Source organism: Ruegeria sp. BHSC037, from assembly GCF_059613045.1.
This window is the reverse complement of the sequence record NZ_JBXWRT010000018.1, coordinates 1-53,945: the sequence shown is the minus strand read 5'-3', so window position 1 is coordinate 53,945 and position 53,945 is coordinate 1. Positions and strand designations below refer to the sequence as shown.

The 53,945-nt window shown below is 64.2% G+C and carries 58 protein-coding genes and 1 pseudogene (1 of these 59 running past the window's edge); 27 read left to right on the top strand and 32 right to left on the bottom strand.

Annotation, left to right across the window (positions count from 1 at the left end):
- A protein-coding gene (locus AC2FMN_RS16135) for an aldehyde dehydrogenase family protein (RefSeq protein ID WP_496689411.1) crosses the window boundary here: on the top strand, positions 1–1,644 show its 3' portion. The gene continues 690 nt to the left of window position 1, outside the view; only the last 1,644 of its 2,334 coding nucleotides appear in the window; the start codon falls outside the window, past its left edge; its stop codon occupies positions 1,642–1,644.
- A gap of 27 nt (positions 1,645–1,671) precedes the next feature.
- Positions 1,672–2,487, top strand: coding sequence for an SDR family oxidoreductase (locus AC2FMN_RS16130; protein ID WP_496680600.1), 816 nt, complete (start codon positions 1,672–1,674; stop codon positions 2,485–2,487).
- A 20-nt stretch (positions 2,488–2,507) separates the two neighbouring features.
- Here AC2FMN_RS16130 and AC2FMN_RS16125 read toward each other — a convergent pair whose 3' ends face one another.
- The 7 genes from AC2FMN_RS16125 to AC2FMN_RS16095 all read right to left on the bottom strand — a co-directional run bounded on the left by AC2FMN_RS16125 (position 2,508) and on the right by AC2FMN_RS16095 (position 10,978).
- Positions 2,508–3,818 (bottom strand): M16 family metallopeptidase, encoded by a 1,311-nt coding sequence (locus tag AC2FMN_RS16125; protein ID WP_496689410.1) that lies wholly within the window; start codon positions 3,816–3,818, stop codon positions 2,508–2,510.
- Positions 3,815–5,155 carry a M16 family metallopeptidase gene (locus tag AC2FMN_RS16120; protein WP_496689408.1) on the bottom strand — a complete coding sequence of 447 codons (1,341 nt, stop codon included), beginning with the start codon at positions 5,153–5,155 and terminating at the stop codon, positions 3,815–3,817. Before AC2FMN_RS16120 ends, AC2FMN_RS16125 begins: the two co-directional genes overlap by 4 nt.
- A gap of 82 nt (positions 5,156–5,237) precedes the next feature.
- Entirely contained in the window at positions 5,238–5,753 is a 516-nt protein-coding gene (locus tag AC2FMN_RS16115) for a DUF3035 domain-containing protein (protein WP_496680591.1), read from the bottom strand.
- Positions 5,754–5,803: 50 nt separating this feature from the next.
- Complete coding sequence (lspA, locus tag AC2FMN_RS16110) at positions 5,804–6,280, bottom strand: signal peptidase II (protein WP_490360251.1); 477 nt, start codon at positions 6,278–6,280, stop codon at positions 5,804–5,806.
- Positions 6,280–7,869: a bifunctional phosphoribosylaminoimidazolecarboxamide formyltransferase/IMP cyclohydrolase gene (gene purH, locus AC2FMN_RS16105; protein WP_496689407.1), complete on the bottom strand. Its 1,590-nt coding sequence runs from the start codon at positions 7,867–7,869 to the stop codon at positions 6,280–6,282. Before purH ends, lspA begins: the two co-directional genes overlap by 1 nt.
- Positions 7,870–7,890: 21 nt before the next feature.
- Complete coding sequence (locus AC2FMN_RS16100) at positions 7,891–9,630, bottom strand: heparinase II/III family protein (RefSeq protein WP_496689405.1); 1,740 nt, start codon at positions 9,628–9,630, stop codon at positions 7,891–7,893.
- A gap of 88 nt (positions 9,631–9,718) precedes the next feature.
- Positions 9,719–10,978 (bottom strand): RsmB/NOP family class I SAM-dependent RNA methyltransferase, encoded by a 1,260-nt coding sequence (locus AC2FMN_RS16095; protein WP_496689403.1) that lies wholly within the window; start codon positions 10,976–10,978, stop codon positions 9,719–9,721.
- 88 nt (positions 10,979–11,066) lie between these two features.
- Here AC2FMN_RS16095 and AC2FMN_RS16090 point away from each other — a divergent pair, with 88 nt between their 5' ends.
- On the top strand, positions 11,067–11,249 hold the full coding sequence (locus AC2FMN_RS16090) for a DUF1674 domain-containing protein (protein WP_093964397.1): 183 nt from the start codon (positions 11,067–11,069) through the stop codon (positions 11,247–11,249).
- Between the two features lie 4 nt (positions 11,250–11,253).
- Here AC2FMN_RS16090 and AC2FMN_RS16085 read toward each other — a convergent pair whose 3' ends face one another.
- The gene (locus tag AC2FMN_RS16085) at positions 11,254–12,114 is read right to left on the bottom strand and encodes a LysR family transcriptional regulator (protein ID WP_496683321.1); all 861 of its coding nucleotides are present in this window, start codon (positions 12,112–12,114) and stop codon (positions 11,254–11,256) included.
- A 98-nt stretch (positions 12,115–12,212) separates the two neighbouring features.
- Between AC2FMN_RS16085 and tmpA the strand changes: the two genes are divergently transcribed.
- Both tmpA and tmpB read left to right on the top strand, forming a co-directional pair.
- Positions 12,213–13,349: a 2-trimethylaminoethylphosphonate dioxygenase gene (gene tmpA / locus AC2FMN_RS16080; protein WP_496689401.1), complete on the top strand. Its 1,137-nt coding sequence runs from the start codon at positions 12,213–12,215 to the stop codon at positions 13,347–13,349.
- On the top strand, positions 13,346–13,936 hold the full coding sequence (gene tmpB, locus AC2FMN_RS16075; RefSeq protein ID WP_496683315.1) for a (R)-1-hydroxy-2-trimethylaminoethylphosphonate oxygenase: 591 nt from the start codon (positions 13,346–13,348) through the stop codon (positions 13,934–13,936). Before tmpA ends, tmpB begins: the two co-directional genes overlap by 4 nt.
- Here the strand turns inward: tmpB and dapB are convergent.
- Positions 13,933–14,742 carry a 4-hydroxy-tetrahydrodipicolinate reductase gene (gene dapB / locus AC2FMN_RS16070; protein ID WP_496689399.1) on the bottom strand — a complete coding sequence of 270 codons (810 nt, stop codon included), beginning with the start codon at positions 14,740–14,742 and terminating at the stop codon, positions 13,933–13,935. The two genes, tmpB and dapB, sit on opposite strands and share 4 nt — an antisense overlap.
- Positions 14,743–14,834: 92 nt before the next feature.
- Here dapB and rbfA point away from each other — a divergent pair, with 92 nt between their 5' ends.
- From rbfA to rpsO, 6 genes are all read left to right on the top strand, one after another.
- Entirely contained in the window at positions 14,835–15,230 is a 396-nt protein-coding gene (gene rbfA / locus AC2FMN_RS16065; RefSeq protein WP_496683311.1) for a 30S ribosome-binding factor RbfA, read from the top strand.
- Positions 15,231–15,247: 17 nt separating this feature from the next.
- A complete protein-coding gene (locus AC2FMN_RS16060) occupies positions 15,248–15,970 on the top strand; it encodes a phosphodiester glycosidase family protein (protein ID WP_496689397.1) in 723 nt (240 codons plus the stop codon).
- 54 nt (positions 15,971–16,024) lie between these two features.
- A complete protein-coding gene (truB, locus tag AC2FMN_RS16055; RefSeq protein WP_496689395.1) occupies positions 16,025–16,930 on the top strand; it encodes a tRNA pseudouridine(55) synthase TruB in 906 nt (301 codons plus the stop codon).
- A 22-nt stretch (positions 16,931–16,952) separates the two neighbouring features.
- On the top strand, positions 16,953–17,462 hold the full coding sequence (locus AC2FMN_RS16050) for a DUF1643 domain-containing protein (RefSeq protein ID WP_496689393.1): 510 nt from the start codon (positions 16,953–16,955) through the stop codon (positions 17,460–17,462).
- A gap of 94 nt (positions 17,463–17,556) precedes the next feature.
- A complete protein-coding gene (locus tag AC2FMN_RS16045; protein WP_496689391.1) occupies positions 17,557–18,642 on the top strand; it encodes a calcium-binding protein in 1,086 nt (361 codons plus the stop codon).
- A 143-nt stretch (positions 18,643–18,785) separates the two neighbouring features.
- The gene (gene rpsO / locus AC2FMN_RS16040; RefSeq protein ID WP_490360262.1) at positions 18,786–19,055 is read left to right on the top strand and encodes a 30S ribosomal protein S15; all 270 of its coding nucleotides are present in this window, start codon (positions 18,786–18,788) and stop codon (positions 19,053–19,055) included.
- A gap of 75 nt (positions 19,056–19,130) precedes the next feature.
- On the opposite strand, the gene AC2FMN_RS16035 is transcribed toward rpsO, so the two are convergent.
- A complete protein-coding gene (locus AC2FMN_RS16035) occupies positions 19,131–20,453 on the bottom strand; it encodes a metal-dependent hydrolase family protein (RefSeq protein WP_496689389.1) in 1,323 nt (440 codons plus the stop codon).
- Between the two features lie 116 nt (positions 20,454–20,569).
- Here AC2FMN_RS16035 and AC2FMN_RS16030 point away from each other — a divergent pair, with 116 nt between their 5' ends.
- The gene (locus AC2FMN_RS16030) at positions 20,570–20,887 is read left to right on the top strand and encodes a potassium channel family protein (RefSeq protein WP_496683298.1); all 318 of its coding nucleotides are present in this window, start codon (positions 20,570–20,572) and stop codon (positions 20,885–20,887) included.
- Positions 20,888–21,127: 240 nt separating this feature from the next.
- Here AC2FMN_RS16030 and AC2FMN_RS16025 read toward each other — a convergent pair whose 3' ends face one another.
- Entirely contained in the window at positions 21,128–21,874 is a 747-nt protein-coding gene (locus tag AC2FMN_RS16025) for a DUF3299 domain-containing protein (RefSeq protein WP_496689387.1), read from the bottom strand.
- 285 nt (positions 21,875–22,159) lie between these two features.
- Here AC2FMN_RS16025 and pnp point away from each other — a divergent pair, with 285 nt between their 5' ends.
- A complete protein-coding gene (gene pnp, locus AC2FMN_RS16020) occupies positions 22,160–24,310 on the top strand; it encodes a polyribonucleotide nucleotidyltransferase (protein ID WP_496689385.1) in 2,151 nt (716 codons plus the stop codon).
- A 92-nt stretch (positions 24,311–24,402) separates the two neighbouring features.
- On the top strand, positions 24,403–25,146 hold the full coding sequence (locus AC2FMN_RS16015; protein WP_496689383.1) for a glycosyltransferase family 25 protein: 744 nt from the start codon (positions 24,403–24,405) through the stop codon (positions 25,144–25,146).
- A 68-nt stretch (positions 25,147–25,214) separates the two neighbouring features.
- Here the strand turns inward: AC2FMN_RS16015 and AC2FMN_RS16010 are convergent, their stop codons facing one another.
- Positions 25,215–25,865, bottom strand: a complete 651-nt coding sequence (locus tag AC2FMN_RS16010; RefSeq protein ID WP_496689381.1) for a peroxiredoxin — start codon at positions 25,863–25,865, stop codon at positions 25,215–25,217.
- A gap of 217 nt (positions 25,866–26,082) precedes the next feature.
- On the opposite strand from AC2FMN_RS16010, the gene AC2FMN_RS16005 reads away from it, so the two are divergent.
- A complete protein-coding gene (locus AC2FMN_RS16005) occupies positions 26,083–27,522 on the top strand; it encodes an aldehyde dehydrogenase family protein (RefSeq protein WP_496689379.1) in 1,440 nt (479 codons plus the stop codon).
- Between the two features lie 63 nt (positions 27,523–27,585).
- Here the strand turns inward: AC2FMN_RS16005 and AC2FMN_RS16000 are convergent, their stop codons facing one another.
- Positions 27,586–28,020, bottom strand: coding sequence for a glyoxalase superfamily protein (locus AC2FMN_RS16000; RefSeq protein WP_496689377.1), 435 nt, complete (start codon positions 28,018–28,020; stop codon positions 27,586–27,588).
- Positions 28,021–28,196: 176 nt separating this feature from the next.
- Positions 28,197–29,048: a bifunctional helix-turn-helix domain-containing protein/methylated-DNA--[protein]-cysteine S-methyltransferase gene (locus AC2FMN_RS15995; RefSeq protein ID WP_496689376.1), complete on the bottom strand. Its 852-nt coding sequence runs from the start codon at positions 29,046–29,048 to the stop codon at positions 28,197–28,199.
- A gap of 132 nt (positions 29,049–29,180) precedes the next feature.
- On the opposite strand from AC2FMN_RS15995, the gene nth reads away from it, so the two are divergent.
- Positions 29,181–29,825 (top strand): endonuclease III, encoded by a 645-nt coding sequence (gene nth, locus AC2FMN_RS15990; RefSeq protein ID WP_496689375.1) that lies wholly within the window; start codon positions 29,181–29,183, stop codon positions 29,823–29,825.
- Positions 29,822–30,811 (top strand): adenosine kinase, encoded by a 990-nt coding sequence (locus AC2FMN_RS15985; RefSeq protein WP_496689373.1) that lies wholly within the window; start codon positions 29,822–29,824, stop codon positions 30,809–30,811. The genes nth and AC2FMN_RS15985 overlap by 4 nt, the downstream gene beginning before the upstream one ends.
- Positions 30,812–30,819: 8 nt before the next feature.
- Here AC2FMN_RS15985 and AC2FMN_RS15980 read toward each other — a convergent pair whose 3' ends face one another.
- Entirely contained in the window at positions 30,820–31,746 is a 927-nt protein-coding gene (locus AC2FMN_RS15980; protein WP_496689372.1) for a DMT family transporter, read from the bottom strand.
- Between the two features lie 96 nt (positions 31,747–31,842).
- Entirely contained in the window at positions 31,843–32,328 is a 486-nt protein-coding gene (locus AC2FMN_RS15975) for an RNA pyrophosphohydrolase (RefSeq protein ID WP_496689370.1), read from the bottom strand.
- 129 nt (positions 32,329–32,457) lie between these two features.
- Between AC2FMN_RS15975 and AC2FMN_RS15970 the strand changes: the two genes are divergently transcribed.
- Positions 32,458–34,485 carry an FAD-dependent oxidoreductase gene (locus AC2FMN_RS15970; protein ID WP_496689368.1) on the top strand — a complete coding sequence of 676 codons (2,028 nt, stop codon included), beginning with the start codon at positions 32,458–32,460 and terminating at the stop codon, positions 34,483–34,485.
- A gap of 13 nt (positions 34,486–34,498) precedes the next feature.
- Here AC2FMN_RS15970 and AC2FMN_RS15965 read toward each other — a convergent pair whose 3' ends face one another.
- Positions 34,499–34,942 (bottom strand): DUF4399 domain-containing protein, encoded by a 444-nt coding sequence (locus tag AC2FMN_RS15965; protein WP_496689422.1) that lies wholly within the window; start codon positions 34,940–34,942, stop codon positions 34,499–34,501.
- Positions 34,943–35,168: 226 nt separating this feature from the next.
- Here AC2FMN_RS15965 and AC2FMN_RS15960 point away from each other — a divergent pair, with 226 nt between their 5' ends.
- On the top strand, positions 35,169–36,074 hold the full coding sequence (locus AC2FMN_RS15960; protein ID WP_149774265.1) for a LysR family transcriptional regulator: 906 nt from the start codon (positions 35,169–35,171) through the stop codon (positions 36,072–36,074).
- A 61-nt stretch (positions 36,075–36,135) separates the two neighbouring features.
- Here the strand turns inward: AC2FMN_RS15960 and AC2FMN_RS15955 are convergent, their stop codons facing one another.
- The 4 genes from AC2FMN_RS15955 to AC2FMN_RS15940 are packed head-to-tail and all read right to left on the bottom strand — an operon-like array spanning position 36,136 to position 39,050.
- Positions 36,136–37,035 (bottom strand): OmpA family protein, encoded by a 900-nt coding sequence (locus AC2FMN_RS15955; protein WP_496689366.1) that lies wholly within the window; start codon positions 37,033–37,035, stop codon positions 36,136–36,138.
- The gene (locus AC2FMN_RS15950) at positions 37,032–37,589 is read right to left on the bottom strand and encodes a peroxidase-related enzyme (protein WP_496689420.1); all 558 of its coding nucleotides are present in this window, start codon (positions 37,587–37,589) and stop codon (positions 37,032–37,034) included. The genes AC2FMN_RS15955 and AC2FMN_RS15950 overlap by 4 nt, the downstream gene beginning before the upstream one ends.
- A 31-nt stretch (positions 37,590–37,620) precedes the next feature.
- A complete protein-coding gene (locus AC2FMN_RS15945) occupies positions 37,621–38,331 on the bottom strand; it encodes a GNAT family N-acetyltransferase (RefSeq protein ID WP_496689364.1) in 711 nt (236 codons plus the stop codon).
- Positions 38,328–39,050, bottom strand: a complete 723-nt coding sequence (locus tag AC2FMN_RS15940; protein ID WP_496689362.1) for a competence/damage-inducible protein A — start codon at positions 39,048–39,050, stop codon at positions 38,328–38,330. The genes AC2FMN_RS15945 and AC2FMN_RS15940 overlap by 4 nt, the downstream gene beginning before the upstream one ends.
- Positions 39,051–39,100: 50 nt before the next feature.
- On the opposite strand from AC2FMN_RS15940, the gene sfsA reads away from it, so the two are divergent.
- Both sfsA and map read left to right on the top strand, forming a co-directional pair.
- The gene (gene sfsA, locus AC2FMN_RS15935) at positions 39,101–39,793 is read left to right on the top strand and encodes a DNA/RNA nuclease SfsA (RefSeq protein ID WP_496689360.1); all 693 of its coding nucleotides are present in this window, start codon (positions 39,101–39,103) and stop codon (positions 39,791–39,793) included.
- Positions 39,794–39,877: 84 nt separating this feature from the next.
- On the top strand, positions 39,878–40,684 hold the full coding sequence (gene map, locus AC2FMN_RS15930) for a type I methionyl aminopeptidase (protein WP_496689358.1): 807 nt from the start codon (positions 39,878–39,880) through the stop codon (positions 40,682–40,684).
- Here map and AC2FMN_RS15925 read toward each other — a convergent pair.
- From AC2FMN_RS15925 to AC2FMN_RS15915, 3 genes are read right to left on the bottom strand one after another with little or no spacing between them, the layout of a single operon-like run.
- Positions 40,678–40,854 carry a hypothetical protein gene (locus AC2FMN_RS15925; RefSeq protein ID WP_496689357.1) on the bottom strand — a complete coding sequence of 59 codons (177 nt, stop codon included), beginning with the start codon at positions 40,852–40,854 and terminating at the stop codon, positions 40,678–40,680. The genes map and AC2FMN_RS15925 overlap by 7 nt on opposite strands.
- Positions 40,855–40,901: 47 nt before the next feature.
- Complete coding sequence (gene rsmD, locus AC2FMN_RS15920) at positions 40,902–41,453, bottom strand: 16S rRNA (guanine(966)-N(2))-methyltransferase RsmD (RefSeq protein WP_496689355.1); 552 nt, start codon at positions 41,451–41,453, stop codon at positions 40,902–40,904.
- Positions 41,450–42,661: an NAD(P)/FAD-dependent oxidoreductase gene (locus AC2FMN_RS15915; protein ID WP_496689353.1), complete on the bottom strand. Its 1,212-nt coding sequence runs from the start codon at positions 42,659–42,661 to the stop codon at positions 41,450–41,452. Before AC2FMN_RS15915 ends, rsmD begins: the two co-directional genes overlap by 4 nt.
- A 99-nt stretch (positions 42,662–42,760) precedes the next feature.
- On the opposite strand from AC2FMN_RS15915, the gene AC2FMN_RS15910 reads away from it, so the two are divergent.
- Positions 42,761–43,246, top strand: coding sequence for a peroxiredoxin (locus AC2FMN_RS15910; RefSeq protein WP_496680145.1), 486 nt, complete (start codon positions 42,761–42,763; stop codon positions 43,244–43,246).
- A 77-nt stretch (positions 43,247–43,323) separates the two neighbouring features.
- On the top strand, positions 43,324–43,644 hold the full coding sequence (locus AC2FMN_RS15905) for a hypothetical protein (protein ID WP_496689351.1): 321 nt from the start codon (positions 43,324–43,326) through the stop codon (positions 43,642–43,644).
- Here AC2FMN_RS15905 and AC2FMN_RS15900 read toward each other — a convergent pair.
- From AC2FMN_RS15900 to AC2FMN_RS15885, 4 genes are read right to left on the bottom strand one after another with little or no spacing between them, the layout of a single operon-like run.
- The gene (locus AC2FMN_RS15900) at positions 43,641–43,934 is read right to left on the bottom strand and encodes a 4a-hydroxytetrahydrobiopterin dehydratase (RefSeq protein WP_496679980.1); all 294 of its coding nucleotides are present in this window, start codon (positions 43,932–43,934) and stop codon (positions 43,641–43,643) included. The two genes, AC2FMN_RS15905 and AC2FMN_RS15900, sit on opposite strands and share 4 nt — an antisense overlap.
- Positions 43,931–45,118 carry a GNAT family N-acetyltransferase gene (locus tag AC2FMN_RS15895; protein ID WP_496689349.1) on the bottom strand — a complete coding sequence of 396 codons (1,188 nt, stop codon included), beginning with the start codon at positions 45,116–45,118 and terminating at the stop codon, positions 43,931–43,933. The genes AC2FMN_RS15900 and AC2FMN_RS15895 overlap by 4 nt, the downstream gene beginning before the upstream one ends.
- A 48-nt stretch (positions 45,119–45,166) precedes the next feature.
- Positions 45,167–45,934: a glycerophosphodiester phosphodiesterase family protein gene (locus tag AC2FMN_RS15890; protein WP_496689347.1), complete on the bottom strand. Its 768-nt coding sequence runs from the start codon at positions 45,932–45,934 to the stop codon at positions 45,167–45,169.
- Complete coding sequence (locus AC2FMN_RS15885; RefSeq protein WP_496679985.1) at positions 45,931–46,386, bottom strand: RidA family protein; 456 nt, start codon at positions 46,384–46,386, stop codon at positions 45,931–45,933. Before AC2FMN_RS15885 ends, AC2FMN_RS15890 begins: the two co-directional genes overlap by 4 nt.
- 284 nt (positions 46,387–46,670) lie before the next feature.
- Between AC2FMN_RS15885 and AC2FMN_RS15880 the strand changes: the two genes are divergently transcribed.
- A complete protein-coding gene (locus tag AC2FMN_RS15880; RefSeq protein ID WP_496689346.1) occupies positions 46,671–47,498 on the top strand; it encodes an MlaA family lipoprotein in 828 nt (275 codons plus the stop codon).
- Positions 47,488–48,096, top strand: a complete 609-nt coding sequence (locus tag AC2FMN_RS15875; RefSeq protein WP_496689344.1) for an MlaC/ttg2D family ABC transporter substrate-binding protein — start codon at positions 47,488–47,490, stop codon at positions 48,094–48,096. The genes AC2FMN_RS15880 and AC2FMN_RS15875 overlap by 11 nt, the downstream gene beginning before the upstream one ends.
- Before the next feature lie 71 nt (positions 48,097–48,167).
- Here AC2FMN_RS15875 and AC2FMN_RS15870 read toward each other — a convergent pair whose 3' ends face one another.
- From AC2FMN_RS15870 to AC2FMN_RS15855, 4 genes are read right to left on the bottom strand one after another with little or no spacing between them, the layout of a single operon-like run.
- Entirely contained in the window at positions 48,168–49,265 is a 1,098-nt protein-coding gene (locus AC2FMN_RS15870; RefSeq protein ID WP_496679989.1) for an ABC transporter ATP-binding protein, read from the bottom strand.
- A gap of 3 nt (positions 49,266–49,268) precedes the next feature.
- Positions 49,269–50,162, bottom strand: coding sequence for a carbohydrate ABC transporter permease (locus AC2FMN_RS15865; protein ID WP_496689343.1), 894 nt, complete (start codon positions 50,160–50,162; stop codon positions 49,269–49,271).
- Positions 50,155–51,027: a carbohydrate ABC transporter permease gene (locus AC2FMN_RS15860; protein ID WP_496679993.1), complete on the bottom strand. Its 873-nt coding sequence runs from the start codon at positions 51,025–51,027 to the stop codon at positions 50,155–50,157. Before AC2FMN_RS15860 ends, AC2FMN_RS15865 begins: the two co-directional genes overlap by 8 nt.
- 58 nt (positions 51,028–51,085) lie before the next feature.
- Entirely contained in the window at positions 51,086–52,330 is a 1,245-nt protein-coding gene (locus AC2FMN_RS15855) for an ABC transporter substrate-binding protein (RefSeq protein WP_496689341.1), read from the bottom strand.
- A 221-nt stretch (positions 52,331–52,551) separates the two neighbouring features.
- Here AC2FMN_RS15855 and AC2FMN_RS15850 point away from each other — a divergent pair, with 221 nt between their 5' ends.
- Positions 52,552–53,289: a response regulator transcription factor gene (locus AC2FMN_RS15850; protein WP_496679997.1), complete on the top strand. Its 738-nt coding sequence runs from the start codon at positions 52,552–52,554 to the stop codon at positions 53,287–53,289.
- Positions 53,286–53,945, top strand: a pseudogene (locus AC2FMN_RS15845) (sensor histidine kinase); the annotation flags it as partial. The gene AC2FMN_RS15850 and the pseudogene AC2FMN_RS15845, both read left to right, overlap by 4 nt.

Below are 53,945 nucleotides of genomic sequence, written 5' to 3'. Positions count from 1 at the left end.
AAGGCGGACGTGGACAAGATCGCCTTTACCGGCTCGACGATCGTGGGGCGCCGCATCCGCGAGGCCACCGCCGGGTCGGGCACGGCCCTCACGCTCGAGCTGGGCGGCAAGTCGCCCTACATCGTCTTTGACGATGCCGACATCGACAGTGCCATCGAGGGTCTGGTCGATGCGATCTGGTTCAACCAGGGTCAGGTCTGCTGCGCGGGGTCGCGCCTGCTGGTGCAGGAGGGCATCGCCGAGCGGTTCTATGCCAAGCTGCGCGCCCGCATGGACACGCTGCGCATCGGCAACCCGCTGGACAAATGCATCGACGTGGGCGCCGTGGTGGATCCGGTGCAGTTGCAGACCATCAAGTCGATGGTCGAGGGCAACGCGGTGGGCCAGGTTTACCAGCCCGCCTGCGAGTTGCCGTCGAATGGCTGCTACTACCCGCCGACGCTGATCACCGGACTCGAGACCTCGGACCCGCTGATGCAGGAGGAGATATTCGGCCCGGTTCTGGTCTCGTCGACCTTCCGCACCCCGGCCGAGGCGGTCGAACTGGCCAACAACACCCGTTACGGGCTGGCCGCAACGGTCTGGACCGAGAACGTCAACCTTGCGCTGGACATCGCGCCCAAGCTGGTCGCGGGCGTGGTCTGGGTCAATGCCACCAACCTGTTCGACGCGGCCGCGGGCTTTGGCGGCGTGCGCGAAAGCGGCTTTGGCCGCGAAGGTGGCTGGGAAGGGCTGAGCGCCTATACCAAGCCCAAGGGTAAAACCAAGCCGCTGGCCAAGATCGAACCTATCGTGGGCGAAGGTGGCCCGGTCGATCCGATCGACCGCACCGCCAAACTGTATGTCGGCGGCAAGCAGGCGCGACCTGATGGCGGCTATTCCCGCGCGATCTGGGGCAAGGCGGGCCTACTGGGCCATGTGGGTCTGGCCAACCGCAAAGACGTGCGCAACGCGGTCGAGGCCGCGGCGGGGGCGGCGGGCTGGTCGAAAACCACCGGCCATCTACGGGCGCAGATCCTGTATTACATCGGCGAGAACCTCTCGGCCCGCGCCGAGGAGTTCGCGCATCGCATCGACGCGATGACCGGCCGCAAGGACGGTGCGAAAGAGGTCGACGCCGCGATCCAGCGCCTGTTCACCGCCGCCGCCTGGGCCGACAAGTATGACGGCCAGGTGCATGGCGTTCCGATCCGCGGCGTGGCGATTGCGATGAAGGAACCGGTTGGCGTGATCGGCACGCTTTGCGCTGACGAGGCGCCGCTGCTGGGTCTGGTCTCGGCCATGGCCCCGGCGATCGCGATGGGCAACCGGGTGGTTCTGGTGGCGTCCGAGCCCTATCCGCTGGCGGCCACCGATTTCTATCAGGTGCTGGACACCTCGGACGTGCCCGCCGGCGTGGTGAACATCCTGACCGGTAGCCACGAGGAACTGGCCAAACCGCTGGCCTCGCATCTGAACGTGGATGCGGTCTGGTCCTTCTCGTCGTCGAACCTGTCGGCACAGATCGAGAAAGCCTCGGCCGGGAACCTCAAGCGGACCTGGGTGAATAACGCGACGGCATTTGACTGGAGCGTGGACCACACCCGCCGCTTCCTGCAGGCTGCGACCGAGATCAAGAACATCTGGGTGCCCTACGGCGAGTAGGGCTCCCGCATCAGGGGGAGGCTCTGCATGGACTTCGCAGGAAAGACGGTGATCGTCATTGGTGGCACCAGCGGTATCAACCGGGGCATCGCCGAGGCCTTCGCGGCCTCGGGCGCGAAACTGGCCGTGGCCAGCCGCTCGCAGGAGAAGGTGGACGACACCATCGCCGCGCTGAAGACGGCGGGCGCGGCCGAGGCGATCGGCGCGGCCTTTGACGTGCGTGATGCTGAGGCGGTCGCCGAGGGGCTGAAACAGTTCCACGCGGCGCTCGGTGATTTCGACGTTCTGGTTTCCGGGGCGGCGGGCAACTTCCCGGCGCTTATGGCGGAAATGTCGGTCAACGCCTTCCGCACCGTGGTCGAGATCGACCTGATGGGCACCGTGCATGTTCTGAAAGGCGCCTATCCCTATCTGAAACGGCCCGGCGGCAACATCATCAACATCTCGGCCCCGCAATCCTACCTGCCCTACGAGGGCCAGGCCCATGTCTGCGCGGCCAAGGCAGGGGTCGATCAGATCACCCGCACCCTGTCGATGGAATGGGGCGTGGAAGGCATCCGGGTGAACTCGGTGGTGCCGGGTTTCATCGAGGGCACCGAGGGCGCCAAGCGTCTGGCCCCCACACCCGACGCGGGCAAGCAGTTGCTTCAGGACGTGCCTCTGGGCCGCTGGGGCACGCCGCAGGACGTGGCCAATGCCTGCCTGTTTCTGGCCTCGGACATGGCCAGCTATATCAGCGGGACGGTTCTGGCCGTGGACGGGGCGCTGTATCAGCGCGGCTCGGGCCGGTTCGGCCAGATGATGGGGCAGATGCTGCGCGACATGGCCGGCAACAAGGGCTGAGCACCGCTCAGCCCCGCGCCTCAGTTCGTTGTCTCGAGCCCCTCGGGTTTGCCCACCACCACGAAATGCAGCCCGTCGGGGTCCAGCAGCTCGGCCGCGACGCGGTTCACCTCGTCCAGCGTCACCGCGTTCACCTTGTCGTTGCGGGTGGCGATGTAGTCGATCGGCAGGCCTTCCATCTGCATCCCCACCATGATCCCCGCGATCCGGGCATTGCCGTCGAAGCGCAGGGGATAGGCACCGGTCAGATAGGTCTTGGCGTCATCCAGCTCTTTCTGCGTCACGCCTTCGGTCGCGGCGCGGCGCCATTCGTCACGGATCACCGTGATCGCCTGCGCGATCCGATCATTGGCTGAGGACACCGACCCCAGATAGACCGAGGCCAGATCCTTGGGCACCAGATAGGTCCCAACGCCATAGGTCAGGCCGCGCTTCTCGCGCACTTCCTGCATCAGACGGCTTTCGAAACCGCCGCCGCCGAGGATGTGGTTCAGGATGTAGGCCGCGAAGAAATCCGAGTCGTCGCGGTCGATGCCCTTCTGGCCGAACAGGGCCACCGATTGCGGCGTGTCGAATTCGACCACCGTGACGCCGCCGGGGATGTTCACCTGCGCCTTTCCGGGAATCGGCTTGCCCGTCTCGGGCAGATCGGCCAGCAGATGGTCCAGCAGCGCGCCCAGTTCGTCGGGGGTGATGTCGCCCACGGCGCCCACATACAGCCGGTCCTTGGCAAAGACGCCCTTGTGGGCCGCCACGATGTCATCGCGGGTCAGGGCCGAAACGCTTTCGATCGTGCCCTTCCCGTCCGAGCCGTAAGGGTGATCGCCATAGGCCATCCGGGCAAAGGTCTGCCCCGCGATGGTGTTCGGGTCAGTCTGGTCGGACCGCAACCCCGACAGCACCTGCGCCCGCACCCGGTCGATCGCATCCTGATCGAACCGCGGCTGCTGGATCGTGGTGCGCAGCAAGTCCACCGCCTGATCGCGATTTTCGGTCAGGAACTGGGCCGAGATCGCCACGCTGTCATCCGACGCGTCATAGCCGAAGGACACCGCCAGCGACTCCAGCGCCCGCGCGTAGCTGCGCGCATCCATGTCTCCCGCACCTTCCTCCAGCAGGCCACTCATCAGGTAGACCGCGCCGCGCTTGTCGGGTTCGTCCAGCGAGGTACCCCCACGGAACCGCAACTCCAGCGCAGTGAACGGGATCGAGTGATCCTCGACCAGCCAGGCCCGGATGCCACCAGGCGAGGTGACCTCTTGAATCTTGATTTCGGCCCAGGCGGGCAGCGCGAACAGCAGGGCAATCAGGGGGGCAAGGAAACGGATCATTGGGTTACCTCGTCATCACGCATCAGCCATCCGGTGACCGAAGCCTCGGGACGCAGAACGTCGCGCGCGGCAGCGATGATGTCGTCGCCGGTGACGGCTTGCAGGATGTCGGGCCAGGCCTGCACGTCCTCGACCGTCAGACCGCTGGTCAGCGCCCGGCCATAGCGGTTGCCGATTCCGTCGACATTGTCGCGGGCATAGATCTGCGCGGCACGCAGTTGCAGCTTGATCCGGTCCAGATCCTCTTGCTTGACGCCCTCGGCGATGAAATCGGCCACCGCCTGATCCATCGCCTCTTCGGCCTGTTGCAGCGACACGCCCTGCGCAGGCACGACGATCAGGTCAAAGGTCGTGTCATCCAGCGACACCCCGCGATAGAACGCCCCGGCATAGACCGCCAATTGCTGCTCGAGCTGCAGCTTTTCGTTCAGGTAGGATGTGGTGCTACCGCCCAGCAGCTCGGCCAGCAAGTACAGCGCCGCGGCCTTCTCCTGCGCGCCAGCGTCGCGTTCGGGTGCAAGGTAGCTGCGTTGGACATAAGGCTGCGACACCCGCGCATCCTTGAAGGTGAGGCGCCGGGCGGCGGTCTGAGGCGGCTCCTGCGAGCGGACCCGCTCGGGCAGGTCGGGGTTGGCCGGGATCACGCCGTAATAAGTCTCGGCAAGGGTCCTGACCTCGGCCGGGTCCACATCGCCGGTCACCACCAGGATCGCGTTGTTGGGCGCGTAATAAGTCTGGTAGAAGGACAGCGCGTCCTCCATGTCCAGTTCTTCCATCTCGTGCTTCCAGCCGATCACCGGAACGCCGTAGCGGTGGTTGAGGTACTGCGCCGCGCTCATCTGTTCACCGAACAGGGCGCGGGGGTTGTTTTCGGTGCGCTGGTTGCGCTCTTCCAGGATCACGTCGCGTTCGGTTGCGATGTCCTCCTGCGAGAGCCTCAGGTTGCGCATCCGGTCGGCCTCCATCTTCATCATCAGGCCCAGCCGATCGGCGGCCACGCGCTGGAAATAGGCCGTATAGTCATACGAGGTGAAGGCATTGTCATTGCCGCCATTGGCCGCGACGGTGGCCGACAGCTCGCCGGGGGCCATGCTGTCGGTGCCCTTGAACAGAAGATGTTCCAGGAAATGCGCCACGCCGGATGATCCCACCGGCTCGTCCGCCGATCCGGCCCGGTACCAGACCATGTGCTGCACGACCGGAGCGCGGTGATCCTCGATCACCACCACGTCCATACCGTTGTCCAAGGTAAAGGTGGTCACGGCCTCGTGCCCGGTTCCGGCCAGAACCGGGGCTGCGGCTGTCAGTGCGGCGCAAAACGCCAGAACCCGAACCATGGGGCATCCTCCGTCTGTGTCGTTGGTTTTCAAACTACGGTGGCGCCGGGCGGGATCAAGAGCGATGACGGAAAGTTAAGGATTATTCATCCGGCGGGAAGGACGGGGTTTCATATCCCTGTCGGCGGAAAGCTTCGGCCTGCTGCCCGGCGTCGATCGACTCGCGCTTGTAGACCTGCGAGTAGCGGTCAACCTTGAACAGGCGCAGACGGGTCCAGCGCGCCTGGCGCGTGCGGAAGGCCTCGTCCTCGGCGGCCAGCGCCTGCCGGGTGTCGGGCGCCACGCCATAGCGGCTGGAAGCCGTGACCAGCGCCGCATCCGACGACGGGATGCCGCCCGCGGGCTTCAGCGCCGCCGCATTGCCGCCCAGCGCGGCCACCGCGTCACCTTTGGGGTTGGGATCGGTCAGGTTCTCGCCGCCCGGTGTGGGGGCGGGCAGAAAGGCATAATCCTTGGGCTGGGTCAGCGGCTTGACCGGCATCACCGAAAACTCGTCAGGCCCCGAGCCGGGCGCTTCGAGATGGCGCAGGCCGATATCGGAACATCCCGCGGCAAGGGCGGCGAGTGTCAGGGCAATGGTTGCGCGCGGCATCCGCATCTTGGTCTCCAGCCTGTTTCAGGCGCTTTTATCGCATAACATCCGGCGCGTCACGAGGGCTTTTTGCCATCCAGCAGTATCAGCCCCAGCGCGCCGGCAAAGATGAACACGTCGGCCAGGTTGAACACATAGGGGTTGTTGATGCCGCAGCAGGACATGTTCAGGAAATCCAGAACATACCCGTACAGCACCCGATCGACCACATTGCCCAGCGCTCCGCCGATCAGCAAACCGCCGCAGATCACCATGCGGACGGGCTGCGCGCTGCGCCACAGCCAGATCGCCACGCCCGCGCAGACGGCCAGCGACACGGCCACCAGCGCCCAGCGTGCGGCTTCGGAATTGCCTTGAAACAGGCCGAAATTGATGCCGCGATTCTCGCCGTACCGAAAGGTCAGCAGCGGCGGCAGCACGTCGATACCGCCGGGCCGGTCGGCCACGCGCAACACGTGGACGACCAGATATTTGCTGAGCTGGTCGATCGCAAATGCGGCCAGCCCCGCCCAGAGCAGAACCCGGACCCGCATCAGTGACGGAAGTGCCGAATGCCGGTGAACACCATGGCCAGACCCGCCTCGTCGGCGGCGGCGATCACCTCGTCATCGCGCATCGACCCGCCCGGCTGGATCACGCAGGTTGCGCCTGCGGCAGCAGCCTCCATCAGCCCGTCGGGGAAGGGGAAGAACGCGTCCGAGGCTACGGCCGAGCCGATGGTCAGCGGTTCGGGCAGGCCCAGGGTTTCGGCCATGCGCTCGGCCTTCTTGGCAGCGATCAGCGCCGAATCCACCCGGCTCATCTGACCGGCGCCGACGCCCACCGTGGCCTCGTTCTTGACGTAGACGATGGCGTTCGACTTGACGTGCTTGGCCACTTTCCAGGCAAACAGCAGATCGCGCATCTGCTCGGGCGTGGGGGCCAGCTTGGTTACGACCTTCAGGTCATCCATCTCGACATGGCCGTTGTCCTTGTCCTGCACCAGCAGCCCGCCGGCCACCTGGCGGAAGGCCAGCCCGCCCGCGCGTGGGTCGGGCAGCGCCTCGGTGGTCAGCAGGCGCAGGTTCTTCTTGGCGGCAAAGATCGCTTTGGCCTCGTCGGTGGCGCCCGGGGCGATCACGACCTCGGTGAAGATGCCGGTGATTTCGCGCGCGGTTTCCGCGTCCAGCGGCCGGTTCAGCGCGACGATCCCGCCAAAGGCCGAGGTCCGGTCGCAGTCGAAAGCGGCCTTGTATGCCTCGAGCAACGTCGCGCCCTTGGCCACGCCGCAGGGGTTCGCGTGCTTGATGATGGCGCATGCGGCACTGTCGCGCGGGTCGAACTCGGCCACCAATTCAAAGGCGGCGTCGGTATCGTTGATGTTGTTGTAGCTCAGCTCTTTGCCCTGATGCTGCACGGCGGTGGCGACGCCGGAACGCCCCGAGCCATCGACATAGAACGCCGCCTGCTGGTGGCTGTTCTCGCCATAGCGCAGGGGCTGTTTCAGCTCACCAGCGAACACGCGGCGCTTGGGGGTGTCGATCTGCAGTGCGTCGGCCAGCCAGCTGGACACGGCCGCGTCATAGGCTCCGGTGCGGGCATAGGCCTTCTGCGCCAGCCACTGGCGGAAGCCCAGCGACGTCTTGCCGTAGTTTTCCTCAAGCTGATCCAGCAGGGCCGAGTAGTCTTCGACATCGACCACCACGTTGACGAACGCGTGGTTCTTGGCCGCGGCGCGGATCATCGCCGGGCCGCCGATGTCGATGTTTTCGATGCATTCGTCGTAGCCTGCGCCCTTGGCCACCGTTTCCTCGAACGGGTAGAGGTTGACCACCAGTAGGTCGATCGGGCCGATGCCATGCTCCTGCATCGCCGCCACATGGGCGTCATTGTCGCGCAGCGCCAGCAGGCCACCATGCACCATAGGGTGCAGCGTCTTGACCCGGCCATCCATCATCTCGGGGAAACCTGTAACGTCGCTGACATCCTTGACCGCAAGCCCCGCATCGCGCAGCGCCTTGGCGGTGCCGCCGGTCGACAGCAGCTCGACCCCGCGGTCGGCCAGGGCCTTGCCCAGTTCGATCAATCCGGTCTTGTCGGAAACGGAAAGCAACGCGCGGCGCACGGGGTGAAGGTCGGTCATGGGTCCAAAGGTCCTTTTGGCTCAGTCGAAATCGGGCTCGTCCCGGTGCACGTCGCGCACGGCATAGGCTGTATCCTGCGCCTTGCTCAGCGTCCACCGGATGCGCGTCGCATACTCGATTGCGCGGCCGGATAGAACGATCTGTTTTGTCGCGCGGGGCTTCAGACGGCCTTTTTCCAGATAAACGCTTGGCTCAAGAGACAATTTTCCGGCGCCGTCATGGCGAAAAACCCAGATCTCGCCGCTTTTGAGCGCCATCGAAACCGCAGACCCCCCCAGATCCAGCGCGGCGTCCACGTCCGGATGCAGGTGAAACCGGATATCAAAACCGATCCCTGACAGCTTGGATGCGTCAACCGCCCGGTCAAATTGGCGTTTTGCCTTGTCGGTGGCCGTCAGAAGGATGTCTTCACCGGTTACCTCCCGCCCGTCAAAGCGCAGCTCGATCGTACGGGCATGGGTAAGCCCGAACACCTTGGCGTACCCATCATGGCCCGCCATCACGCGCGCGCCTTCGAACGAATCTTCGAACTCCACCGGCACCTCGCTCGGGGCGTCCACCATTGCTTCGTTCGCGGTTCCCTTGGCCGGAGCAGCCAACCGGGCGCTGGAGTATCCATCCAGGCAAAGGGTCGAATGCGAAGGCGTGGCGCGCCCTGCCCGACGCCACTCCAACCCGAAGCTTTCGCCCGAACCGCAATTGACGATCAATGGCCGCCGCCCCGAGGTCAGTTCGAAAGCCAGTGTCGAGGCGTGCGCCATATACGAGGCCGCCCCTTTGGCCGGGGGTGCTGCGTCGATGATCACCGTGGTGCGGGCGGCGGCCAGACGGGCATAGCCCATGGTCAGACCTTTGACGGGTTTGGGTTTGACCCCGCTTTGGGCAAGCGCCTGTTCCAATCGGCCTTCTACACCGCGGCCACCGCCGTGAAACCGGGCCAGCCCGCCGTCGGCATGACGCAGGCTGCGCAGGGTCGGAGCAATCCGTTTGATTGCTGCCGTCTGAGCGGCGGGCGTGCCGCGCCCGACTTCGCTGAGCGCAGCGGATGTCCAGGCCAGCAGGGTAAAAACCTCAAGCAATTCCTCCGGATTCCGCGTGGGAATGCCGCCTTGGGCGTCGATCTGGGCCTCGCATTCCCGCGCCAGGGCCCGAACGGCCGGGTCCGAGATGTCTTCCATCCCCTCCAGCGCCAATCCTGCCTGAACCAAGCCTGCCAAAGCCTCGAAGCGCGGCAATCCCGGTGTCGCCGCGTGCCAGCGTTTGGACAGGAACCATGTCTGCTGTGACAGAGATCGGAAAAACAGGCGGCTGTGGGCCTCGTCCATACCGCGCAGCAGAAACAGCGCGTGATTGATCCAGCGGATCAGGCGGCGTCCGGTCAGGTCCGGGGCCCAACCCGGACCCTGCCCCTTGCCGTGGGTCTCGATCCAACCCCAGACCCAGCGTTGCGCCTTTTCCCGCGCCGCGGCATCACCCACTGCTGCCAGATCGTCCAGCCAGGCAAATCCATGCCGTTCATCCTCGAACGCAGCGTTGGGGGCTTGAACCTCCCACAGGCCGGTATCGCGGGCCTCAACCAGAAAACCGGCAAACAAGAGATTTCCGGCCACCAGCTGCCGCCCGCGCGCAAATGAACCGACGGTGCGCGGCTCGGGCTGACCGGCAAAGCCGCTGACGGGCTTGCGGCGCTGGCTGAGACGCGCATACAGACGGTTCTGAAACCGCACCCATCGGTTGGCCATGGTGTCCGAATTCGACATGACGTGTGTTGCTCTGCCCCTGCCGCTCTGCTGGCGTTTGAACCAACGATAGCCGGGCCGGTTCGTCAAGTCATCGAAAAGCGACCGGTCAGGCCGATTTGTTCAGGCAGGCGATGTAGAACCCATCCATGCCGCCCAGATCGGGCCAATAATCGGGACGCAGGCGCAACCCGCCTTCATCGGTCAGCCAGTCGGGCTGAACGCCGGGCACCTGCAGCGCGGCGCGGTCCACCTGCATGTCGGGATGTTGTGGTAGAGCCTCTTCAATCTGCACTTCGCCTTCGTCGGGCAGCAGCGAGCAGGTGCAATAAACCAGCCGCCCGCCGGGTTTCAGCAGGGTCCAGGCATGGGCCAGCATCCGGGCCTGCAATGCGATCAGGCCGCCGAATTCGGAGCCGTCCTTGGCAAAGGGCAGATCCGGGTGACGCCGGATGGTGCCGGTCGCCGAACAGGGCGCGTCCAGCAGGATCGCATCGTACTGGCCCTGATGGTCCAGCGCGTCGCCGGCGACCACCCGGGCCGACAGCCCGGTCCGTTCGAGATTTTCCCGCACCCGCGACAGCCGGGCCTCGGAAATGTCCAGCGCGGTGACCTCGGCCCCCGCCGCCGCCAGTTGCAGCGTCTTGCCGCCGGGCGCGGCGCACATGTCCAGAACCCGCTCGCCGGGCCGGGGGGCCAGAATCCGCGCCGGCAGGGCAGCGGCGGCATCCTGCACCCACCAGTCTCCGCTCGCATAACCCGGCAGGGCCGAGACCTGACCCGCGTCAGCAACCCGAACCGAGCCGGTCGGAAGTTCGGTGCCCATGGGGATCGTTGCACCGGGTTTTGGCGAAAGATCCAGCGGCGCGCCGGCGAAATGGGCCTGCTCCATGCCCTTGACCGCATCCGCACCCCACGCCGCGATCAGCGGTTCGCGCAGCCAGTCCGGCAGGCGCGGCACCCGCATCTTCGGCCAGGCCTCGGGGCCTTCGGCCGCGATCTTGCGCAGAACCGCGTTGACCAGCCCCTTGAGCCGCCCGTGCTTGCGCGAGCGGCCGATGATCTCGACCATCGCGTTCACAACGCCATGCGCGGCCTCGCCTTGGCACAGTTCGACCGTTCCCAGACGCAGCGCGTTTTGGACGGTCAAAGCCGGTGTGCGCCGCAGATGCCCCTCCAGCAGGCGGTCGGCGCGTTCAAGTCCGCGCAAGGTCTCCAGCGTCAGCCGCTGCGCCCGCGCGCGGTCTTCGGGAGCAAGGCGATCCAGCGCCCCGGCCGCCAGGCATTCGGACAGCAAGCGCCCCTCGCCCAGGATCTGATCCAGCAGATAGATGACGCTGCGCCGCGCCGCTGTCGGGGTGTTGGACATGAAACCGCCTTTGCAAGGTTTTCGCCCGCATTGCCATCAGCGGACGAGGGCGTATATCAAGGCCATGCACGGAAAGGAACCCGATGTCATGAGCGACGACCGCACAGATCTGCCACCCGCCGCCCAGCGCGCCTTGGCCGAGGCCGAAGAGCGCCGGCGCAAGGCCGAAGCAGAGGCCAAACCCCTGCCCAAGGAACTTGGCGGGCGCGACGGCCCCGATCCCGCGCGCTATGGCGATTGGGAGAAGAAGGGCATCGCGATCGATTTCTGACCGCTCAGACTGCCGCGCGCAGGGCCTGCAGGAAATCGCCGATCAGGGCCTGCTGCTTTTTCGACTGCGCCCGGTCCCGCGGCCATGTCAGCCAGTATCCGTCGCGGGTTTCCAGGTCGAGACGCCCCAGCCGGATCAGGCGGCCCGAGGCCAGATCCACCGAGGCCAGGGCGACCGACCCCAGAACGACCCCCAGCCCCTGCCGCGCCGCGCTCAGGGCATGTTCCATCGAGTCAAAGCTCAGACCGGCGCGTGGCAGGTCTGTATCGCCTGTCTTCTGCATCCAGTCCTGCCAGCCGGGCCGTTCGCCGCGCAGGTCGATCACCGGCGCGCCCCAGTCGACGCCCGGTGCCGCCATCGGGGTCAGAATCTCGGGCGCGATCAGGTCCGCGGCGCGCCCCGGCCAGTTGCCACGCCCATAGCGGATCTGAAGCCAGGTCCGCTCGTCCTCCAGCGAGGACCGCCGGGCCACCGAATCCGTGGTGACCTGCACCTCGGGCCGCAGGGCGCGAAAGCCCCCCAGGCTGGGCAACACCAGCGCCTGGATATGCGAGGACAGCCCGGCCACCCGCAGCGCGCGCGGGGCGGTGCCGAACAGATCCTCGGTGTTGCGTTCCAACGCGCGCAGGCTGTCCTGCACCAGCGGCAGATAGCTTTCGCCCTCGACCGTCAGCGACACGCCGCGCGCCTCGCGCACGAACAGGGACCGGCCCAGCCAGGATTCCAGATTGGCGATGCGCTGGCTGACCGCCGCCTGAGTCAGGCCGAACTCGCGCGCCGCGGCCGAAAATCCGCCCAGCCGCCCGGCCGCCTCGAACACGCGCAGCCAGTCCAGCGGGGGCAGGCCGACCTTTTTCTTGCTCATTAGATTTTCCAACCCTCAGAGGAAACAAGACTTAATTGTCGTAATGCCATATCGCGCGTATCTCCTCAATCAAAGCCTGCGCTGAACAGGAGAGTCCCATGCTGCGCTACGCCACCCATGGCCCGGCGGTCGTTTCGGTTGAGTTCGAAGACGGCACCCGCGCCCGTTTCCACGCCATCTGGCTGCGCGACAATGCGCTGGACCCGCAGACGCGCGACCCCGGCAACGGCCAGCGCCTGATCACGATCGGCGACATTCCGGCAGAGATCGCGATTCAAGCGGCCGAGGTGGCGGGCGGTGACCTGCAGGTGACCTTCGCCCCCGAAGACAAGACCGTCATCTTCCCCGCAAACTGGCTGGCCGCGCATGTCTATGATCGGGACCAGACCCGCCCGATGGGCTGGCTGTCGCCCGGCATCACCACTTGGGACGGCGGGTTCGCGGCCCCGGCCGGCGACTGGACGCAGGTGCATGAAATCCCCGCCGCCAAGCGCGACTGGCTGGCGGCGGTCGCCGAATACGGCTTTGCCAAGCTGACCAACGGCCCGACGGAACCCGGTTCGCTGCTGAAGGTCGCCGATCTGTTCGGCTATGTGCGCGAGACCAACTATGGCCCCTATTTCGAGGTTCGGACCGAGGTGAACCCGACCAACCTGGCCTATACCGGCCTTGGCCTGCAGGCGCATACCGACAACCCCTATCGCGACCCGGTCCCCACGTTGCAGATCCTCTATTGCCTGGAAAACAGCGCCGAAGGCGGGGAGTCGATCGTGGTCGACGGCTTTCGCGCGGCCCAGCGCTTGCGCGCCGAAAACCCCGAAGGCTTTGCCCTGCTGGCCGGCTATCCCGCGCGGTTCGAATACCGCGGTTCGGACGGGGTCTGCCTGCGCGCGCGCCGCCCGATGATCGAGCTGTCGCCCGATGGCGAATTGATCGGCATCCGCTTCAACAACCGGTCCTCGGCCCCGTTCGTGGATGTGCCCTTCGACCGGATGGAGGCCTATTACGCCGCCTACCGCCGTTTGGGCGAGATCATCGACGACCCGGCCATGGGCGTGGCGTTCAAGCTGGAACCGGGCGAGAGCTTCATCGTCGACAACACCCGCGTCCTGCATGCGCGTCTGGGATATTCGGGTGCCGGGTCGCGCTGGCTGCAGGGATGCTATGCCGACAAGGACGGGCTGCTGTCGACCCTCGCCGCTATGCGGATGGCGCAACCGGAGGCGGCGGAATGAAACCCGATTTCCAGACCCTGACCCGCGACAACATCGTGGCCTTCATCGCCGATATCTTCGACCGGCGCGGAGGCGAGGAATACCTGGGCGAGCCGGTCACCATGGCCCAGCACATGCTGCAGGGCGCCACCATCGCCGAGCAGAACGGCATGCCCGAAGAGATCATCGTGGGCGCTCTGCTGCACGATATCGGACATTTCACCTCGGAATTCGGCACCTACCACCCCGACGACACCGAGGACCGCCACCACGAGGATGCCGGCGCCGAGATGCTGGAGCGGTTCTTTCCGTCGGTCATCACCGATTGCTGCCGCTATCACGTCGCGGCCAAGCGATATCTGTGTGCAACCAAGCCCGAGTATTTCAACCGCCTGTCGGCGGCCTCGGTCCATACGCTGGAATTGCAGGGCGGCCCGATGAGCGCCGAGGAAGTCGCCGCATTCGAGGCCAACCCGAACCTGAAGGAAATCATCCAGGTCCGGTATCTGGACGAGGCCGGCAAACGGCCCGACATGGACACCCCCGGCTTCGACCATTTCGCGCCGATGGTTCAGCGCATGGTCGACCGGCATCTGGGCGAGGGTTAAAGCCCCAGCACATCCACCATGTCGTATTGGCCGGGGGCCTTGCCCTGCCCCCAAAGCGCCGCCTTCAGCGCGCCTCGGGCAAAGATCGCCCGGTCGGTCGCCACGTGGCGCAGCACGATCCGTTCGCCCGCCGCGGCGAACAGCACGTCGTGTTCGCCAACGATGTCGCCACCGCGGATGGCGTGAAAGCCGATATGGCCCCGCTGCCGGGCGCCGGTGATCCCGTCGCGGCCCCGGTCGGCGAAATCGGCAAGGTCTACGCCCCGCCCTTCGGCCGCGGCCTCGCCCAGCATCAGAGCCGTTCCCGAAGGCGCATCGACCTTGTGATGGTGATGGGCTTCGATCACCTCGATGTCGAAATCCTCGTCCAGCGCGGCGGCGACCTTTTTGGTCAGCTGCACCAGCAGGTTCACGCCCAAGCTCATGTTGCCCGCCCGCACGATCACCGCATGGCGCGCAGCAGGTTCCAGCGCAGCGATCTGTTCATCGCTCATGCCGGTTGTGCCGATCACATGCACGCAGCGCGCCTGCGCCGCCAGTGCGGCGAACTCCAGCGTCGCCTCGGGCGCGGTGAAGTCGATCACCGCCTGGGCTTGCGCAAAGGCCTCGAGCGGATCGTTGGTGACGGTCACGCCCAGCGGCTGGGCGCCCATCGCGGTGCCAACGTCCTGACCGATCCAGTCATGGCCAGCGCGCTCGACCGCGCCGACCAGCCGCGCCTGATCGCTGTCGGTGATGGTCTTGATCAGCATCTGCCCCATCCGGCCCGAAGCCCCGGTCACGACAATTCCCGGAATATGCGTCATTGCGCTGGTCCTTCTTCTGAAATTCGGCTCAAAGCCTCCTACCCGGTTCGGGGCCGCTTGGCAAAGCCCCGCTTTGCGCTTAGATCGGGGACATGGCTAAGAACAAATTCCACGACGGCCCCGGCCCCTCGCAACGGCAACTTCGCGTCGGCGAACTGATCCGCCGCACCCTGTCCGAGGTGCTGGCGCGCGGCGACGTGCACGACCCTGACCTGAACCGCCTGTCGATCACCGTGGGCGAAGTGCGCACCTCGCCCGACCTCAAGATCGCCACCGCCTATGTGCTGCCTCTGGGCGGCAAGGGGCAGGACACCGTGATCGAGCTGCTGGCCCGCAACAAGGGCGAGCTGCGCCGCATGGTCGGCAAGAAGGTCGGCCTGAAATTCGCCCCCGACCTGCGCTTCCGGCTGGACGACACGTTCGACCGCATGGACGACACCCGCCGGATGTTCGAACAGGACGCCGTGCGCCGGGACCTGGACGAGTGATCCGCAGGACCGCCGCTGTGATCGCATTGCTCTGGGCCGGACAGGCCGCGGCTGTGACGTGCGAGCGCGTGGCCCACGAAGACCGGCGCTATACCGTGTGCGAGGTTGACGCCACCACCGAGGACCTGCGCCTGTTCCTGTATGACGACGCGGGCCAGGTGCTGGGCCATTTCTCGTCGGTGAACGAGGAACTGGCCGATGCTGGCCAGCGCCTGAGCTTTGCGATGAACGCCGGCATGTATCACGAGGACCGCTCGCCCGTGGGCCACTATGTCGAAGACGGGCAGGAACTCATGCGCGTGATTCCCAACGCCGGCCCTGGCAATTTCGGCCTGCTGCCCAACGGGGTGTTCTGCATCCGCCAAGGCCGCGCCGACGTGTTCGAGACGCTGGACTATCTTGATCGCAAACCCGATTGCCGCTTTGCCACCCAATCCGGCCCGATGCTGGTGATCGACGGCGAATTGCATCCACGGTTTCTCGAGGATTCGACCTCGCGCTATGTTCGCAACGGGGTGGGCACCAGCGCCGATGGCAGCCGTGCTGTGTTTGTGATCTCTGAGGACTATGTCACCTTCCATGAATTCGGTCGTCTGTTCCGCGACGTGCTGAACACGCCCAACGCGCTGTTTTTCGACGGCAACATCTCGCGTATGTATGACCGGGCGGCGAACCGGTCGGACGTGGGCTTCTCGCTGGGACCGATCGTCGGCGTGGTCGAGGACATCCCGGCAAATTGACAGCGTCGGACCGATCCGCTAGGTCGCGCGCCTTAACAGACGACAAGGTGCATCATGGGACGCAAACGCAAGGGTCGTGACATTTCCGGTTGGCTGGTGGTCGACAAGCCCGCGGGCATGACCTCGACCGCCGTGGTCAACAAAGTTCGCTGGGCGCTGGACGCCAGGAAGGCGGGCCACGCCGGTACGCTCGACCCCGAGGCCACCGGCGTTCTGGCCGTCGCTTTGGGCGAGGCCACCAAGACCGTTCCCTACATCACCGATGCGCTCAAGGCCTATACCTTTACCGTGCGGCTGGGTCAGGCCACCAATACCGACGATGCCGAGGGCGAAGTGATCGCAGAAAGTGACCTGCGCCCCACCGATGACGAGATCAAGCAGGCCCTGTTGCCCCTCGTGGGCGAGATCATGCAGGTGCCGCCCAAGTTCTCGGCGGTCAAGATCGACGGCCAGCGCGCCTACAAGCTGGCCCGCGACGGCGAGGATGTCGAACTGGCCGCCCGCCCACTATGGGTCGAGGAACTGGTGCTGGTCGACCGCCCCGATCCCGATCATGTCGTGCTGGAAATGACCTGCGGCAAGGGTGGCTATGTCCGCTCGATTGCCCGTGATCTGGGGGCGGCGCTGGGTTGCCATGGCCATGTCAAGGAGCTGCGCCGGATCTGGTCCGGCCCGTTCGACGTCGAAGACGGCCTGAGCATCGAGCAAATCGACGAGATGGCGAAAACCCCGGCGCTGGATGACTACCTGCGCCCGCTGGAAGAAGGGTTGACCGACCTTCCCGAGTTGAAATGCACCCCCGAAGGCGCCACCCGCCTGCGCAACGGCAACCCCGGCATGGTTCTGGCCAGCGACGTGGAATACGGCGACGAGGCCTGGGCCTCGTTCGACGACAAGGCCGTAGCGGTGGGGATCTACAAATCCGGTGAGTTGCACCCCAGCCGGGTGTTCGCCGGTTAGGTCCCGTGCTAAGCGAAGGCGCATGATCACCCGCTCCCACACCAAGGGCGATGCGCCCTCAACAGCTGTCTATTCCGACTGCGAACGCTATCGCTACAGCCTGACCCGCATCTGGGATCCGGCCGGGCGCCGGGCGCTGTTCGTGATGCTGAACCCCTCGACCGCGACCGAGGTGCAGAACGACCCGACCGTCGAACGTTGCGAGCGGCGCGCGCGGGCCTTGGGGTTCGGGGCGTTCCAGGTGACCAACATCTTTGCCTGGCGCGACACCGACCCGCGCAAGATGCGCGCAGCGGCCGATCCGGTGGGGTCGGAAAACGACGCCGCCATCCTAGCCGGCGTGGACTGGGCCGATCAGGTGATCGCCGCCTGGGGCACCCATGGCGCGCATCTGGATCGCGGCCCGGCGGTCGAGCGCTTGCTGCGCGGCACCGGCCAGCCGCTGTTCCACCTGGGCCTGACCAAGGACGGCCACCCCAAGCACCCGCTTTACACCGCCTATTCGCAGCAACCGCAGCCCTGGGGCCGGTGACGAACGGTTAACCACAGAGTCAGCTAGCCTTTGACCAACGCCCTGATCGGGTGGGATATTTCACACTCGGAGCAATTTCCGCTCGGAGGGTTTCATGTTCCTGTTTGGCCTGCTTGGACTGGCCGCCATCGGCGGCGCCGCCTATGCCATGAGCGATGTCCTCTCGCCCTCGGAAGAGGACGAGACAGACACCGACGTGATCGATGACGAAGAGATCGACGACCTGTCCCAAGGCAACCTGCTCGAGATCGACGACGTGCCCAGCGAGGGCAACCTTGTCGAACCCGTCACGGCAACCGCGACTGACGAAATTGCGCCCGAGGACAGCGCGACGAATGCGGAGGAGACACCCTCTGCCGGCACCGTACTGTCCGACTATGACGGCAACCTGGTCATTGCTGGGACCGAAGGCGACGATGTTCTGGCCGGCGGTACAGGAAATGATCAGATCAACGGATATGGCGGCGACGATACCGTGGAAGGCGGCGACGGGGATGACGTTCTGTTCGGCGATCAGGGCGCAGACAGGCTGACCGGCGGCGCGGGCGACGACACCCTGCACGGGCAGGATGACGACGACACTCTGGATGGCGGCACCGGCGACGACAGGCTGTTTGGCCATTACGGCGACGACAGGCTGACCGGCGGTTCCGGCGCGGACAAGCTTTACGGCGGGCAGGGTGACGACGGCTTGGTCGGTGATGCGGGTGAGGATTCGCTGCAGGGCGGCGATGGCGATGACCACCTGTCCGGCGGCGCGGGCGAGGATGCCCTGTTCGGCGGCGACGGGGACGACACGCTGGACGGGTCCGATGGCGAAGACACCCCGGACACCGATTTTCTGAACGGGGGGGCCGGAGACGACACCATCCTGGCCGGCCCGGGCGACATCGCCACCGGCGGCGCGGGCAGCGACACGTTCATCTTCGACGGCGCCCCGGACGGGCCGGAAGTGACCGTCATGGATTTTGCCCACGGGCAGGACAAGCTGCTGGTGTCCTGGGACCAGCCCGAGGCGCCCGAGATCTCGATCGAACAGGATGCCGACAACCCGGACATGACGCAGGTGCTGGTCAACGGGCAGTTGGTGGCACAGCTGCTCGACGCCGAGGGGCTGACGCTGGACGATATCGAGCTGGTTTCGACCTTGACGAACTCCCAACCCACCGCCACCGGCTGACGGACCAGAATCCCTTTGCTATTTGCGCCAAATGCGCCTATACGCGCCCATCCGCATCGGAATCGGTGCGGTTTTCTCCATGGGCCTGTGCTGGACGACATCCCGGCCTGCGCCATCAACTCTAACCTTTAAAGGAGACCCCGATGTCGATCACTGCCGAAGAAAAAGCACGCGTCATGAAAGAATTCGCAACCAAGGACGGCGACACCGGTTCGCCGGAAGTCCAGGTTGCCATCCTGACCTCGCGCATCAACACCCTGACCGAGCACTTCAAGACCCACAAGAAAGACAACCACGGCCGCCGTGGTCTGCTGAAGATGGTCGCCCAGCGCCGCAAGCTGCTGGACTACCTGAAGGGCAAGAACGAAGCCCGGTACCAGGACCTGATCAAAAAGCTGGGCATCCGCCGCTAAGCGCGGAACACACCGCTTTCAAGTTCGAGACGCCCGCCATTTGGCGGGCGTTTTATTGTCAGAGGAGCACGGTGTTCAGTCCAGCGTATTCTTGTAGACCACACCGTCTTTCATGATCAGGTCGAAGTTTTCGTGTGGGTCGGCAACCAGATCGATGTCTTCCAGCGGGTTGCCATCCACAAGGATCAAATCGGCATAAGCGCCTTCTGTAATCTGGCCCAGCGGTCCTTGCTGATAAGGGTGCCGGGGGCCGGACAATTCCAGCAGTTCGGCATTGGTCGAAGTGGCCATCTGCAGAACCTCGTAAGGAGAGTACCACCGCTGCAGCTTGGCAAGAAACGCACCCTGCCGCTCGGCCAATTTCGGGTCGAACAGGATGTCGGTCCCGAAGGCGGTTTTGACCCCCACTTCCTTTGCGGTCTTGTAGGTGAAATCGGTGCCGTTGGTCACGTCGATCCACTTCTGTTGGCTGACGGGGTCATCAAAGGAGAACCCGTCTTCGTCATCCAGCAGCGGTTGCACGGACAGCCACACGTCATTGTCACGCATCATTTCCATGGTCTCACGGCTCATGAGGAAGCCATGCTCGATGGATTTCACACCGGCCTCGATCGCGATGCGCGCAGCATCGTCGGTGAAAAGATGAGAGGCAACGTAGGTGTTGTAGGTGTCGGCCACTTCGACAAAGGCTTCGATTTCATCCTTTGTGTATTGGCGAACGTCCAGCGGGTCGTATGTGGACGACACACCGCCGCCGCCCGAAATCTTTAGCTGCGTGGCCCCCATACGCATGACTTCTCGGGCCCGCTTGGTGACTTCCGGGACGCCGTCTGCCTGCATCATCAGGCCAACGCTGTACCAATACCACAAAGCATCGCCTTCGTTTGTCGGCACCGCCTGATAAGGGCGGTAATCAAAATGCCCGCCCGTCTGCGTGATCGGCGGACCGGACGGCAGGATTCGCGGACCGGGGATTTCGCCGGCGTCGATCATCTTCTTGATGGCGAAGGAATTGCCGCCAACATCACGGACGCTCGTGAAGCCCCGCATCAGAGTGCCTTCGGACCCCAATGCGCCACGGATCGCCACACCCAAAATATCATCGGTCACAACCGAGCTTTGCGGGCTGCAACAATAGAGGGTGTGCCAGTGCACATCGATCAGACCCGGGATCAGGGTGCGCCCACCACCGTCGATCACATTTGCTCCTTCGGCCGAGATCGGGTCTGTCGACACAGCCGCAATCAGGTTGCCCTCGATCAGAACATTCGCGTTTTCGATGCGCCCGTCGTTGACGCCATCAAATACATGCACATTGGTGATCAGGGTCTGAGCCGGGTCTTGCTGCGCGGAAACCGAGGTGGCGGCAACCATCGCCACCAAAAGATGAATACGCATGAAGTATCTCCTGTCAAACACCGGCATCTTAGCAAATAATCCGATTTGTACATGCGGAATTTCACTCGAAAAGTTGAATACTAAGAAATCGTCAAAACAACCTGAAGGCGTATAGAATGATAGCTCTGATCCTCAATGCCTACCGTCTGCTCAAGGCGATCGTCCGATCCTGGGATGATCCGCATTTTCGGGGTGGTTTGCTGCTGTGTGTGCTTATTCTTCTGTCCGGCACGCTGTTCTACAGCAGTGTCGAGGGCTGGCATTGGGTGGACGCGCTGTATTTCAGCGCGACCACTCTGTCGACGGTCGGGTTCGGCGATCTGTCCCCGGCGACCAAGATCGGCAAGATCTTCACCGTGATCTACATTTTCGTCGGGGTCGGCGTATTCATCGCAATGTTCATTCAATTTGCGAAGGCTTTGTTGCGGCAATGACGCCAGCAACTCCAACCGCAGGGCAATTCGCCCGACTTCCCGGGGCGACCGGACGCGCACAGAAATGACTGCTTACCGTAAGGCTTCGTGTTTTTCGCAGGAGTCCAAGTCCGGGCGGGTTCCGGCGGAAATCCTATCGTTTCATTTTTTGCGGCGAACGAATTCTACCTCGTGACCAAACGACCGGTTGCGCAATATTGCAGTTTCGGTGCGATTTTCGCCGGCCCTCGACCGGCAGGATCAGTCCGAGGCCCCGCCGGTCTTGCGCCGGGCAGCGGCGCGCAGCCGTTCGGCGGCATCCTCGGTCGACGGCGCCGTCTGTGCCAACGGCTCGGCGTCCATCACATCAAGACTGAACGTAGCGCGCATCGGCATCAACCCGTCCACGACGACCATCTGCTGATCGGACGGGTCGATGACAAGCCGACCTGTCAGGCGGACCGGCTCGTGATTGAACGTAGGCACCCAGTCATCGGATAGCCGAACGCGGACCATCTGGTTCGGCGGCGGCGGCGGCATGTGGCTGCACATGCCGCGTTCGGGCACCAGATAAGCCACGGCGCGCCCGTCGGGATCCGGTGGCGCGGGGATCGCAAAGCCCGCCAAGGTCACGGTCTGACCGTCAAGCACGGGATTGCCCTGCGTGGCAGCGCGACGGCGGCGCTCAGTGACGACCGCGCGCTGATCCAACAACCAGTCCACATCGATCCCGTCGGCGGCCAGGGCGTCTTCGGTTTCATCCAGCAATTCCTGCCAGTTCTGGCGGTTCTCGGACGTGCCGCGATCCTGTTGCAGACGCCCGCGCAGGCGCACGGCAAACAGTACATCGTCGAACTGTTCGGGGCTGAGGTCGCGATAGGGGTCCTCGAACTGCTGCACCGCGGGGTCGCGCAGGTCGGACCAGTTCAGCGGCGCGGGTCCGGCCAAGGTCGCCTGAGCCGCCATCAGCAAGGCTGCCAACGGGGCCAACACTCGTCCGACTCGCATACCTGTCCCTCCGCTTGGGTCGATCCGACGACAACGGAACGCCTCCTTCCGCTACCCTAGCGCCGCGACCCCGGTGCGTCCATAGCCCCACTTGCCCGTGCGGGCCGGGGCCGTTCGGTTTCTCTTTCAATCCGGCGGATTCTATTGTATGCGCGCAGCATCTGAGACGTTGTGCCCTGACCCCGGCACTCGAAACAAGGATGAATGGGGTCGGCGGCAATGGGGCCGCCACGCAAACGGGAGACCCGGGATGGGCCTGGGAGAGCTCCCTTCTAGGATACGCAAATGTTTGATGTAACGAAGAAATCAATTCAGTGGGGCGAAGAGACGCTGACACTGGAAACCGGCAAGGTTGCCCGTCAGGCCGACGGCAGCGTGATTGCCACCCTGGGCGAAACCAGTGTCATGGCCAACGTGACCTTCGCCAAGGAACAGAAGCCCGGTCAGGACTTTTTCCCGCTGACCGTGCACTATCAGGAAAAATACTATGCTGCCGGCAAGGTGCCGGGTGGCTTCTTCAAGCGCGAGGCGCGTCCGACCGAGAAAGAGACGCTGACCGCGCGCCTGATCGACCGTCCGATCCGCCCGCTGTTCGTTGACGGGTTCAAGAACGAAGTTCTGGTGATGTGCACCGTCCTGAGCCACGATCTGGTCAACGACCCCGACATCGTGGCGATGATCGCCGCCTCGGCCGCTCTGACCATCTCGGGCGCACCGTTCATGGGTCCGATCGCCGGCTGCCGCGTGGGCTACACCAACGGCGAATACGTCCTGAACCCGACCGTTGACGACATGCAGGACCTGCGCCTGAACCCCGAGCAGCGCCTGGACCTGGTTGTTGCCGGCACCAAGGACGCTGTGATGATGGTGGAATCGGAAGCCTACGAGCTGTCCGAAGCCGAGATGCTGGGCGCCGTGACTTTCGCGCATCAGCAGATCCAGCCGGTGATCGACCTGATCATCAGCCTGGCCGAAGAAGCCGCGAAAGAGCCGTTCGAATTCACCCCGCCGGACTATTCCGCGCTGTACGACGCCGTGAAGGCCGCCGGTGAAGAGCAGATGCGCGCCGCATTCGCGATCACCGACAAACAGGAGCGCACCGCAGCCGTGGCCGCCGCGCGCGAGGCCATCAAGGCCGCCCTGACCGAAGAGCAGCTGGAAGACCCGAATCTCGGCTCGGCGATGAAAAAGCTCGAAGCCGGCATCCTGCGCGGCGACGTGGTGAAGGGCGGCAAGCGGATCGACGGTCGTTCGACCACCGATGTGCGCCCGATCGTGGCCGAAACCGGCCTGCTGCCGCGCACCCACGGTTCGGCCCTGTTCACCCGTGGCGAAACTCAGGCGCTGGCCGTGACCACGCTGGGCACTGGTGACGATGAACAGTTCATCGACGCGCTGCACGGCAACTTCAAATCGAACTTCCTGCTGCACTACAACTTCCCGCCCTACTCGGTCGGTGAAGTGGGTCGCGTTGGCCCTCCGGGCCGCCGCGAAGTGGGCCACGGCAAGCTGGCCTGGCGCGCGCTGCAGGCGGTTCTGCCGGCGCCGACCGACTTCCCCTACACCATCCGCGTTGTGTCCGAGATCACCGAGTCGAATGGCTCGTCCTCGATGGCATCGGTCTGCGGCGGCTCGCTGTCGATGATGGATGCGGGCGTTCCGCTCAAGGCGCCGGTGGCCGGTGTGGCCATGGGCCTGATCCTCGAAGAAGACGGCTCCTATGCCGTTCTGACCGACATCCTGGGTGACGAAGACCACCTGGGCGACATGGACTTCAAGGTGGCGGGCACCGAAAACGGCATCACCTCGCTGCAGATGGACATCAAGGTCGCGGGTATCACGCCCGAGATCATGGAGAAGGCGCTGGCCCAGGCCAAGGACGGCCGCCTGCACATTCTGGGCGAAATGGGCAAGGCGCTGAGCGAGACTGCCGAGTTCTCGATTCACGCACCGCGCATCGAGACCATGCAGATCCCAACCGACAAGATCCGCGAAGTGATCGGCTCGGGCGGCAAGGTTATCCGCGAGATCGTGGAAACCAGCGGCGCCAAGGTCGACATCAACGACGACGGCATCATCAAGATCGCCTCGCCGAACGCCGAAGCCATCCAGAAGGCTTATGACATGATCCATTCGATCGTGGCCGAGCCGGAAGAGGGCAAGATCTATACCGGCAAGGTCGTGAAGATTGTCGATTTCGGCGCCTTCGTGAACTTCTTTGGCAAGCGCGACGGTCTGGTCCACGTGTCCCAGATCGAGAACCGCCGCCTGAACCATCCTTCGGACGTTCTGAAGGAAGGTCAGGAAGTGAAGGTCAAGCTCTTGGGCTTTGACGATCGCGGCAAGGTGCGCCTGTCGATGAAATGCGTCGATCAGGAAACCGGCGAAGAGATCGTGCCCGAGAAGAAGGAAAAGAAAGAGGAAAGCGCGGAATAATCCGCCCTGCCCCTTGCTTGATCCAAGACCCCGGTTCCGGCCGGGGTCTTTTTTGTTCGCCCGGGGCCTTTCCCGGGCCGCGCCCCTGTTTTATGGACGGTACCATGCGATCCTTCATCATACACATGTCGTCCAGCACCGCGCGCCGACCGAATGCCGAGAAACTCTGCGCCGAGCTGCCCAATGCCGAACTGATCGAAGCGGTCGACGGGCGGGATCCAGCGCAGATTGCCGGGGTTACACTGCACCCGGGAAACCTGCATCGCCCGCGCTACCCCTTCGCCCTGCGCCCGGCCGAAATCGGCGTGTTCGAAAGCCACCGACGAATCTGGCGCAAGATGGTCGATGAGGGGATCGATCTGGCCATCACCGCCGAGGATGACCTGCGTATCGATCCCGACCGGATGTCAGCGGCGCTGGAACTGCTACGCCCGATCGCAACGCCTGACAACTATATCCGTATCCCGGTCAAGCAGCGCGAAACCGCCGCCCAAACCTTGGCCGAGCGCGACGGTTTGCGCCTGATCCTGCCCAAGGTCATCGGCCTGCAATGCTGCTGTCAGGTGGTGGGGCGGAATGCCGCCGAACGCCTACTCGCCGCCACCGACCAGATTGACCGCCCGGTGGACACGTTTCTGCAAATGCACTGGATCACGGGCCAGCCCGTCCATGCTCTGTTGGGCAGCGGCAACCGGGAGGTGGCCGGCGAAATCGGCGGCTCGACGATCCAGGCGAAACCGCCTCTGACCGACAAACTGACCCGCGAATTCAAGCGCGCCGCCTACCGAGCACAACTACATCTGCATCCGCAGCGCGCGCCTGCTTCATCTGGCTGAAAATATCCTCGGGGGAATCGCGCCCCTTGGGGCGCGATGGGGGCAGACAGCCCCCGACCCGGTCGCCGTCAGGCCGGCGCCTTGGTCTTGCGCAGATAGGGGAAGATCGTCTCGAACTCGCCGAACTTCTCCTTCGCGTCTTCGTCCGAAACCGAAGGCGGAATGATCACGTCTTCGCCCGGCACCCAGTTGGCCGGGGTGGCCACACCCTTGGCGCTCATCTGCAACCCGTCCAGCGCGCGCAGGATCTCGGCAAAATTCCGGCCCACGGTCATCGGATAGGTCATCGACAGTTTCAGCTGCTTGTCCGGCCCGATGATAAAGACCGAGCGCACCGTTGCACTGTCTGCTGGGGTGCGGCCGTCGGGCAGATATGCCTCGGCCGGCAGCATGTCGAAGGCCTTGGACACTGCCAGTCCGTCATCGGCTATGATCGGAAAGCCGGGGTTGGCCTTGCCATAGGCCTCGATGTCCTTTTTCCACTTCTTGTGGTCTTCAACACCATCGACTGATACGCCGATCACCTTGGTGTTGCGCTTGGCCCATTCATCGTTCAATTGCGCGACGGCCGAGAACTCGGTGGTGCAGACCGGAGTGAAGTCCTTGGGGTGCGAGAACAGGATCGCCCAGCTGTCGCCGATCCAGTCGTGGAACTGGATGGTGCCCTGGTCCGTTTCAGCGGTGAAATTGGGGACGGTATCGTTGATGCGCAAACCCATGATGCATCTCCTTTCCTGTGAAAACCCGAGTCGGTTGGTGCAAACCTAATCACTTTGCCCACAGGTTAAACCATTGATGTGGCACAGCGGCAAAAAACGTGCGATCAATAATTTGATCAAATTCCCAGAATTGCCTTGCCCCAAGGGGGCCGCAATGACAGAGTGCCCGAGAAAACCGACCGCGCGGTCGAATGAATGCGGATCAAGAGGACACGCCATGATCGAGAAACGCGACTTTTACATCAACGGCCAGTGGGTCGCCCCCAGCCAGCCCAATGATTTCCATGTGATCGACCCCTCGACCGAGGAGCCCTGCACGGTGATCTCGCTGGGCGGTCAGGCCGATACCGATGCGGCCGTGGCGGCGGCCAAGGCGGCGCTGCCGGGCTGGATGGCCACGCCAGTGGTCGAACGGATCGCGCTGGTGGAAAAGCTGATCGAGATCTACCCCACCCGCGCCGAAGACCTCGCGCAGGCGATGTCGATGGAAATGGGCGCGCCGATCGACATGTCGCGCACCCAGCAGGTGGGCGCCGGGATCTGGCATTTGAAGAATTTCATTCGGGCGGCCAGGAACTTCCAGTTCGAACGCCCCTTGGGCGATCATGCCCCCAATGACCGGATCATCTATGAGGCGGTCGGCGTGGCCGCGCTGATCACCCCGTGGAACTGGCCGATGAACCAGATCACGCTCAAGGTTGGCGCGGCGGCCATCGCTGGCTGCACCATGGTTCTGAAACCGTCCGAGCAGAGCCCGCTGAACGCGATGATATTTGCCGAGATGATGCACGAGGCGGGCTTCCCGCCGGGCGTGTTCAACCTTGTGAACGGGGACGGGGCCGGCGTGGGCACTCAGCTTTCGGGCCACCCCGACGTGGACATGGTCAGCTTCACCGGCTCGACCCGCGCGGGCACGGCGATTTCCAAGAATGCCGCCGACACGCTGAAAAAAGTGCATCTGGAACTGGGCGGCAAGGGCGCCAACGTCATCTTTGCCGATGCCGATGACAAGGCGGTCAAGCGCGGCGTGCTGCACATGATGAACAACACCGGCCAGAGCTGCAACGCGCCCAGCCGGATGCTGGTGCAGCGCCCGATTTATGATAAGGCGGTGGAAACCGCGGCCGAGGTGGCCAACAAGGTCACCGTGGGCCCGGCGATGCAGGAAGGCCGCCATATCGGCCCCGTCGTGAACGAGCTGCAATGGACCAAGATCCAGGCCCTGATCCAGAAAGGCATCGACGAGGGTGCGCGCTTGGTCGCCGGCGGTCCCGGTCGGCCCGAAGGGTTCAACAAAGGCTACTTCGTGCGCCCCACCGTGTTTGCCGACGCCAACAACCAGATGACCATCGCGCGCGAGGAGATCTTTGGCCCGGTCCTGACGATGATCCCCTTCGATACCGAGGAAGAGGCCATCGAGATCGCCAATGACACGCCCTATGGCCTGACCAACTATGTCCAAACGCAGGATGGCGCCCGCGCCAACCGCATGGCGCGCAAACTGCGCTCGGGCATGGTCGAGATGAACGGCCAGTCGCGCGCCGCCGGTTCGCCATTTGGCGGCATGAAGCAGTCGGGCAACGGGCGTGAAGGCGGTGTCTGGGGGCTGGAGGACTTTTTGGAGGTCAAGGCCGTCAGCGGCTGGACTCCGGAATAAACCCGGCACAGGAACGCACAAAATGCGGGGCAAGGCGCGGAAAGGCGCCTTGCCCCGTTTTCGTCAGGCCGGGCGCACCACCAGTTGTGGTTCGCCGTTCGACGTGTGGCGGGCCGACCGACCGTCCCAGCCGATCTGACCACTGACGCGCTGCCTGAACGAGGAGAAGCTGTCAAAGGTCACCACGTCGACCGGAGTGTCGAACTGCAGCGTGATCCGCCGCTGCGCGCCGTCGCCCAGCATCGTCAGGCCGCGGATTTCCCCGGTGAAGGGCTGGCCCAGATAGGTGCCCCGCACGCGGTCTCCGACCTTCAGGTGCAGCCGGTTTCCGGCCAACGCGTGCAACGTGTTCCAGTCGCGCGCGCCGTGCTGATGGGCGATCATCTCAAGCGATTGCGCATGGCTCAGGGCCACGCCTGCGCCATGCAGTTTCTCGCGCAGGCGTTTGGCCTGCACTTTCAGCTCGCCCACCGGGGCGATGTTTCGGATCTGTGTCATGTCTTGCCTCGTTTCCAAAAACGGCGCGAGTATTGGACGGGGCTCGCCTTGCCATCCGCGCGCCGGGAAAGGGCAACAGATGTGGTTTGAACCGGGTTTCACCAAAGCCAAACGGCCGCGAGCGGCAGGAGACCCGAACCTGTGCGCCTTGTGGCAGGCGCGGAACCCCAAGTCAATCAGGCATCGGCCTGCGCCGCTTCATAGGCCAGCATGGCGCGTTTGACGGGCAACCCCCAGTGATAGCCGCCCAGCCCCCCCGATTTGCGCAGCGCGCGGTGGCAGGGGATCAGCCAACTGACCGGGTTGCGGCCCACCGCCGTGCCCACCGCCCGCACCGCCTGCGGCGCACCCACGGCCTGCGCGATCTGGGAATAGGTCGTCACCTGGCCCGAGGGGATCTGCATCAGCGCCTCCCACACCTTGATCTGCAAGGGTGAGCCGATCAGGTACAGCGGCGTCGGCTCCAGGCGGTCGCTGGCCGCGCCGAAGGCCGACAGGACCCATGGGCGCAGGCGCATCGGATCCTCGACATAGTCGGCCATCGGCCAGCGCGACAGCATGTCCTGCATCGCGGCCTCTTCGCCGGTCTCGGCCGCAAAGGCCATGCCGCAGATGCCCTTGGCCGTGCCCATCACCAGCGCCGGGCCAAAGGGGCTTTCGAACCAGCCCCAATAGATGGTCAGCCCCGCGCCCTTGCGGGCGTATTCGCCGGGGCTCATCGCCTCCCATTTCAGGAACAGGTCGTGTAGGCGGCCACTGCCGGACAGGCCGACACTGTGCGCGGTCTCCAGCGTGGTGAACCGCTCGCGCAGCAGCGCCTTGGCATGGCCCAGCGTCAGATATTGTTGGTAGCGTTTCGGCGACACGCCTGTCCAGCGCGAGAACAGGCGCTGGAAATGCGCAGGACTCATGTCCATCTGGCGGGCCAGTTCTTCCAGCGACAGGGACTCGCCGCCCCTGTCGATCAGCTCGATCGCTCGCCGCATCACGTTGTAGTGGTACCCGGATTCGGATGTTTGGACGTTCATGGCATTCACCTTGCTGTGGCTTGCACCATCCTAGCCGGGCCGGGCCCGACGGGGCGACCCGAAACTTGCGCATTGCCGGTGCAGCGGGCTTTGGGCTTGTCACCCGGCACCGCGGGCGGCATTAAGGCCCGGATGGCAAAGCAGCTTGATTATCACACGATCCGCGAGATCTTTACCCGGTTCCAACAGGCCGACCCCGAACCCAAGGGCGAGCTTGAGCATGTGAACGCCTATACCCTCGTCGTCGCCGTGGCGCTATCGGCGCAGGCGACCGATGCGGGCGTCAACAAGGCCACCCGCGCGCTGTTCAAGATCGCCGACACGCCGCAGAAGATGCTCGACCTCGGCGAAGAGGGGCTGATCGAGCACATCAAGACCATCGGCCTGTTCCGGCAGAAGGCCAAGAACGTCATCAAGATGTCGCGCATCCTGGTCGAACAGTACGGCGGCGAGGTGCCCAACTCGCGCGCGGCGCTGCAGTCGCTGCCGGGCGTTGGGCGCAAGACCGCCAACGTGGTTCTGAACATGTGGTGGCGGCACCCGGCGCAGGCGGTCGACACCCATATCTTTCGCGTCGGCAACCGCACCGGCATCTGCCCCGGCAAGGACGTGGACGCCGTGGAACGCGCCATCGAAGACAACATTCCGGTCGATTTCCAGCTGCACGCCCATCACTGGCTGATCCTGCACGGCCGCTATCACTGCAAGGCGCGCAAACCGATGTGCGCCACCTGCATCATCCGCGACCTGTGCCAATTCGAGGACAAGAATCTATGAAAACCTACCAGCTTGTCGGCATCGGCAATGCCGTCGTCGATGTCATCAGCACCTGCAGCGACGATTTCCTCGAGATGATGGATATCGAGAAGGGCATCATGCAGTTGATCGAGCGCGAGCGGGCCGAGCTGCTTTATGCCTCGATGGAGAACCGGGTGCAGACGCCGGGCGGCTCGGTTGCCAACACCATCGCGGGCGCGGGCGCGTTGGGGCTGGACGCGGCCTTTATCGGGCGGGTGCATGACGACCGGCTGGGGCATTTCTATGCCGACGCGATGAACGAGGACGGGGTGGATTTCGTCAACCCGCCGGTACAGGATGGCGAGCTGCCGACCTCGCGGTCAATGATCTTCGTCTCGCCCGATGGCGAGCGGTCGATGAACACCTATCTGGGGATTTCCTCGGAACTGAGTTCCGCCGACGTGCCGCGCGAGGTGGCGGGCAACGCGCAGATCATGTTCCTCGAAGGGTATCTGTTCGACAAAGACAAGGGCAAAACCGCGTTCCTCGAGGCCGCGCGCGACTGCCGCGAGGGCGGCGGCAAGACCGGCATCGCCATTTCCGACCCGTTCTGCGTGGAACGTCACCGGGCGGATTTCCTGTCGCTGATCGAGAACGAGCTGGATTTCGTGATCGGCAACGAGGCCGAGATCAAGTCACTGTTCGAGACCGACGACCTGGAAAAGGCGCTGCGGCGCACGGCGGCGATCTGCCCGCTGGTGGTCTGCACCCGCTCGGGCGACGGGGTGACGGTGCTGAGCGACGAGGGCCGCATCGACGTGCCGGTCGAGAAGATCGTGCCGGTGGACGCCACCGGCGCGGGCGACCAGTTCGCCGCCGGGTTCCTGTTCGGCATGGCGACGGGCCGCGACCTGGAGACCTGCGCCCGCATCGGCAACGTCTGCGCCCGCGAGGTGATCAGCCATATCGGCCCGCGGCCGGATACCAACGTGCTGGAGTTGTTGCGGGAAGAACGGTTGGTTTGAGGTCAAACCTACCTTTTCGGTTCTTTCGCAATCACAGTGGTCAAGGTGCGTGTCGTTCGGCTTCGGGTGATTCCAATCGCACCAAGAACCAAAGCGCACGCTATGGCTTGGGGCGCCGTGATTGCTTCGCCAAAAACAACAAATCCGACCACGAACATCGTGGGCAATTCTATGCTTCCAACGACCGCGGTTTGAGAGGCGCCGATCAACGGCGAGCAGATCGTGTAGATGAGCTGAGGCACAAGCGCCGTGACCAGGCCAATTCCGACGATCAAGATCCAGTCGGATTGCCCCTCCGGGAGCAACTGTTGCACATCGGCACTCAGCATCAGCGGAAAGAGCCCAAGAACCGATCCCAAGGAAACCGAGGCTATGCGCGCTAGCGGCGCGATGCGGGACAGCCTGTGGACCAAAACACAAATACCGAAACCAAAGCCGAACGGGGCCGCCAGTGCCACCAATAGAGTTGGTATGTGTTGTGGTGACACGGATGCGGGCGAACCAGCAATGATTGCAGCCAGAACAATAAGGCCAGAAGCGAGCAAGGCGCTCCGCGTGGGTGCATCAGAGAAAAGCGCCCAGGCAATGACCAATGTAAAAACCGGATAGGTCATGTAGAGCACGCCTACGGTTGACGCGGGCAAGGTCTCCAACGCAGTCACGTATCCGATCCACCCAAGTCCCATCACGGCTCCTGCCGAGAGGCCCCAACAAATCTCGCGCCAAGCTTTGCGGTGCATGACGAGAACGGGCAGCAGCAGAATTGCCGCGACGATGTAGCGGTAGAATGCGACGGCATAAGGCGCGACACCCTGCTGCGTCAGCCCTCTGCTGAAATAGGGCACCAGCCCAAAGCAGATCGACGCGAAAAGAACGCCTGCAACCGCAAGCGCATAGGGAATAGCCGTTCCGGTTTGTGTCGAGGTCTTTGCCATGACCAAGGCCTAACACAGGTTCGCGAATTTCATAGCAGAGAACCATGGACCGGGAACTTTGTGCGCAATGCGGAACCCACTCGACCGGGGTCTAGTTCACCCCAAATACCCCCCAAACGCCTCCATCACCCGCTCGTAGACCGCGCGCTTGAATGGCACGATCTCGGCGATCAGGCGGTCGGGGTCCTGCCATTTCCAGCGGGTGAACTCGGGGTGGTCGGTCTGAATGTCGATCTGATCGTCGGTCCCCAGAAACCGCATCAGGAACCATTTCTGCTGCTGCCCGCGAAAGCGGCCCTTCCAGATGTGGGGCACGATGTCGTGCGGCAGGTCGTAGGGCAGCCAGCCGTCGGTCTCGGCGACGATTTCCACAAGGTCGGGGGTGACGCCGATTTCCTCCTGCAACTCGCGCAGGGCCGCCGCGCGCGGGTCTTCGCCCTCGTCCACGCCACCCTGGGGCATCTGCCAGGCGTCCTCGAACCGGTCGTTGCGCTGGCCGACGAAGATCCTGCCCTGATCGTTCATCAGCATCAGGCCGACGCAGGGGCGGTAGGGCAGCTTGGCGATCTGTTCGGGGGTCATGGGGGTCTCCGGGCTTGATGTCGCCCCATTCCTAATCGGTCGTTGCGTCAGTGCAAGGGTCTGACGCGGCGTTTGGCGTGACATGACCTGCGCGTAAAGCAATGGTGCGCGCAAGCAAGGGAGATTCTGATGACCGACTACCCACACCTGCTGGCCCCGCTGGATCTGGGCTTTACCACGTTGAAGAACCGGGTCCTGATGGGCTCGATGCATACCGGGTTGGAGGAAACCGGCGACTGGAACCGGGTGGCCGAGTTCTATGCTGCCCGCGCGCGCGGTGGTGTGGCGCTGATGGTGACGGGCGGCATCGGGCCAAACCTCGAAGGCTCGGTCCTGCCGGGTGCTGCGATGATGACCAGTGACAAAGACGTGGCGAACCATTCCGTCGTCACCGATCGGGTGCATCAGGCGGGCGGCAAGATCGCCATGCAGATCCTGCATGCGGGCCGCTATGCCTATGGGCCGAAATGCGTGGCGCCCAGCCCGGTGAAGTCGCCCATCTCGCCCTTCCCGCCGACCGAGCTGGACGAGGACGGCATCGAGAAACAGATCAGCGACATCGTGAACGCCGCCGTGCTGGCGCAGAAGGCGGGCTATGACGGGGTCGAGATCATGGGGTCCGAGGGGTATTTCATCAACCAGTTCCTCGTGACCCACACCAACAAGCGCACCGACCGCTGGGGCGGGTCCTATGAGAACAGGATGCGTCTGCCGCTGGAAATCGTGCGCCGCACCCGCGCGGCGGTGGGTACCGATTTCATCATCATCTACCGGCTGTCGATGATCGACCTGGTGCCGAATGGTTCGACTCATGACGAAGTGGTGCAGCTAGCGCAAGCGGTCGAAAAGGCTGGGGCCACGATCATCAACACCGGCATCGGCTGGCACGAGGCGCGGATTCCCACAATCGCCACCAGCGTCCCGCGCGCGGCATTTGCCTGGGTGACGAAGAAGCTGATGGGCAAGGTGGGGATTCCGGTCATCACCTCGAACCGGATCAACACGCCCGAAGTGGCCGAGCAGGTGCTGGCCGAGGGCTGCGCCGACATGGTCTCTCTGGCGCGGCCGATGCTGGCGGATGCGGATTTCGTGACCAAGGCGATGGCCGGAGAGTCAGCCAAGATCGCGCCCTGCATCGCCTGCAACCAGGCCTGTCTGGATCACACCTTCAGCGGCAAGCTGACATCGTGCCTTGTGAACCCGCGCGCCTGCCACGAGACCGAACTGGTGATCGAAAAGGCCGCCACGCCCAAGCGCGTGGCCATCGTGGGTGCGGGTCCGGCGGGCTTGTCCACGGCGATGACCGCCGCCCAGCGCGGCCATGACGTGACCGTGTTCGACAAGGCCGACGAGATCGGCGGCCAGCTGAACATGGCCAAGCAGGTGCCTGGCAAGGAAGAGTTCTGGGGCTTGGTGGACTGGTATCGCACCATGCTGGACGATCTGAGCGTCAAGGTCGAACTGGGCCGCGAGGTTGGCGCCGACGATCTGGCCGGGTTCGACGAGGTGGTGATCGCCACCGGCGTCAACCCGCGCGACCCGCAGATCCCGGGCGAGGACCGCGACAATGTCGTGAACTATATCGACGTGCTGCGCGACAAGGCTCCGGTAGGAAAATCGGTGGCGGTGATCGGCGCGGGCGGCATCGGCTTTGACGTGTCGGAATACCTGCTGGAGGAGGGCCATTCGCCCACCACCGACCTGCCCCTGTGGATGAAGGAATGGGGCGTCGCCGACCCCGAACAACACCGCTCGGGCCTCGCGCCCGAAGGCCCTCAGCCCGAGGCACCCAAGCGGCAGGTCACGCTGCTGCAGCGCAAGAAACAGGCGCATGGCAAGGGGTTGGGCAAGACCACCGGCTGGATCCACCGCGCGACGCTTAAGATGAAGAACGTCAACTTTGTTGGCGGCGTGAACTACGAGCGGATCGACGACGAGGGGCTGCATGTCTCGTTCGGAGAAGAGCGCGCCGACCCGACCGTCATCAAGGCCGATACGATCGTTCTGTGCGCCGGACAGGTGCCCGAGCGGTCGCTGGCCGATGCGCTGATCGAACGCGGGATCACCCCGCATGTGATCGGCGGCGCGGATGTGGCGGCCGAACTGGACGCCAAGCGGGCGATCAACCAAGGCACGCGGCTGGCCGCTGCGCTCTGAGCGCGGCCGTCGGTCACTCCTCGACGGTGATCGTGATCACCTCGGACAAGACCGGCGGGGAGTGCGGCACATGCCCGGCGTCGCCCAGAACCAGTTGCAGCGTATGCGGGCCGGGGGCTAGGTCCAGCGTTACCTCGGTCTGGCCGCCGCCGAAATGCATGTGATGCGCGTCTGACGGCAGGCCATTGGACAGTTCGTCGGCCCCGTCTTCGCCCTGCCCCAGCGGCGGGCGGTCGATCAGCAGGTGATGATGGCCGGTGTTCTCCTTTTCGGTCCCGGCCGGTGCGACCCCCATGCCGCTGAGACCGAAGACGATGGTCACCGGCGACGTCACCGCGTCGCCATCGGATGGATCCACGAAATAGACCTTGGCGTCGGGATTGGATGCGGTTGGCCCTCCGGCCTGCGCGACCGATGCCACAAGGCAAAATATGCACGCGAATATGATCTTCATCATCATCTCCTTGGTCAAGGAATTGCCGATCCCAGCGTAACATGCGCAGGCAAATGCTCCAAAAACCGCCGGAACATCAGGGCGTCAAACGCCCAAGACACCACTGTTTCCGCGTTTCCGAAGCGCAAACGATCCAATTCGAAACCCTGATATTATCCCATGTCTGCCCCGTTTCCGCCCAGATTCAAGGCCATGGTCGGACAACGAACAGAAGACCTGGGGAACGAGAATGGACCGACTGACCGAAATGGAGGCCTTTGCCAATGTGGTGGACCAAGGTGGTTTCACCGATGCGGCCAAGAAGATGGGCATTTCCAAATCAGCCGTGTCAAAGCATGTGTCGAGCCTCGAGGCCCGGCTGGGCGCGCGGCTGCTGAACCGCACGACGCGCCGCGTTTCGCCGACCGAGATCGGGCTGGCCTACTACGACCGCGCCCGCCGTGTGTTGAACGACGCCGGAGAGGCCGACGCGCTGGTAACCTCTATGCAATCGGCGCCGTCGGGCCTGCTGCGGATTTCGGTTGCGACGGATTTCGGCGTGAATCACCTGTCGCCGGTCCTGTCTGAATTCCTGGCCGCCTATCCCGACATCACCGTGAACATGGTATTGAACAACCGCTATGTCGAGCTGATCTCGGAAGGGTTCGACGTGGCCGTCCGCATCGGCGAGCTGGAAGACAGCACCCTGCGCGCCCGCAAGCTGACGGAAACGGTCAAACGCATGGTGGCCGCCCCCAGCTATGTGGAACGCTTTGGGCTGCCCGCAAAGATCGACGATCTGAACGAACACAAGCTGCTGCATTACTCCAGCCAGTCCTCGGGCAATGTCTGGAAACTGACGGCGCCGTCGGGCGAAAAGCGGCAGGTGCGCACGGCCGGATGGCTGAGCGTGAATGACGGGCAGTCGCTGCTGAACGCGGCGATCTCGGGGTTGGGTATCGCCTATCTGCCCAGCTATCTGTATGCGGATGCGCTGAAATCGGGCAAGGTGGTGGACGCGATGCCGTCGCTGCCGGACGAGGTACAAGGCATCTATGCGGTGTACCCGCCGGGCCGGTTTACCCAGCCCAAGGTGCGCGCCTTCATTGATTTTCTTGTCGACTCCTTCGCTGAAAAGGGGCCGATGGACTGGTAATTCTCCCGGTGGCACCTGAACGGCCCGCGCGTCCTGCGTGGGCCATTTTTTTGTGCAAGGCTCAGTTGACCAGCAACACCGCCTCGACCCGGCGGTTCAGTTCGCGGCCTTCCGGGGTGGCGTTCGACGTCAACGGCGCCAGATATCCCACCCCTTGCGCCTGTACCCGGTCGGGGGCAATGCCGTGCCGTTCGATCAGGCGGGTTCGCACGGCCTGGGCACGGCGGGTGCTGACATCGATATTCGCCTGCAGGTCTCCGGTGTCGTCGGTGTGGCCGACCAACGCCAGCCGCGCCCCCGGATTGTCCGCCAGATAGGCGGCCAACAAGGCCAACGAGGCAAACGGACCTTCGCCCAGTGCGACGGCGCCGGATTCGAAACTCAAATCATCCAGGATAACATGGCCATCGCGCGTCAGATCGGACAGAAGGCCGCCTGCGCCCTGAACCGTCTCTTCGACCACCAGGGGCGGCGGTTTTGCGCCTTGGGGTGTGACGCGGATCATCTGCAGATACCCATCGGGCGGGCTGCGGCTGACCAGCAGGGTCAGCACTTCTTCGCCGCGCGTCGCGGACAGAAAGCGATAATCGTTGATGGACACGTTCATGTCGGGGGTCGGCACCACCTCGATGGCAAAGCGGAAATCGAAACCGCCGCAGTTGCGGGCCTCGCATTCGAACACGATGTCATAGCCCTGTGCCTTCAGATGGTCACGCAGCGGCGCCAGCAACTGCAGCGTGGTGCTGGACCCCGCCTGCAGGCGCCAGGTGATCCGATCGACCCGCCCTTCGACCGGACGCACCGGCACCGAGCCGTCGGCAAAAGGCCCGATCGGCATGTCATAGCTGTCCAAGGGGCTGATGCGTTCGCTGACCTGCCGGGCGCTGTCAGGCAGCGTCAGGGTCTGGGCCGCAACCGGCCCGCCCAGCAGCCAGATCAGCAAGGCGGCACGGCGGATCATCGCGACTGGGCGTGGTAGCCGTCATTGGGCTGCATCGCCGTTGCGCTGGCCACCCGGTTGGTCATATTGAAGAACCCGGCCACGTTGGCGATGTCCCAGATGTCGCGATCCGAGAACCCCACGTCGCGCAGGCGCTGGCGGTCGGGCTCCTCGATCTCGGCGCTGGCGGTGGTCATCTTGGCCGCAAAGTCCAGCATCGCACGCTGGCGGTCATCCAGAGGCGCCACACGGTAGTTCATCACCAGCATCTCGCCCAGTTTGGGATCGCCCGACATCTGCCGCACTGCCGCGCCATGCGCCACCAGGCAATAGAAGCAGCGGTTGATCGACGACACTACGACCGCGATCATCTCACGCTCGAGCTTGGAGAGGTTGCTGTCGGCCAGCATCAGGTCGTTGTACATGGCCGTGAAGGCATTCAGCTTGTCGATGTCAAAGGCATAGGCCTTCAGCACGTTGGGGATCATGCCCAGCTTTTCGGTGCAGATGTCAAAGTACTTCTGCGTTTCGGGCGGCAGCGGGTCCACCATCGGCAGGTTCAGCGCGGTGGGCATGTCGGTGTCAGTCACGGCTGTCTTTCTCCTCTCAGACCAGCTGGCGGTAGTGGTACTCTCCGACGTGTTCCATCCCCAGAGAGCGGTAGAGCGCGTTGGCCCCCTCATTCGCCTTGGTGCAGATCACGCTAAGGGTATGGGCGCCATTGTCCAGCGCCCAAAAGGCCGCGGCGCGCATCGCCCAGCGGCCCAGCCCCTGCCGGCGATGGGCCGGCACGATCTCGAGCGCATGCAGCATGGCGATGCCGTCATGGATGGCCACGAAGGCGGTGCCCGCCGGCTGATCGCGGTGGCGCAGCAACAGGCCGGTCTTGGGGCCGGAGGCGCGCTCCATCACCGCAAGGCGTTCGGGGCCGATGCCCCCCTGCGCCCAGATCTCGCGCATGATGGCCAGCGGCTCCCACAGGGTAAAGACGGTCACCGGCGGCACCGGCTGCTCGGTCAGCCGCGCGACCGGGCAGGCATAGATGTTGACCGGATCGAGGATCTCAAAGCCCCGCGCGGCCAGCATTTCGTCCAGTGCCTCATCACCCGGGCGCAGGCAAAAGATGCGTTTCTGGCCCATCGCCTGCATGGCCGCCTCGGCCGCGTCGATATCCGGCGGGGTGACCGGGCCGATACGGCTGGCCGCGGACACGCGCGAGCCGCCCCCCAGCCCTTCGCGCAGCAGGAAGGGACCAAGTTGCGTGTACCGCGCAGCGGGCCATGTGCCGTCGACGACGGCGGCCCAGTCGGGCCTCACAGGTCAAGCTCCCTTGCCAGGCGGGTGATGGCGGCGTCGATACGGGCGCCGTCGGTGCCGCGCACCACCACGTTGGCGCCGAACACGCCGTTGATCTGAAACGGGTAGCAACCGATCGACAGGTCGTCGAAATCCTGCGCCAGGGCCGACAGATTGGTGGCGATGTCGCCCTCTCCCCGGTCTACGCGCAGGGTCTGCGACAACAATGGCTTGCCTCCGGTCAGGGTGGGCAGCACGCTGGCCACCATCGCCCGGAACACCGAGGGCACCCCGGCCATCACGTGGACGTTGCCCAGGGTAAATCCCGGCGCGGTCGAGACCGGGTTGTCGATCAGCATCGCGCCATCGGGGATGCGCGCCATGCGCAGCCGTGCGGCGTTCAGCTCCAACCCGGCCTGGTCGTAGTGCGCCTGCAGCAGGGCACGGGCATCATCGCGCACGTCGATATGGGCCCCGAAGGCGCGGGCGATGCAATCGGCGGTGATGTCGTCATGGGTCGGGCCGATGCCCCCGCTGGTGAACACATGGTCATAGGCCTGCGACAGCGCCTTGACGGCGGTTTCGATGGCCTCGGCGTCATCGCTGACGATGCGGACCTCTTTCAGGTCGATGCCATGCTTGGTCAATTCCTGCGCCAGAAAGTGCATGTTCGCGTCGCGGGTGCGGCCCGACAGGATTTCATCCCCGATCACCAGCATTGCGGCGGTTGGGTTGGGCATGGCGCGCTCTCCTCTTGATCGACATTTGAGGCAGGTATAGGCCCGTAACCATGCGCTTTCAAACCCCTCTTGTTCCCGCCCGCCTGATCCGCCGCTACAAACGCTTTCTGGCCGATTGCGTACTGGAGGACGGGCGCGAGGTGACGGCCCATTGCGCCAATCCCGGTTCGATGATGGGACTGGCCGAGCCGGGCATGAAAATCTGGCTGGAACCCAATGACGACCCCAGGAAGAAACTGAAATTCGGCTGGCGGCTGGTCGAGCACGAGAACGGCCATTTCACCGGGGTCGATACCTCGGTGCCCAATCGCGCGCTGCGGGCCGCGCTTGAGGCGGGCGAGATCCCCGAACTGGCCGCCTATGGCACCGTCCGGCCCGAGGTGAAATACGGCGAAAACAGCCGCGTCGATTTCCTGCTGACCGAGGCGGGATTGCCGGACGCCTATGTCGAAGTGAAAAGCGTGACCCTGTCGCGCCAGCCCGGTCTGGCCGAATTTCCCGACAGCGTGACCGCACGCGGCACCAAGCATCTGGGCGAACTGGCGGCGATGGCGGAGGCCGGGCACCGAGCCGTCATGCTGTATCTGGTGCAGCGCACCGACTGCGCGCGGTTCGAGCTGGCCGCCGATATCGACCCTGCCTATGCGGCGCAATTTGACGCTGCGGCAGCGAAAGGGGTTGAACGGCTGGTCTATGCGACCCAAATCACGCCCAAAGGCGTCTGGATCGGGAACAAACTGTGACGCCCGCCACCGTGCGCCCTCTGGCACTTTCTGCACAAGCAGCGTAAAGAGGGTATCGCGCGCAACAATTGGAGCCCCGCGTTGATGAAGGAACATCGTGGCCGCCTGACGAAGGACGGCATCCGCATTTACGAACAGGCTGACTTTGCCGGCATGCACGCGGCAGGGGCGGTTGCGGCGCGGATTCTGGATGACATCGCCGAGCATGTCTTTCCCGGCCAGACCACGGGCGAGATCGACCGGATCATCACCCGGATGGTCGAGGATGCCGGCGCCAAGTCGGCCACCATCGGCTACAAGGGCTATCAGCACGCCAGCTGCATCAGCGTGAACCACGTGGTCTGCCACGGGATCCCGGGCGAGAAGAAGCTGAAGGATGGCGACATCCTGAACATCGACGTGACGGTGATCGTCGATGGCTGGTTCGGAGACACCAGCCGCATGTATGTGGCGGGCAAGCTGCCGCGCAAGGCCGAGCGGCTGATCCAGGTGACCCATGACGCCCTGTTCAAGGGGATCGAGATGGTCAAGCCGGGCAACACCTTTGGTGATATCGGCCATGCCATCCAAGCTTACGTCGAATCGCATCGCATGAGCGTCGTGCGCGATTTCTGCGGGCACGGGCTGGGCCGGGTGTTCCACGCACCGCCCAACGTGCTGCATTACGGCCGCCCCGGCACCGGCGCGGTTCTGGAAGAGGGCATGTTCTTTACCATCGAGCCGATGGTGAACCTGGGCCGCCCCGAGACCAAGACCCTAGCCGATGACTGGACCGCCGTGACCCGCGACAAGTCGCTGTCGGCGCAGTTCGAACATTCCGTGGGTGTGACCGCGGACGGGGTCGAGATCTTTACCCTGTCACCGGGCGGCAAGTTCCACCCGACCTACTGATCCTGATCCTGCTGCGCGCGCCACAGGGCGAGCAACAGCGTCTCTTGCCCCCATGGCGTCACCGCGTCCTGGATGAAGACGGGCGCGCGGCGCGGTTTGGGTTCTGGCCCTGTCTCGGTCTCGGCACTCTGCGCGGGAACCAGCGGGAAAATGGGCATGGCGTGGTCCATGACTCGCAACATAGCACGGCGCGGCCCCGGGTCCAAAAAAGGGCGGTTCAGCCACGCCACATCAGCGAGATATGGGTGTCGCCGTATTTGCGCGCATCGTGCAGCGTGAAGCCCTCGGGCGGGGCCATCGCGGCGTTCTCTTCCCAGACCACAAGCGCGTCATCGGCCAGCCAGCCGCCCTTGAGCGCCGCGGCAAGCGCCTTTTGCCCCATTCCCTTGCCATAGGGCGGATCGAGGAAGATCAGGTCGAACGGCGCGCCGGGATTGTCGCCCAGCCGTGTCGCGTCGCGGCGGATCAGGGCGGTGTGGTCGGCGCTGCGGGTCAGGTCGATATTCTTGCGGATCAGCCCCTGCGCCACCCGCCCATCATCAACCAAGGTGACATGCGCCGCACCGCGCGACAGCGCCTCGAGCCCCAAGGCACCGGTGCCGGCGAACAGGTCCAGCACCCTCAGCCGATCGAAGTCGACAAGGTGGTTCAGCACGTTGAACAGGCTTTCGCGCACCCGGTCTGTGGTGGGGCGCAGATGCGCGCCCGCGTCCCCCTTGCCGACCGAGGCCAGCGCCCGGCCCCGGAAATCTCCGGCGATGATCCTCACGCCTTGAGCAGCGGCTTCAGATCCGCTGCGGAATCGGCCACCACTGCCGGATCGGCGGTTTTGCCCGCGTCGATCAGGCGCTTGCCGACCATGTAGGCGCGCGAGTCGTTCATCGCGTCCACCGCCAGCAACTGATCGCCCCTGTAATACCAGAACGAGGTGGTCGCCCCCTCGCCCGGTCGGGTCACCACCCGGTCATAGCCCGTGTTCAGCCCAGCGATCTGCAGCTTCACGTCATACTGGTCCGACCAGAACCAGGGCGTGGCCACGTAATCCTTGCCCGCGCCCAGCATGTTCTGCGCCACCACCTCGGCTTGGTCGATCGCGTTGGGCACGCTTTCCAGACGGATGCGTCGGCCCTTGTAAGGGAACGAGGCACAATCGCCCGCCGCCCAGATATCGGGGGCAGAGGTGCGGCCCTGCGCGTCGGTCTTGATGCCGTTCTCGATGGCAAGCCCGGCCATCTCGGCCAGTTCGGTGGCCGGGGTGATGCCCACGCCGACCACCACGAAATCAACCGCCAGTTCCGTCCCGTCGCCAAGCACCGCGCCGGTGACCTTGCCATTCTCACCGGTGATCCGTTCCAGCCCGACGCCTTCTCGGATGTCCACGCCATGGGTGCCGTGCAGCGCGCGGAAATAGTCGCTGGTCTCGGGCGCGGCGACACGCTGCAGGATGCGGTCGGCCATCTCGACCAGCGTCACCTGCACGCCGCGCTTGGCACAGACGGCTGCGGCCTCGAGCCCGATATAGCCGCCGCCCACGATCAGCGCCCGAGCGCCTTCGATCACGGCGGGGGCCATCACGTCCACATCGGCCAGCGTGCGCACCACATGCACGCCCTCCAAGTCTCCGCCGATCGCGGCGGGCAGGCAGCGCGGATGCGAACCGGTGGTCAGGGCAAGCTGGTCGTAGGAGATCACCTCGTCGCCGATGGTAACGGTCTTGGCCGCCGGGTCGATCGCCGTCACCTGCTGACCCAGCCGCAGGGTAATATCGTTCTCGGCATAGAAACTTTCGGGGCGCAGGTAGAGCCGTTCCAGCTCCATCTCGCCCAGCAGGTAGGCCTTGGACAGCGGCGGGCGCTGATAGGGCAGCACGGGCTCAGCCCCGATCAGGGTGATCGCCCCGTCAAACCCGCCCTTGCGCAGCCCGGCCACCAGTGACGACCCCGCCTGTCCGGCTCCGATCACGACGATATGGCTCATCTGGTCCGCCCCCTGTCGATTTCCCGTGGCTTGTGCCACCCGCCCACCTATATTGCGGCAAGGAGCGAGTTTGCAATTTCAATCGACAGGAGCATGAAGATGATTTCAACCGGCGACACCCTGCCCGAAGCAACCCTGATCCAGATGGGCGAAAACGGACCGGAAGAGGTGCGGCTCTCCAGCAAGGTCAAGGGCCGCAAGGTGGTGATCTTTGCCGTGCCCGGCGCGTTCACCCCCACCTGCCATTCGGCCCATGTCCCCAGCTTCATGCGCACCAAGGACCAGTTCGCGGCCAAGGGCGTGGACGAGATCATCTGCGTGTCGGTCAACGACCCTTTCGTGATGAAGGCCTGGGGCGAGGCCACGGGTGCGACCGCGGCAGGGCTGACCATGCTGGCCGATCCGGCTTCAGAATTCACCAAGGCGATCAGCATGGATTTCGACGCCCCGCCCGCCGGCCTGATCGCGCGCTCCAAGCGCTATGCGATGCTGGTCGAAGACGGCAAGGTCGTGGCGCTGAACCTCGAGGAAAGCCCCGGTGCCTGCGAGATTTCGGCCGGAGAAGGCCTGCTGGCGGTTATCTGACCGCTAAAAGGAAAGCCAACCGCAGGTGCCCGCCCGGGCGCCTGCAAATGGCCGGATAAACGGCAAGGAGGATCTTGATGGCCTACATGAAAACACTGGCTGGGATCGGCGCCATGGTCGCTCTGACCGCCTGCGAGGTGCCACAGTCCCCTGTTGTTACCGGCCCCGACGGGCAGGCCCGCATCCAGATCAATACATCGGGTCTGACCTGCTATCAGACGCGCTGCCTCGACATCAATCCGGCCGCGCGCAGCGTTCGGATGGTGGGCAACCGCACCACAGGCATTCCGCGCGAAATAGATGTCAGCGATGGCACCGTGACCCCGGCCGAGTTCCAGCGGCTGGGTGAGGTTGCCCTGCTGGCCGGCGGAATGGGGTCGCGCGGCGACCGCGGCTAGAGCAGGCTGTCCATCTTGCGCGCCAGCTTGGCGTCCTGAGACGACAGGCCGCCCACGTCATGGGTGGTCAGAACCACCTCGACCGTGCGATAGACGTTGGACCATTCGGGGTGGTGGTTCCACTTTTCGGCAAAGATAGCCACCTTGGTCATCCAGCCAAAGGCATCGACGAAATCGTCAAAGATGAAGGTCTTGGTGATCGCGTCGCGGTCCTCGACCATGGTCCAGCCGTTCCTGAACAGCGGGTCCAGCAGCGGGCCGCGGGTCTCGGTGGACAGAAGTTCGCTCATTGCCGTTCCTCCGGGTTGGCTTTTCTGAACGGGCCGTAATCCGTCAGAATCTCGATCTCTTCCCCTACCGCGCGAGCTTCGGCCTCGAGGTACCGCGCGACGGCGTCCGCGAAGCCGGGATCGGCGATCCAGTGCAGGCTGTGCGTGCGCGTGGGCAGATAGCCGCGCGCCAGCTTGTGTTCGCCTTGCGCGCCAGCTTCGACGCGGGCCAGCCCCTGCGCGATGGCAAAGTCGATCGCCCTATAGTAGCACAGTTCGAAATGCAGGCAGGGGTGATGTTCGGTGCAGCCCCAATAGCGCCCGAACAAGGTTTTGCGCCCGATGAAGTTCAGCGCGCCGGCCACCGGGTATCCGCCCCGCTCGGCCAGCACCAGCGCGACGTCATCGGCCATGGTTTCGTGAACGATGTCAAAGAATTGCCGCGTCAGATAGGGCGAGCCCCACTTGCGCGCGCCGGTATCCTGATAGAATTCCCAGAACGCGTCCCAGTGTTCGGGGCGCAGATCGGCGCCGGTCAGGGTTCGGATCTCGCCGCCGAAGGCGTTGGCCTGCGCCCTTTCCTTGCGGATGTTCTTGCGCTTGCGCGAGGACAGGGCGGCGAGGAAATCGTCGAAATCGGCATAGCCATCGTTCAGCCAGTGAAACTGCTGCGAATCGCGCGCCAGCAGGCCCATCTGCTGCCCGGCCAGCGCCTCGGCCTGGGTGCAGAAGGTGACGTGCAGCGACGACAGGCGGTTGTCGGCGGCCAGTTGCACCGCCCCCTGCACCAGCGCCGACATGGCAATCCCGTCATAGCCGGGCCGTGTCAGAAACCGCCGCCCGGTGGCCGGGGTGAAGGGCACCGCGATCTGCAATTTGGGGTAATACCGCCCGCCCGCGTTTTCATAGGCATGGGCCCAACTGTGATCGAAAATGTATTCGCCCTGGCTGTGCGACTTGGCATACATCGGCGCGGCCCCGATCAGCAGGCCGTCCAGATAGGCGGTCAGGTATTGCGGCTGCCAGCCGGTGCCCCGCCCGACCGATCCGCTGTCTTCCAGCGCGCGCAGGAACCGGTGCGTGGTGAACGGGTCCAGCGGGCGGGTGCCGTCGGCGGCCTCGGGGCAGGCGCAACTGTCCCATTCGGCCGCCGGGATCTGATCCAGCGTCGACAGAACCCGGATCTCGATCTGTGACTGGTCCATGTGCCCTCCTGCGTCCCCCTGAACTATCTGTGACGCCGGCAGCCGGGTTCAACCCGGAATGGCGGCCAGATAGTTTTCGAAGGTCACGTTGTCGGCCACCTTTCGCGCCTCGGCCTCCTGTTCGGCCGAGCGCACCGTCCAGCACAGGATCGGCACGCCTTGCGCCTTCAACTCGGCGACGCGGGGTCGGGCCAGGTCCTGCACCTCGTGGCTGATGAAGCTGGCGCCAACCCGGTTGAAATCGGGGATGTCGCGCAGGTGGTCGCAGACCTCGGCCGGCAGATGCTCGACTTCGGGCTTATAGGAACAGGTCGTCAGCCCACGCGGAATCTCCGGCGCCAGCCGGGCCAGCTCGGCCACGGAGTGGGGGTTGAACGACATCAGCGCGACCGGACCGTCATAGGACTTCAGCAGCGCGACCGCATCCCGTTCCAGCCGCCCGTCCAAAGGCCCCATCGCACCGTGCTGATCCTTGAACTCGATCAGCAACGGCACGCGGCCCGCCACCAGTTGCAGAACTTCCTCAAGCGAGGGGATCCCCTCGTCCCCGTGCAGCAGCGGAAGGTCCGCGGCCTCGGCCCGGGTGATCTGCTGGATCGCGCCGGACTGGCCGGTCAGGCGCGTCAGGTCATAGTCGTGGAAAACCATGGCATGGCCGTCCGACGTCAGCTGCAGGTCAATCTCGATCCCGTAGCCCGCAGCAATGGCGGCCCGGATGGCCGCCCGGCTGTTTTCCGGGCGGGTCTGGCGAATGTCATGCAGCGCCCGATGCGCAATCGGCGCGCCCATGAACACACGAGGCAGAGACGGTGTCATTGGATCTCGAAAATCCCTTCGATCTCAACCGCGACGCCCAGCGGCAGCGACGCGGCGCTGACGGCCGAACGCGAATGGCGGCCCGCCTCGCCCAGCGCCTCGACCAAGAAGTCGGACGCGCCGTTGATCACCTGCGGCTGGTCGGTGAAATCGGCGGTCGAGTTCACGAAGCCGGTCAGCTTGATCACGCGCACCAGCTTGTCGATGTCCCCGCCGCAGGCCGCCTTGACCTGGGCCAGCAGGTTGATGGCACAGACCCGAGCCGCCGCTGCACCGGCCGCGACATCCATGTCGGCGCCCAGCTTGCCGGTGATCAACGCATCGTCCTTCGAGATCTGGCCCGAGACATAAACGATGTTGCCTACCCGCACGAACGGCACGTAATTCGCCGCCGGCGCCGGGGCGTCCGGCAGGGTCACGCCCATGGATTCCAGTTTTGCCGCGATGCTCATGTTCTTGTCCTCAGCTTCCGGTCTGTTTTCGGGACGCTAACCGGGAACTGGGTTCGCGAAAAGACGCAAAACCGTCATTTCCCCGCCAGTCTGCGAAACGGCGCGTTTTCTCTTGTCCCCGAGGTGTTGAACGCCGGCCACTTTACCTAGCGGATGTGCGCAGGTAACACGCTAGGAGTTTCATTTCGGGCAGAAAGCAACTATCTGCCGGAGAATTGGGCCGGTGCGAACAGGCCAAGAGTATTGATTGAGTGTCCGGTTGCCTTACATCCGGGCGAACGGGAGTGAATGAGACCGTGTCGAGCCGGATCCGTTTCAGACATGTCGCCCTTGCCGCGTTTTTGGCGGTGCTGTCGGCCTGCGCCAGCCAGCCGCAGGATGCCGCGACGCGGGGCGAGGTTTTCGACCCCTACGAAAAAACCAATCGGGGCATACACAAATTCAACCTAGGCGTGGACCGATTTCTGTTCCGCCCGGCGTCCAAGGGCTATGTCAAGATCGTGCCCGACCCGATGGTGACCAGTTTCAACAACTTCGCCGAGAACATCACCTTGCCCGGGCAGGCCGTCGATTACCTGCTTCAGGGCAATCTGAAACAGTCCGGAAACGCCCTGCTGCGCTTCGTGATCAACTCAACTGTCGGTGGGTTCGGCCTGTCCAAACCGGCGGACGAGCTGAACCTGCCGCAGGTCGATACTGATTTCGGCGAAACCTTGCATGTCTGGGGTTTCGGCGAGGGCGCCTATGTCGAGCTGCCCTTCTACGGCCCGTCCACCACGCGCGACGCGGTCGGCGTGGTGGTGAACCTGTTCACCAACCCGATCGACCTGGCGCCGACCCGCCCAGCCGACAACCTAGGCCTCTATGCCGAGGTCGTGCGCCGGATGGGCGATCGGGGCAGGTTCTCGGACACTGTCGATTCTATCCTCTATGAAAGCGCCGACAGCTATGCGCAGGCGCGCCTGATCTATCTGCAGAACCGCCGGTTCGAACTGGCACGCGACGATGAAGATACCTATCTGGATCTGTACTCGGACCCCTATGCCGACCTTGATGGCGATCCGGCCGTGGACGCCTATCTTGACCCCTACGAGGACCCCTATGCCGAATGACACATTGACCCGCCGCGGTTTTGTCTCCACCGCCCTGGCCGGCGTGGCGGCAGCCACCCTTCCCCTGCCCGCGCTGGCCCTGACCGAGGCATCGGCCAAGGTCCTGGTCGACAAGGTGGTGGCCGAGATCAACCGCGTCATCGAATCGGGCAAATCCGAAAGCGCGATGCTGCGCGATTTCGAGAAGATCTTCGTGCAATATGCCGATGTGCCGATCATGGCGCGCTATGCGCTGGGGGCGGATGCGCGCAGCGCCAGCCAAGCGCAACTGCGCGAATTCACCAAAGCGTTCCAGGGCTATATCTCGCGCAAATATGGCCGCCGGTTCCGCGAGTTCATCGGCGGTCAGGTCACTGTGAAATCGGCCCGCAAGATCAAGGCCGGATACGAGGTGCGCAGCACCGTCAAGCTGCGCGGCGAAGCCCCGTTCGAGGTAACCTTCCTGGTGTCGGACAAATCGGGCCGCGACAAGTTTTACAACATGTTCATCGAAGGGGTGAACCTGCTGCTGACCGAGCGCACCGAGATCGGCGCGATGCTGGATGCCCGCAAGGGTAATCTGGATCAGTTAATCCGCGACCTGAAAACCACCGGCTGACCCCGCCGGACCGGACCGCAAAAATGCCGCGCATCCGATATGCGCGGCATTTTCGTGCCCGAATAAGCGGCTCAGTTCAGCCGCTCGCCCGTGTCCTTGGCGAAATACGACACCTTGCTCATGTCAAAGGCCAGGTTCAGCATCTGCCCGGCCCTGGCGCTGGTTTCGGCATGCAGACGCGCGGTCACTTGTTTGCCGCCCAGTTCCGAAACGACATAGGTGTCCGCCCCCGCCGGCTCGACCATATCGACCAGGCAGGCAGCCTCCTGCACGCCGGCGCCGGCGCGGAACCCGGCCTCGGCGATGTCCTCGGGGCGAAGGCCCAGGATCACCTCTTCAGGCAGGTGCAGATCGCGCGTGTCCGTCAGCACGATCGGATCGCCCCCCGCACGCGCGATGGCGACCTGCGTGCCGGTCCCGTTGCGCTGGACCCGCGCCGGGATCAAATTCATTGCCGGCGACCCCATGAAATCGGCCACGAACAGGTTGGCGGGGCGGTTGTAGATCTCGGCTGGGGTGCCGATCTGCTGCACCACGCCGCCCTTCAACACCACGATCTTGGTGGCCAGGGTCATCGCTTCGATCTGATCATGGGTCACATAGACGATCGAGGCATCCAGCGTCTGATGCAGCTTCTTGATCTCGGTCCGCATCTCGACCCGCAGCTTGGCGTCGAGGTTCGACAACGGTTCGTCGAACAGGAACAGCTTGGGGTCGCGCACCAGCGCCCGGCCCATCGCCACACGTTGCCGCTGGCCACCCGACAATTGGCTGGGGCGACGGTTCAGCAACGGCTCGATCTGCAGAAGCGCGGCGACCTCTTTCAGCTTGGCGTCTTGTGTCGCCTGATCGACCCCGCGCACCTTCATGCCGAAGGTGATGTTCTTGGCCACCGACATGGTCGGGTACAGGGCGTAAGACTGGAACACCATCGCGATGTCGCGGTCCTTGGGGCTGACATGGGTCATGTCCTTGCCGCCGATCGACAGCGTCCCGCCCGAGATCGGCTCGAGCCCGGCGATGCAGTTCAGCAGGGTCGACTTGCCGCAGCCCGACGGCCCGACCAGCACCAGGAAATCGCCCGGTTCGATCGAGATGTTGATGTCCTTGAGAATCTCGGTTGCGCCGTAATTCTTGTACAGGTTTTTGATATCGAGGATGGGAGCCATGGGTTATCCCTTCACGGAACCGGCGGTCAGGCCGCGGATGAAATACTTGCCGGCAACGACATAGACGAGCAGCGTCGGCAGCCCCGCGATGATCGCGGCTGCCATGTCGACGTTGTATTCTTTGACGCCGGTGGTTGAGTTGACGATGTTGTTGAGCGCCACGGTCACGGGCTGCGTGCCCGCTTGGCTGAACGAAACGCCGAACAGGAAGTCGTTCCAGATCTGGGTGAACTGCCAGATCACCGTCACCACGATGATGGGCAGCGACAGCGGCAGGAAGATCGACCAAAAGATCCGCAGGAACCCGGCCCCATCCACCCGCGCCGCCTTGGTCAGCTCGGCCGGAATGGTGACATAGTAATTGCGGAAAAACAGCGTGGTGAAGCCCAGCCCATAGATCACGTGGACGAAGATCAGGCCCGGAATGGTGCCCGCAAGCCCCATCAGCCCCAGCAGCCGCGCCATCGGCAGCAGCACAACCTGGAACGGGATGAAGCAGCCAAACAGCATCAGCGAAAAGATGATGTTGGCCCCGCGGAACCGCCACTGCGCCACGACATACCCGTTCAGCGCGCCCAGCAGGGTCGACAGGATCACCGCCGGCACCGCGATCAGCACCGAGTTCCAGAAATAGGGCCGCAACCCTTCGCACTGAATCCCAGTGCAGGCACTGGACCAGGCGGTTTTCCACGCCTCGAGCGTGACGCCGCGGGGCAGTGCGATCAGGCTGCCGGTGCGGATCTCCTCGAGGCTTTTCAGCGAGGTCGTGACCATCACGAACAGCGGCATCAGGTAATACAGCGCGAACAGGCCCAGCAGGACATACAGCAGCCAGCGCAGCGCGGTCTTGCCGGCCGTGCCCTGCGCACGGGTTCGGGGCATCGACAGATCAGTCATTTTTCGCCCTCAGTTCTGAGTAAAGGTAAGGAACCACGATCGCAAAGACGACCAGCATCATGATCATCGCCGACGCCGCCGCCTGGCCGATGTCGCCCCGCGAAAACGCCATGGCGTACATGTAGGTGGCCGGCAGATCGGTGGCATAGCCGGGGCCGCCGCCGGTCAGGGCGATGACCAGGTCAAAACTCTTGATCGCAAGGTGGGCTAGCACGATGAAGGCCGACAGGAAGATCGGCGCCATCGACGGGATGATGATTGCCGTGTAGATCCGCCAGGTGGGGATGCCGTCGACCTGCGCGGCCTTGATGATCTCGCCATCGACCGAGCGCAGCCCGGCCAGGAACAGCGCCATCACGAAGCCCGAGCTTTGCCAGACCGCCGCCATCACGATCGTATAAATCGCGAAATCGGGGTTCACCAGCCAGTCGAAGGTGAAGTTTTCAAACCCCCAGCCCCGAACGGTGGCTTCAATCCCCAGACCGGGGTTCAGGATCCATTTCCACGCGGTGCCGGTGACGATCATCGACAGCGCCATCGGGTACAGGTAGATCGTGCGGATGAACCCTTCGACGCGGATCTTCTGATCCAGCAGGATGGCCAGCGCCAGGCCCAGTACCATCGCGATCACGATGAACAGCGCGCCAAAGATGTACAGGTTGTTGATTGCCGTGTCCCAGCGGGGCGAGTCGAACAGGCGTTCGTATTGCACGAAGCCCTTGATCTCGTATTTCGGCAGCAGTTTCGAGCGGGTCAGCGATACCCAGGCCGTCCATCCGATGAAACCGTAGACAAAGATCAATACGGCGATGAACGAGGGTGCCAGCACCACCTTGGGCAGGTGGTTTTCCAGCCATTCCGACATTTGAGCCTCCGGGGAGAAAGGTGCCCTGCCCGCGCATGGGGGCAGGGCGGGTTGGAGATCAGTAGCTGTTGGCCACTGCGTCAGCCAGTTGTTGCACGGCCTCTTGCGAGGACATGTCCGAGTTGAAATGCGCGGTCACCACGTCGGTGATCGCACCGGCCTGTGACCCGCGCAGCGCCATGCCGTGGGCATAGGACGGCAGCAGCGAGCCGTTTTCGGACGAGGTCGCCATGTCTTCGGCCGAGATGTTGGCGCACATGTCGAATTTGTCCAGCGACACGTCGGTCCGGGCCGGGATCGACCCCTTGTTCAGGTTGAACACTTCCTGGAACTTGGGCGCGACGATCAGCTTGGCCAGCAATTCCTGCCCGGCGCGCTTGTCGTCACCTTCCACGTCAAACATGGCAAAGCTGTCTACGTTATACAGGTATCCGTCGCCGGGGGTCGAGGCGCACAGGAAATCCTTGCCCGGTTCCTTGCCTGCAGCCAGGAATTCGCCCTTGGCCCAGTCGCCCATGATCTGGAAGGCGGCCTCGCCGTTCATGACCATGGCGGTGGCCAGGTTCCAGTCGCGGCCCGAGAAGTTCTCGTCAACGAAACCACGCAGAGTGCGCATCTGGTCGAACACCTTGACCATCGTGTCCGAGGTCAGCGCCTCGGCGTCCAGCTCGACCAGCGCCTTGTTGTAGAACTCGGGGCCGCCAAGGCCCAGAACGACCGTTTCGAACACGGTCGCGTCCTGCCAGGCCTGGCCGCCATGGGCCAGCGGGATCACACCCGCGGCCTGCAGCTTCTCGGCGGCGGCGTTGAATTCGTCCCAAGTGGTCGGCATCTCGATGCCATTGGCCGCCAGCACGTCGGCATTGGCCCAGATCCAGTCGACCCGGTGCACGTTCACCGGCGCTGCACACCAGGTGCCCTCGCACTTCATGTGCGCCGCGATCGAAGCGGGCAGAACCTTGTCCCAGCCCTCGGCCTCGGCCACGTTCGAGATGTCGGCCAGAACGCCTTCTTCGTACCATTCCTGGATCGCCGGGCCCTTAAGTTGAACCGCGGTCGGCGCGTTGCCGGCCAGAACCCGGGCGCGCAGCGCGGTCATTGCCGCGTCGCCGCCACCGCCCGCGACAGGCATGTCCGTCCAGGTGCCGCCATTGGCCGCGAATTCCTCCTGCAGAACGGCGACCGACTTGGCCTCGCCCCCCGATGTCCACCAGTGCAGAACTTCGGCCTGTGGCTCGGCCATGACCGAGGACGTGGCCAGAACGGCCAGCGACGACGCCGTGGCGAATGCAAAACGTTTCATGTTCGGTATCCTCCCAGAACCTATGTCATACCGCCGTTTGGGCGGCGATGCCGAATATTACCGGAAACAAACCGTCATCAGGCAACGGAAAATCTGGCCCGAACCCGGCGCCGGAGGCAATTTTTCCCGGCTTTTGTTACAGCATGTTACGTTGATCTTGAATCCGTTGCAGTCCGTTACAATTGAGGGCAGCGTCGTAGGGAAACTCAGGGAGGACGAACGTGAGCATTCCACGTTTGCTGGTTGTCGACGACGATCCGGAGATCCGGTCGATGCTGACCCAGTTCTTTCAGCAGAACGGGTTCATCGCCCTGCCGGCCGCAACCGAGGACCAGGTGCGTGCGCACCTGAAATCGGGCCGCATCGACCTGATCCTGCTGGACGTGATGCTGGGTGACGAGAACGGGGTTGAGATCTGTGCCCGCCTGCGCCGAGAACAGGACGTCCCGATCATCTTCGTGTCGGCCCTGTCGGCCGATCACCAGCGCATGGCCGGTTACGAAGTGGGCGCCGATGACTACATCGCCAAGCCGTTCAACCCGCAGCTGCTACTGGCGCGCGTGCGGGCGGTGATGCAGCGCGCGCGGCGCACGCCGTCTCTGGCCTATCGCCGGAGGATCCGTACGTTCCGCTTCGGCGGCTGGGTCTATGACGGAAAACGCGACGAGGTGCATGCCCCCGACGGCTATCAAGTGTCTCTTTCGCAGCGGGAAACCGCGCTGCTCAAGGTGCTGTTGGCCAATCCCCACATCCCCCTGACCCGCGACGAGATCGCCGCTGCGCTGGACGTGACCGGCAGCGGCGACAAGCCCGAGGCTCAAGGCCGCGCCATCGATGTTCTGGTCGGGCGTTTGCGCTCCAAGATCGAGGCCAACCCCAAGGATCCCCAGATGCTGCGCACCGCGCGCGGGGTGGGATACGTCTTTGCCTGCGACGTGGCCGTGGAAGACGAGGCATGACCCTGCGCCTGCGCAGTCTCGGCTGGGTCTGGGCCATCGGAGCCTTCGCCGCCGGATTGCTGGCGGCAGGGCTGTGGTTTGCTTCGGCCCGCAACTGGGACCGTTACCTGACCCGGGCCTACGCAGCCGGGTTTGCCGTCTACGAAAATTTGCGTACCGGGCGCGGCGCCCTGCCTGACATCACGACCACGCCGCTGTCTCCGCAGGCCGCACGGCTGGCCGAGGCCGGCGAGTTCGAACAACTGCCTGGCCTGCAGGAGCGGCGCTTCGTAACCAACCTGTCGATCCTGACCGACAGTTCTGCGCCGCTGGGCGGGCGCGAATTGACACTGGCCGTGATGTCCGACCGGCTGGTCTATCCGGTATCCGACATCGTTTCAGGCAGCGATCAGACCGGTCCGCAGAAAATGGGAAACCTGACCCGGCTGCTGGCCACCTATTGCAGCGAACCGGTCCTGATCGCCCGGTACGGCCGCGGTGCTTGGCAGCAGGTGGACGGAACACGGGTCTGGGGGTGCGGTGCCGCGCCGACCGATCTGCGCTTGCCGGCGATCCTGGCGGCGGTCGTAGCCTTGGCCGCTATCCTCACATCGATCGGCAATGCCACCGACAGTTTCGCCCGCTTCGCACAGGCGCTGCGCGACCGGCGCCGACAT

Excerpts from the sequence above, each read along its gene's own strand:
- AC2FMN_RS15865 (WP_496689343.1), bottom strand. The coding sequence starts at position 50,162 with ATGACTGATCTGTCGATGCCCCGAACCCGTGCGCAGGGCACGGCCGGC.
- rpsO (WP_490360262.1), top strand. The coding sequence starts at position 18,786 with ATGTCGATCACTGCCGAAGAAAAAGCACGCGTCATGAAAGAATTCGCA.
- AC2FMN_RS16120 (WP_496689408.1), bottom strand. The coding sequence starts at position 5,155 with ATGGTTCGGGTTCTGGCGTTTTGCGCCGCACTGACAGCCGCAGCCCCG.
- AC2FMN_RS15915 (WP_496689353.1), bottom strand. The coding sequence starts at position 42,661 with ATGAGCCATATCGTCGTGATCGGAGCCGGACAGGCGGGGTCGTCACTG.
- AC2FMN_RS16090 (WP_093964397.1), top strand. The coding sequence starts at position 11,067 with ATGAGCGACGACCGCACAGATCTGCCACCCGCCGCCCAGCGCGCCTTG.
- AC2FMN_RS16050 (WP_496689393.1), top strand. The coding sequence starts at position 16,953 with ATGATCACCCGCTCCCACACCAAGGGCGATGCGCCCTCAACAGCTGTC.
- AC2FMN_RS15890 (WP_496689347.1), bottom strand. The coding sequence starts at position 45,934 with ATGACACCGTCTCTGCCTCGTGTGTTCATGGGCGCGCCGATTGCGCAT.
- AC2FMN_RS16030 (WP_496683298.1), top strand. The coding sequence starts at position 20,570 with ATGATAGCTCTGATCCTCAATGCCTACCGTCTGCTCAAGGCGATCGTC.
- AC2FMN_RS15975 (WP_496689370.1), bottom strand. The coding sequence starts at position 32,328 with ATGACCCCCGAACAGATCGCCAAGCTGCCCTACCGCCCCTGCGTCGGC.
- AC2FMN_RS15925 (WP_496689357.1), bottom strand. The coding sequence starts at position 40,854 with ATGGACCACGCCATGCCCATTTTCCCGCTGGTTCCCGCGCAGAGTGCC.
- AC2FMN_RS16005 (WP_496689379.1), top strand. The coding sequence starts at position 26,083 with ATGATCGAGAAACGCGACTTTTACATCAACGGCCAGTGGGTCGCCCCC.
- AC2FMN_RS16035 (WP_496689389.1), bottom strand. The coding sequence starts at position 20,453 with ATGCGTATTCATCTTTTGGTGGCGATGGTTGCCGCCACCTCGGTTTCC.
- AC2FMN_RS16000 (WP_496689377.1), bottom strand. The coding sequence starts at position 28,020 with ATGACACAGATCCGAAACATCGCCCCGGTGGGCGAGCTGAAAGTGCAG.
- sfsA (WP_496689360.1), top strand. The coding sequence starts at position 39,101 with ATGCGCTTTCAAACCCCTCTTGTTCCCGCCCGCCTGATCCGCCGCTAC.
- AC2FMN_RS15895 (WP_496689349.1), bottom strand. The coding sequence starts at position 45,118 with ATGGACCAGTCACAGATCGAGATCCGGGTTCTGTCGACGCTGGATCAG.
- AC2FMN_RS16015 (WP_496689383.1), top strand. The coding sequence starts at position 24,403 with ATGGACGGTACCATGCGATCCTTCATCATACACATGTCGTCCAGCACC.
- tmpA (WP_496689401.1), top strand. The coding sequence starts at position 12,213 with ATGCTGCGCTACGCCACCCATGGCCCGGCGGTCGTTTCGGTTGAGTTC.
- tmpB (WP_496683315.1), top strand. The coding sequence starts at position 13,346 with ATGAAACCCGATTTCCAGACCCTGACCCGCGACAACATCGTGGCCTTC.
- pnp (WP_496689385.1), top strand. The coding sequence starts at position 22,160 with ATGTTTGATGTAACGAAGAAATCAATTCAGTGGGGCGAAGAGACGCTG.
- AC2FMN_RS15980 (WP_496689372.1), bottom strand. The coding sequence starts at position 31,746 with ATGGCAAAGACCTCGACACAAACCGGAACGGCTATTCCCTATGCGCTT.
- AC2FMN_RS16045 (WP_496689391.1), top strand. The coding sequence starts at position 17,557 with ATGTTCCTGTTTGGCCTGCTTGGACTGGCCGCCATCGGCGGCGCCGCC.
- AC2FMN_RS16130 (WP_496680600.1), top strand. The coding sequence starts at position 1,672 with ATGGACTTCGCAGGAAAGACGGTGATCGTCATTGGTGGCACCAGCGGT.
- AC2FMN_RS15860 (WP_496679993.1), bottom strand. The coding sequence starts at position 51,027 with ATGTCGGAATGGCTGGAAAACCACCTGCCCAAGGTGGTGCTGGCACCC.
- AC2FMN_RS15900 (WP_496679980.1), bottom strand. The coding sequence starts at position 43,934 with ATGAGCGAACTTCTGTCCACCGAGACCCGCGGCCCGCTGCTGGACCCG.
- dapB (WP_496689399.1), bottom strand. The coding sequence starts at position 14,742 with ATGACGCATATTCCGGGAATTGTCGTGACCGGGGCTTCGGGCCGGATG.
- AC2FMN_RS15950 (WP_496689420.1), bottom strand. The coding sequence starts at position 37,589 with ATGCCCACCGCGCTGAACCTGCCGATGGTGGACCCGCTGCCGCCCGAA.
- AC2FMN_RS15940 (WP_496689362.1), bottom strand. The coding sequence starts at position 39,050 with ATGCCCAACCCAACCGCCGCAATGCTGGTGATCGGGGATGAAATCCTG.
- AC2FMN_RS16010 (WP_496689381.1), bottom strand. The coding sequence starts at position 25,865 with ATGGGTTTGCGCATCAACGATACCGTCCCCAATTTCACCGCTGAAACG.
- AC2FMN_RS16125 (WP_496689410.1), bottom strand. The coding sequence starts at position 3,818 with ATGATCCGTTTCCTTGCCCCCCTGATTGCCCTGCTGTTCGCGCTGCCC.
- rbfA (WP_496683311.1), top strand. The coding sequence starts at position 14,835 with ATGGCTAAGAACAAATTCCACGACGGCCCCGGCCCCTCGCAACGGCAA.
- AC2FMN_RS15905 (WP_496689351.1), top strand. The coding sequence starts at position 43,324 with ATGGCCTACATGAAAACACTGGCTGGGATCGGCGCCATGGTCGCTCTG.
- AC2FMN_RS16085 (WP_496683321.1), bottom strand. The coding sequence starts at position 12,114 with ATGAGCAAGAAAAAGGTCGGCCTGCCCCCGCTGGACTGGCTGCGCGTG.
- AC2FMN_RS15885 (WP_496679985.1), bottom strand. The coding sequence starts at position 46,386 with ATGAGCATCGCGGCAAAACTGGAATCCATGGGCGTGACCCTGCCGGAC.
- AC2FMN_RS15970 (WP_496689368.1), top strand. The coding sequence starts at position 32,458 with ATGACCGACTACCCACACCTGCTGGCCCCGCTGGATCTGGGCTTTACC.
- AC2FMN_RS15870 (WP_496679989.1), bottom strand. The coding sequence starts at position 49,265 with ATGGCTCCCATCCTCGATATCAAAAACCTGTACAAGAATTACGGCGCA.
- purH (WP_496689407.1), bottom strand. The coding sequence starts at position 7,869 with ATGACCGACCTTCACCCCGTGCGCCGCGCGTTGCTTTCCGTTTCCGAC.
- AC2FMN_RS16115 (WP_496680591.1), bottom strand. The coding sequence starts at position 5,753 with ATGCGGATGCCGCGCGCAACCATTGCCCTGACACTCGCCGCCCTTGCC.
- AC2FMN_RS15955 (WP_496689366.1), bottom strand. The coding sequence starts at position 37,035 with ATGATCCGCCGTGCCGCCTTGCTGATCTGGCTGCTGGGCGGGCCGGTT.
- map (WP_496689358.1), top strand. The coding sequence starts at position 39,878 with ATGAAGGAACATCGTGGCCGCCTGACGAAGGACGGCATCCGCATTTAC.
- AC2FMN_RS15875 (WP_496689344.1), top strand. The coding sequence starts at position 47,488 with ATGCCGAATGACACATTGACCCGCCGCGGTTTTGTCTCCACCGCCCTG.
- AC2FMN_RS15910 (WP_496680145.1), top strand. The coding sequence starts at position 42,761 with ATGATTTCAACCGGCGACACCCTGCCCGAAGCAACCCTGATCCAGATG.
- AC2FMN_RS16095 (WP_496689403.1), bottom strand. The coding sequence starts at position 10,978 with ATGTCCAACACCCCGACAGCGGCGCGGCGCAGCGTCATCTATCTGCTG.
- AC2FMN_RS15965 (WP_496689422.1), bottom strand. The coding sequence starts at position 34,942 with ATGATGAAGATCATATTCGCGTGCATATTTTGCCTTGTGGCATCGGTC.
- AC2FMN_RS15960 (WP_149774265.1), top strand. The coding sequence starts at position 35,169 with ATGGACCGACTGACCGAAATGGAGGCCTTTGCCAATGTGGTGGACCAA.
- AC2FMN_RS15985 (WP_496689373.1), top strand. The coding sequence starts at position 29,822 with ATGAAAACCTACCAGCTTGTCGGCATCGGCAATGCCGTCGTCGATGTC.
- nth (WP_496689375.1), top strand. The coding sequence starts at position 29,181 with ATGGCAAAGCAGCTTGATTATCACACGATCCGCGAGATCTTTACCCGG.
- AC2FMN_RS15855 (WP_496689341.1), bottom strand. The coding sequence starts at position 52,330 with ATGAAACGTTTTGCATTCGCCACGGCGTCGTCGCTGGCCGTTCTGGCC.
- truB (WP_496689395.1), top strand. The coding sequence starts at position 16,025 with ATGGGACGCAAACGCAAGGGTCGTGACATTTCCGGTTGGCTGGTGGTC.
- lspA (WP_490360251.1), bottom strand. The coding sequence starts at position 6,280 with ATGCGGGTCCGGGTTCTGCTCTGGGCGGGGCTGGCCGCATTTGCGATC.
- AC2FMN_RS15995 (WP_496689376.1), bottom strand. The coding sequence starts at position 29,048 with ATGAACGTCCAAACATCCGAATCCGGGTACCACTACAACGTGATGCGG.
- AC2FMN_RS16100 (WP_496689405.1), bottom strand. The coding sequence starts at position 9,630 with ATGTCGAATTCGGACACCATGGCCAACCGATGGGTGCGGTTTCAGAAC.
- AC2FMN_RS16025 (WP_496689387.1), bottom strand. The coding sequence starts at position 21,874 with ATGCGAGTCGGACGAGTGTTGGCCCCGTTGGCAGCCTTGCTGATGGCG.